Genomic DNA, 55,565 nt, shown 5'->3' with positions numbered 1-55,565 from the left:
CGATAGCTGGATGCTTTACATCCCTGCGGATATCGCTTACGGCGAGAATGGCCAAGGGCCTATCGGACCTAATGAAGTGCTAACTTTCCGCGTCGAACTGTTAGGCGTCGAATAAGCGATGACTTCAACCCCCTCTTCCAGCCTGTATTCTTTTGCTCGGGCAGTGGCTTGCTTAGGTCTATGCACACCGCTACTAGCACAAGCCGAGACGGCCAGTGAGCCCGTAGATTTGCCCGCCTTGAGTGCTGCGAGTGAGCAGGCCAGTGTGGTGGGGGTGTCGTCGGGCGGTTATATGGCGACCCAGCTGGCGGTGGCTTGGCCCGAGCGGTTTAGTGGCCTGGGCGTGCTGGCGGCAGGGCCCTGGAGCTGCGCGCAGGGCTCGCTGAGTTTGGCGCTTAACCAGTGCATGATGACCCGTCGCGGCGCACCTTCATTAGATGAGCTGGAGTCTCGCCACCAGCGCTATCTCGGGCTAGAACAGGTAGGTAGCGCCGAGGCGCTTAGCCAGCTCAGGGCCTATTTGTGGCACGGCGAAGAGGACGATGTGGTTGAGCCACAGCTCGGCGACCTGCTTGCTGAGCAGTGGCAGCAGTGGCTTGAATCGCCTGATCAGCTACGCGTTGCGCGCAGCGAAAATGCGGGACATGGCTGGCCGATACGGTTACCCAGTGAAGCCCCCCCGGGGCCCCATGAGTGGGGTGATTGTCGTCAGGGCGGCGGTAGTTTCCTATTATCCTGCGATGAAGATATTGCCGGAGAAATGCTGGATTGGCTCTACCCCGAACGCGACGTGTCGGACGCTGGCGAGCCAGAGGGCGAGCTAGTCGCATTTGATCAGTCAGAATTTGCGGTAAAAGGCTTAGCCGACACAGGCTATGTGTTTGTACCCGAAGGCTGCAAAGGGGGCGAGTGCCCGGTAACGCTGGCCCTACACGGCTGCCAAATGACTGAAGAAGCGATTGGCGATACGTTCATACGCTATACCGGCTTAAATGCCTGGGCGGCAGCGCATCAGCAAATCGTGCTCTATCCTCAGGCAGAAAGCAGTATGGCGAACCCGCAGGGCTGCTGGGACTGGTGGGGGTTTTCCGAAAGCACCTGGCAGTTAAGCCCGCAGCACGATACCCGTAGCGGTACTCAAATTGGCGCGCTGCTGGCGATGCTGGATCGTTTACAGGCAGCGCCTGAACAAGTCGATTAAGAAGGAACTGCGCTTAACCGTCTAGTTCGCTCTCTAAGGCGGCAACTAACCCATGCGGGGTCGGTGAGTAGAGCACTCGCTGAAGAATATCGCCCTTGCGATTAACCAAAAAGAGCGAGGCGCTGTGATCAATGGTGTAGTCCATTGCTGAATCCGGCGCTTCGACTTTCCGCCATATCACCCCATAGCGTGAGGCGACATCCTCAAGCTGCTCCTGACTACCCACCGCGCCGATAAACTCCTCGCCGAAAAAGCCCATGTATTCCTGCATGCGCGCGATAGTGTCACGTTCAGGGTCAACGGTGATCATTACCGGCACCACGCGCTCGCGCTGCTGCTCAGAGAGCTGGGCAAGGGCTTGACGCTTAACCGACTGGGTCATGGGGCAAATATCGGGGCAGTAGGTGTAGCCGAAAGAGAGAATCGCGATTTGATTGTCGTCTAACTGGGTTAACGAGAAATCACCCTGGGTAGAGGGCAGCTCAACCGGGCCACCTACGGGTTCGCCCTCTTGTGGGGCAAAGGCATACTGATACAGGCCTATACCGCTGACCACCAGCAAAACCGCGACCAACCCCGCGCCTAGCCATAAGGGTTTCCTTGCCATATGCGTTAACTCCGAATTACGTCAAAATCGAACCAACTGCCTACCTTGCCTTCTGCGGTTTCCAGTATGACACGTGCTCGCCAGGGCATAACGTTTTGAGTGCAAATCCCCACTTGGCCTTGACCTTCAAAATGGCCGGGCGCACCTGCGCTAAGGGCAAAACGGTAGAGTCCCAAATCCATATCTCGACCGATAAAATCTACCTCGACCTGGGAGGCGGTAACACCCTCGACGTCCACTTCCAGTGGCAATATTTCCAAGGCATTAATCCGTCCACTGGATTGAACGTGGAGAGTGATGCGGCCCAAGTCCCCCAAAGTGGCGGTGCAGGGAGCAGCATGCAGATTGCAGCTTGAAGTGGGCGGAAACCATGTCACATCACTGTCGCGGTGGAGCCAATGTGAAAAGGCATACCACGCGCAGGCCGCTAGCGCCAAGCCAGTGACCAGCATCAGTACCCTTAAGGCGGGAAAGCCCGCCGGGTGTGCAGGTTTTAATGTCATCTTCATGGCAGAATAATCGCTACGCAAGCCGTGGGGCGGGGAATCATTGCCATGGTAACAGCAATCGCGCCGATATCGCTGTGCTGGGATGTCGCAGGCAAAAGGGACGTAAATGGAGAGTATCACTGGTGCTTTAGGCCCACTATTTCTGTTGATCTTACTGGGCGCCGTGCTTGGCTATTGGCGCTGGCCCAGCGACACCTTTTGGCCGCATATGGAACGGCTGATCTACTTTGTGCTGTTTCCCGCCATGCTGGTGGGCACCTTAGCCACTGCGGATGTAAACCAAGTACCGGTCGGCCGCTTGGCCCTGGTGCTGCTGGGTGCGATGGTGCTGTTTGGTTTGTTGCTGTGGTGTTTACGTGGCTGGCTACAGCTAACGCCCGCGGCGTTTACATCGGTATTTCAAGGTGCGGTACGTTTTAATACCTACGTGGGCGTTGCTGGCGCCGCCGCGCTACACGGCAGCTTAGGAGCGACCACCGCCGCCGTCGCTGTGGCGCTAATGGTGCCAGTGGTTAATGTGATGTGCGTGGCCAGCTTTGTCGCCGCGGGTACACTCGGCGGTGCTAGCGTAGGTAAAAGTGTGATGGCACTGATTAAAAACCCGTTGATTCTTGCCTGCCTGGCGGGCATTGGTCTGAACCTTACGGGCATTGGTTTGCCCGGCTGGAGTAAAGATACGGTTGAGCTACTGGGGCGTGCGGCGTTGCCATTGGGTTTGGTGGCCGTCGGCGTGGCGCTACGTCCAGCGGCGCTACTACGTATTGACCGCGGCGTGTTGGCCACCAATAGCGTTAAACTGCTGCTCATGCCCGCGCTGGTATTGGCGCTCACTTGGATCCTGCAGTTGGATACTGTAAGCCGCGATGTAGCGCTGCTGTTTGCAGCACTGCCCACCGCCACCTCTGCGTATATCCTAGCCCGTCAGTTGGGTGGAGATGCCGAGTTGATGGCCGCAATCATTACAGGCCAAACCCTATTAGCCATGCTCACTCTTCCGTTTTGGCTGCAGTTGGTCAGTTGACGGCGAGGCTGGAAAACCAAATAAAAAATATTCGTATTTGTGTTGACGGCGTAAATGAGAACTATTACATTGTGGTTGTGGCGTTTGATGAGACGCCACAGACCAAGACAGAAACCGCCAGTTTCCTGTCATGGTTTCTCCCTCTCATTGCTAGTCACGGTCTTTTTGCCGCTCCAATGGAGCGGCTTTCTTTTTTGCGCTTACTGATACCTCCGCTCTCTATCCTTACGGCTTTTTGGCTACTTTTATACGCTTAGTTGTTTATATTTTTAATCAAAGACTGCTGCGGCGACGCAGGATGACATGCGTCATTGCTTGTGTACGCTTTGACGTCTACGTTTTATAAGTAGCGTTTAAAGGCGTTTGTTGATAAGCACACTAATGGAGGAGTTTGCTATGGTCGATACACAAGATCTTTTCCCGACGCGCTTGGAACGAAAGTTAGGAATGTTTGAACGCATCGATCCCGTGGTATACGGCGATGAGTCACAGCTTGAGAATGGCCCCTTAAGCAAGACAGAAATTGATGAGTACGAAAGAAAGGGGTTTCTGTCGTTTGAAGGATTTTTTGACGCCGATGATATGCAGGTTTTTCTTCAAGAGCTGCGCGAGTATGAAGACGATGCTGATCTGAAACTTTCAGAAGGCACTATTCTTGAACCGGGGCGTGAAGAGATCCGCACCATTTTTGGCATCCACGATATTTCAAAACGCTTTCAGCGCTTGACCCAGGATCCCAATCTATTGGCGATTGTTAAGCAACTGCTGGGCAGCGATGTATATATTCATCAGTCACGGATTAATTATAAGCCAGGTTTTAAAGGTAAAGGGTTTGAGTGGCACTCTGATTTTGAAACATGGCATAGCGAAGACGGCATGCCGCGAATGCGTGCGTTAAGTTGCTCCATCGTACTCACTGATAACGGTGAGTTTAACGGCCCGTTAATGTTGATCCCCGGTTCGCATCAATACTTTGTCCCCTGCGTAGGACGAACACCGGAAAATAATTATAAGGAGTCGCTGAAAAGCCAAGAGGTGGGGGTGCCTCCAGCCAGTAGCCTTCGCGAGCTAATGTTAGAAAACGATATCGAAGCGCCTAAAGGGCCCGCCGGCTCGCTGGTAATCTTTGAATGCAATACCATGCACGGCTCGAATATCAATATGTCTTGCTGGCCGAGAAGTAATCTGTTTTTTGTTTACAATAGCGTTGAAAACACGCTACACGACCCTTACTGCGGCAATCGACCAAGGCCAGAGTTTCTGGCCAATCGCTCAGAATGGGAGCCGCTTAAACCGCTTGATGAGTAATGCCAATGCGCATCGCCGTATTCAGCGCCAAACCCTACGATCGCACTTTTATTACTCGCGCTAACGCAGGGGAGCGTCACTCCTTGAGCTTTTTGGAGGCGCGTCTAACGATTGATACGGCCCCATTGGCCAACGGATTTGATGCGGTTTGCGCCTTTGTTAACGACTGCCTTGATGCCGCCGTGTTAGAGCAATTGCATAGCGGTGGCACAAGGTTAGTGGCGCTGCGTTCGGCGGGCTTTAATCATGTTGATTTAGCTACCGCCGAACGGTTGGGCATTACGGTGGTACGGGTGCCCGCCTACTCCCCCCACGCAGTGGCAGAACACGCGGTCGCCCTAGTACTAAGCCTTAATCGCATGACTTATCGCGCCTACAACCGGGTGAGGGAGGGAAATTTTGCTCTGGATGGCCTGCTGGGGTTCGATCTACACGGCAAAACCGTGGGCGTTATTGGCACTGGGCATATCGGGCTGATTTTTGCCGATATTATGCACGGCTTTGGTTGCCGCATTGTGGCAAGCGACCCCTTTCCCAGCCCGGATGCGAAACCCTTTGTTGAGTACGTGCCGCTAGCAACGCTGTATGCCAACGCCGACATTATCTCGCTGCACTGCCCGTTGACGCCTGAGACTCACCATTTGATTGATGCTGATGCCATTGCGCAAATGAAGGAGGGCGTGATGATCATCAACACCGGCCGAGGTAGGGTGGTCGATACCCAGGCGGTAATCGCGGGTTTGAAAAGCGGCAAAATCGGCCGCTTAGGGTTGGATGTCTACGAAGAGGAGGAGCAGCTGTTCTTCGAGGACCTCTCCCAGGGCGTGATTGACGATGATCAGTTTATGCGCCTAACGACCTTCCATAATGTACTGATCACCGGCCACCAGGCCTTCTTCACTGCCGAGGCGCTGACCAATATTGCCGAGACCACGCTGGCGAATATCGACGCCTTTGAAAGTGGAAGTGGCACCATGCATCGAATAGTTAACGCTAAACTGGACTAGCCTTAGGTCGCTTAGCGAGCGTTTAAAATAAACACGAGGCCGTCATGCAGCTCTATTTAAATACTTCTTCTCCCTATGCACGCGTTGTGCGTGTTTGCCTCTATGAAAAGCAACTGATCGAGCGCACCGAGCTTTGCTGGTGCGACCCTTGGGCGGCAGATAGCGAACTGTTGCAGATTACGCCGCTTAGCCGTATTCCAACGCTGGTGACCGATGAGGGAGAGGTCATCACCGAGTCGCTGTTGATTGCTCACTATCTGGATGCAGTGGGCGAAGGGCCATCTCTGATACCCAGTAAAACACTAACGGAAACCCTGGCGCTGGCAGGGTTGGGGCAGGGCCTGATGGACGCCGCCTTTAACGTGGTAATCGGTCGCAAATATAGTGGCCACGAAGTGGATACGACGCTGTTGGGGCAGCGCCGTTTAAAAGCGATCGAACGCACGTTGATAACACTCAATGCGCACCCCAGTGTGCTGGCAGGCAGTGCCCAGCGCACCCTGGGGGCGATTACCGTTGCCGCGGCGCTGGCGTATATTAGCTTTCGCCTACCGGCCTTTGATTGGCAAAACCGCTACCCGACGCTACATGCCTGGCAGGCGAAGGTGGTGGAGGGCGAGAGCTTTGCGCTAACTGAATTTGAGTAGGAACCCGCTATTTCAGATAGCGCATAAAGACTAGGCCATCGCGAGGTGGAGACAGCCCTTAGATTCACCCCTCCCGGCGATAGATCAAATCCCAAACCCCGTGACCCAGTTTTTCGCCGCGGGCTTCAAACTTGGTTAGCGGGCGGAACGCCGGGCGTGGCACGTACGGGGCGGTTTCCTCGCTAGCGGTATTGGCATAGCCGGGGGCCGCTTCCATTACCTCGGCCATCCACTCCGCGTAGGCTTCCCAGTCGGTGGCCATATGGAAGGTGCCGCCCGGCATCAGGCGGGTACGGATCAGATCAACGAATGCGGGCTGCACGATGCGCCGTTTGTGGTGCTTCTTCTTCGGCCAAGGGTCGGGAAAGAACAGCTGCAGCGTGGTCAGCGAGCCTTCGGGCAGGCACTGCTCCAGCACCGCCAGGGCGTCTTCCCGGTAAACGCGCAGATTGGTGAGGCCGCGTTTATCGACTTCATCCAACAGCTTGCCAACGCCGGGGGCGTGGACTTCAATGCCAATAAAGTCGGTGTCTGGATGAGTCTCGGCCTGTTCTATCAGCGAGTTGCCCATGCCAAAGCCGATTTCTACTACCCGCGGTGCCTTGCGGCCAAACAGGGCATCCAAGTCTTGACGACCGTCGGCGATGGTCAGGCCAAAGCGCGGCCAGATATCTTCCAGTCCACGGTTCTGCGCTTGTGTCATACGACCCGCGCGGATCACGTAGCTTTTAATGCCGCGGCGGTGCAGAGGTGCATCCGTACCTTCCGGGCCTGTGGTGACGTTGCTTTCGGGCGCGGTGTGACTTTCGGGTACGGTATCGTTGGGTTCAGTCATGGGGTCTCGAATCAATTAACCGTTAATACGGCCAGCGAAAGGTGAAGAAGGATCGGCGGACTGGCGGCGCGCCATACGGCCGGCTAAAAACGCATCACGCCCGGCTTCCACGGCCAGCTTCATGGCGTTGGCCATGCGTAGCGGCTCGCGGGCGTGGGCAATGGCGGTATTCAGCAGTACGCCGTCGCAACCGAGCTCCATCGCCATGGCAGCGTCTGACGCCGTGCCAATGCCCGCATCCACGAGTACCGGTACCTTGCTCTGCTCAACGATTAAACGCAGGTTGTGCGGATTCTGAATGCCGTGGCCCGAGCCAATCAGTGACCCCAGCGGCATGATGGCGCAGCAGCCCATGGCTTCTAGTTCGCGTGCCACAATAGGATCGTCACTGGTATACACCATGACGTCAAAGCCATCGGCGAGCAGCGTTTCAGCGGCTTTTAGCGTCTCGACCACGTTGGGGTAAAGCGTGTGATCGTCGCCGAGCACTTCTAGCTTGACCAGGTTGTGACCGTCGAGCAGTTCTCGGGCCAAGCGGCAGGTGCGAACGGCATCTTTAGCGTTGTAGCAACCGGCGGTATTGGGCAGCAGGGTGTAGCGCTCGGGGGAAATAACGTCTAACAGGTTGGGCGCATCGGCGTCCTGGCCTAAATTAGTACGGCGCACCGCAAAGGTCACGATTTCAGCGCCGCTTTGGGCAATGGCGGCGCCAGTTTCGGTAAAGTCTTTGTACTTGCCTGTGCCCACCAGCAGGCGCGATTGAAAATCGCGTCCGGCGATGGTTAGCTGGGTATCGGCTAGCGCTACATGGGTTTGTTGGGTCATAGTATTTCCTCTAGCCGCCGCCAATCGCGTGGACAACTTCTACGTGGTCGCCATCGACCAGGCGGGTGTCGGCGTGTTGGCTGCGGGGGACGATCTCTTCGTTAATTTCGACGGCGATACGACGACCGCTAAGGCCCAGCTGTTCAACTAAGTCAGCGGCGGTGAGGCCGGTCGACAGCGTATGGGGTTCACCGTTTAGACGTATCTGGATAGACATAGATAGGCGTGTCTCATTCGTCGTGGTAGTTCGTTCTCTAAGGCATTCTCTATTGTAGCGGTTTCGCGCCGCGCAAGGTAAGCCGTAGGTGCAATCAGCGCGATGGATGCCAACCACAATAGGCGTAGGAGAGTGGCGTGCAGCGAACAGATAAAGTGTGGTGGTGTATCGTGGCGCTTTCGGGCGCCATGCTGGTAATGCTAGGCGCCTATGCAGCCCATGGCTTAGCGGCGCGCACCACAGAAACGATGGTGAGCGCTGTTGAAACCGGCGTGCGCTATCAGGCCTGGCACACGCTAGCCATCATGATCGTGCTGGTATGGCGCCAAGTGCAGCCGCTTGCCGGACACCGCTGGGTGCTGGCGCTGTGGGCGCTAGGCATGGCGTGCTTTTCAGGCTCGCTCTACCTGATGGCGCTGGCGGGGCTGAACCTTGGCATTGTCACACCCATTGGCGGGCTGCTGTTGATGGCCGGTTGGCTGGCGCTTGGAGTGGTAGCCCTGCTAGCGCAGCGCCGTCATACGTAACCGTAAGGCGTTGCCAATCACGCTCACTGACGAGAGTGATATCGCCGCTGCAGCGATAATCGGTGATAACAGCATACCTGTGAAGGGGTACAAAATCCCTGCCGCATGGGAATGCCTGCCGCGTTATAAGCAAAGGCAAAAAACAGGTTTTGACGGATGTTGCGCATGGTGGTTTTAGAGAGCTTATGCGCCGTGGCAATACCGGTGAGGTCGCCACGCAGTAGGGTGACCAGCGCTTTCTATTGCCACATCGGTGCCGGTACCTATCACGATGAGCGTGAACATATTAAGGCTGCGACGGAGAAGCGAGCGCCATCCGCGTACAAAGAATGGCCAACCTGCCCAGACGACTACCGGCGTTGCCAGCAGCAGTTGAATCCAGTTAGAGGTTTGCTGGGAAATAAAATGTATAAGGCCAAACGCGTGCCCACCCATTTCTAGGGCAAACACGGGTAGTGTCAGTACTAGGCCGATCCAGAAACGCCGGGTCATGTCCTTGAGTTCGTCCGAAGGACCAGTGTCCGCAAACAGGGTCTTTTACCTTTGTCTCGGTATAGTCTTCAGACATCGTTCATTCTCCCCGTTTGGCGAACAAGGCGCATGGCTTCGTGCTCTTCAAGAGCCAAAAGAGACTCTAGGAGCTCTTTAGCTTCTGGAATTTCCGCTTTGCCAGCGAGGGTTCGATAAAGGTTTATCGTTTGCTCATGGAAATCAAAAACCTCTCGGCAAATGTCGTCAACACTTAGCGTAGAGTAGGGAGCATCGCAGGTACGATGCGTACGGATAGGTTTATGCTCCAAATAGTCATAAACGTAGGTTTTTAATGCTTTTGCGTCAGCAGTCTGTTCAAAGCGCTCCACAACGCGCTGCATTTCCGCTTCCTGTGCAGCTAAGTAATTGAGCAACATGCGAGCGCGCTCTTCTTCGTGTATATCGGCGCAATGAGCAAGGCAAGCTGCAAGATGCTCGTGTAACTGACGGGTCCAATCGATTAACTCACCAAAGGTTCTAACGTCCATTGGGTACCTCCTATAACGCTATTAACGTTAATGAGTGTGAGAGTGCTCGCTATCGTTTGAAGTTTCGCGTTTGGACAAGAAAATCCACTCGCCGAGTAAAAGAGTGACCATCACTATGCTGGCAACGATGAGCACTAACGGGTCAGAGGTGGCTTTTACCCAAACAAAGCCGATTAACACAACGGCATCCAGCAATATGGCAATGCCAGGAATGACAGGATTAGCCCCCACACTGTCTTTCAGGTGGCGAAGCACACCCCAGTGAATGGCCATATCCATGATCAGGTAGAAAATGATGCCTAATGCTGCGATACGGCTCAGGTCAAAAAAAGCGGTGAGCACTAAACCAAACACGATGGTGTACACCAGTGTGTGCTTTTGCACACTTCCCGGCATATGAAAATGCCGATGGGGAACCAATTTCATTTCTGTCAGCATGGCGAGCATGCGTGAAACGGCAAAGACGCTGGCGATGATACCGCCTGCCGTTGCTAGCATGGCGAGAATAACGGTAAACGCAACGGCTGCTTCACCCAGTGCGGGACGGGCAGCGGCGGCCAGGGAGTAGTCCTGGGTTTCGATAATTTCAGACAAAGATAGGTTGCTGGCAACGGCAAAACCGACAAGGGCATAGATCACCACGCATAGCGCAATAGAGATCGAGATAGCTTTGCCAAGATTCCGCTTAGGATCTTTAAGCTCCGAACCACTATTGGTAATCGTCGTGAAGCCTTTAAATGCCAGTATGCCAAGTGCCGTTGCACCTAAAAAGCCCGCTTTTGTAGGCGTTGGTGCGTTGTTGCCAGAGCCCATTTCGATGGAGTCGGCAATAAACACGCCAACAATACCAAACACGACAATGCCGCCTATTTTGATAAATCCAAGCACCGAGGCGACGGTCTCGATCAAGCGGTTGGCGGATAAATTGATCAAAAAGGCTATTAGCAGTAAACCAACCCCGAGTAGAGGCACAAATAGCGAACGATCTCCCAGGTCAAACAACTCAAGCGTATAAGAGCCAAACGTTCTCGCCAGAAAACTCTGTGCGATCACCATGGAAAAATACATCAAAAGGGCATGAAAGGCGGTGGGAAGCGTCGGGCCATACGCTTTCTGTAAATACATGCCAATGCCACCTGCCGAAGGGAAGGTATTGGACATTTTAACGTAAGAGTAAGCGCTGAAAGCGACAATGACGGCAGCGGCCAGAAAGGCCAGGGGGAATAGCCGGCCAGTCATTTCGGCCATTTGGCCGGTTAGCGCAAAGATACCGGCCCCAATCATTACGCCGGTGCCTAATGCCACGGCACCGACCAACGAAAGACTGTTTTCTTTATATTGTGGCGTTCTATCCTGCTCAGCCATATAAATTACTCCTCGCCTGGATGACCTGCTTAAACGCAACCTGATCAAGTGCTTCGGAAAAAGCAGGCAATAATTATCCAAGCAGCATCCGCAGCGGCATCCACAGTCCCATTCCCATCATCACTAGGTTTTCGGTAAGCGATACAAAGCCTAATGGCACATTGCTGTTGCCGCCGATACAGGCGCACTTGGGTTCACGTTTATCGATGTATATCGCTTTAAAAATTGCTTACCCATCAGCCTAGATCCTATGTGCTGCCTTTAGGTCAAATATGTTCATGGAAGACATTTTCATCGGCCTTCCAACCACTCTTGGTGTCTGGCGATGACACGACGATTTAACAAAAAGCGCCACCTTCCGGTGGCGCGAGTTATTAAGTGTTTAACGATTTAAAACATTAACCTGACACCCGCAACCACGCCGGTATCTTCGCTGCTTTCTCCACTAGCACGAGAAAGATCAGCGGTATCGCCATACTTTTTTACCCAGTAAGTGCCCACGTACGGAGCGAAGCGGCGGGTCACCTCGTAGCCGAGACGCATGCCCACACGCACTGAATTAAGCCCCTTGCCCACACCAAACTGTTCAACTTCGCTGGCAGCAACGGCAATTTCAGTGCGTGGCTGCAGATAAAGCCGCTGTGTCAGGCGCAAGTCGTATTCGCCTTCAAAACTGGCGGCCACGTCGCCATCTTCGCTCACTTGCATAGCAACGTCGGTTTCAATGCCGTAGGGCATCACGCCCTGCAGGCCAACCACCCCATAGGTGCGTTCGGCGTGATCATCGGAGAACACCCCGCCTTGATAACCGATACCCCCCTGTAACTCCCAAAAATCAGCCACTAGGCGGCTATAGAGTAATTCCAAGGACTCAAACTCAGCATCTTCCCCGTCGCCTTGGACGTTTTCGCCTTCTGATTTGAGGTAAATGCGGTTGACATCACCGCCGTACCAGCCTTGAAAGTCCCATACCACGGCGTCTTGGCCTTTATCGGGCACACTATATTCAAGCCGATCAAACAGCGCCATGCCCATATTATGTTCCTCAGTGGGCGCTGGCCAATGACCCGGAGCGGCATAGCCATCTTCGGCTTGAACGGTGGTAGCGGCCACTATGCCGAGGGCGGCGCTGGCGATGGTTAAGTAATGCTTAGTCTTCATACTGCCTCCTTAAGAAACCTGAACAACGCGGAACATGCCGGCATCCATGTGATAGAGAAGGTGGCAGTGGAACGCCCAACTACCCTCGGCGTCTGCGGTGATCAGCGCAGACACGCGCTCGCCGGGCTTCACATTTAGTGTGTGTTTGCGCGGAATCAATTCACCCTGGCCGTTTTCCAGCTCCATCCACATGCCGTGGAGGTGAATGGGGTGCTCCATCATGGTGTCGTTGACGAGGATGAGGCGCAGGCGCTCATCTTTCACAAAATGAATCGGGCCGGTCACTTCGCTAAATTTCTTGCCGTCGAACGACCACATGTAACGTTCCATATTGCCGGTCAGGTGCAGCTCAATCTCACGGCCTGGTTCGCGGCGGTCAGGCCATGGCGTGAAGGCTTTTAAATCGCGGTAAACTAAAACACGACGTTCGTCGGGGTCGATGCCAATGCCTGCCTGGCCGTAGCGGGAGCCGGGCTGTGCTTCACCAGCAACGAGCATGCCATTTTCGCCGATTTTCGCCTGCTCGCCCGACATGCCGCCCATAGTAGAGTGATCCATCCCCTCCATGTTCGAATGATCCATGCCTTGTATATTCGACATGCCAGAGTGGTCCATGCCCGGCATGTTGGAATGGTCCATGCCGTCCATGCCGTGGGCACCCATGGCTTCCATGCCGCGGTCGGCAATTTGACGTCGTTCAGGGATTTCAGCCTGCATGCCCTCACGCGGTGCCAGGGTTGCGCGTGCGTAGCCGCTGCGATCCATGGATTCAGCGAAGATGGTGTATGCCCGGTCATCTTCAGGTGAAACAAGCACATCGTAGGTTTCAGCCACGCCAATACGGAACTCATCCACGGGAACCGGTTGAACCGGTTGTCCATCGGCGGCCACCACTGTCATCTTCAAACCAGGAATACGGACATCAAAGAATGACATGGCCGACCCATTGATCACGCGTAGCCGTATTCGCTCACCGGCCTTGAACAATGCATTCCAGTTTTCCTGTGGTGAATGGCCGTTGAGCAGATAGGTATAGGTACTGCCGGTGACATCGGCGATATCTCGCGAACTCATTCGCATTTGAGCCCACATGCCACGCATCTCGGCGGTCTGAGCAAAACCGTTATTGCGGACATCGGCAAAGAAGTCAGCAATCGTGCGCTCTTGGAAGTTGTAATACCCTTCCATGGTTTTCAGATTACGGAACACCGACATGGGATCTTCAAAGGTCCAGTCAGTCAGCAGCAACACGTGCTCACGATCGAAGCGGATAGGCTCGCGCTCGGCAGCGTCGATAATTAGTGGCCCTGCATGGCCCAACTGCTCCTGCATACCTGAATGACTGTGGTACCAGTAGGTACCGTTCTGACGGACGGGGAATCGATAGGTAAAAGTTTCACCAGGAGCGATACCGGCAAAGCTAACGCCAGGCACGCCATCCATTTCTGGCGGTAGAATGAGGCCATGCCAGTGGATGGAAGTGGGTTCATCCAGCAAGTTGGTAACACGCAGTACGGCGTCTTGACCTTCTTTCAGACGAATCAACGGGCCAGGGCTGGTACCGTTAATGCTAATAGGACGGGCTTCTTGTCCGTCAATAGGCAACGATTCACGGCGGATAGCCAGTGATACCTCAGGCCCTTCTTCGACGCCCTGAGCATAGACATTGGTACGGCCCCAAGGGTTTGCCCAGGCGGGCGTTAACCCCATTGCTGCAGCTGAACCTAGTCCTAAGGCAGCACCACCTTTCAACAATTGCCGACGAGAAAGTAGGTGAGAAATGATACTTGAGCGTGCCATGTGTTAATCCCATCAATGGTGAATAGCACCATCTTGATGGAAGAAGCTGAATCAACGCTGAATGATGATTAATTAGCCACTTCACCCGTCAGTGGCAAAGTTATCATAACGCGCAGGCCACCCAGTGGGCTGCGTTCAAACTGCGAGTGCCCCGAGTAACGAGAAATTAACTGCGCAAGAATCGAAAGGCCTAAGCCGTAGCCAGGACGGCGTTCATCCAGTCGTGTGCCACGCTCTCCCAAGCGCGAAAGTTCCTCTTCTGCAACACCGAGGCCGTCGTCATCAATGGTTATCGTGAGCGCAGTCACCATGACTGCAATGTCGCAGTGAACGTGCCTATTCGCCCATTTGCCAGCGTTATCAAGCACGATGCCTAATATTTCTGAAAAGTCGTGAGCTTCAATAGGGACTTGGTCTTTCTCGCGGGCTGAGTGGGTAAGGTTGAACATGCTCTCAGGGTAAAGGCTACGGAACATCTCGATGAGCCGTAAGCTATCACGTGTGACGTTGGCCATTCGCCCTGCATTAGGGCCTGCAATACGTGAACGTCGCAGCTCCGCATTCAGCTGGGCATTAATATCCTCTACTCGGCTGAGCAGTTTATGACGACGGTTTTCATCAATGGGTCGGTTGCCACGTAGTACTTGGGTAACGGCTGCCAGCGGGGTTTTTAATGCATGTGATAGGTTGGCGACTGATTCTCGCGAGCGCTTCAAACGAAGATCAATGTCGTCCATAAACCAGTTTAATTGGTCGACTAACGCATCTAACTCGGAAGGGGCTACTAATGACAAGCGTTCACGTTTGCCTGATCGCAAGGCTTCAAGCTGTTGACGTAGTTGCCAAAGTGGCGTGAGACCACGGTTAACCGCCAGCATATTGAGTATGATGAGCATCCCTAAAAGCACGGCGGCAATCCCACCGACCCACCAGTGCAAGGTTGCCAACCCTTCTTCGACTTGAGAAAAATCCTCACCCACCAGTAGCACGCCTTGTGTTCCCTGCCACTCAAAATAGCGACGATAAACGAGCATGTGCTGCTCGCCGTGATTCACGTCTAGTAGGGCATCGCCATTTTCTTCCAGCAGTGGGGCCAACTTTTGCTGCCATTGCGGGTCGGAAGTGCTGATTGAGCCGTTAAGGCGGAGCACATAAAGGTGATGAAAGACTTGGTAGCCTTGGCTTACTGAGTCGAGCGCAGTCGGTACTGCAGTTTGGTCTTGTTCTAACTGCGCGACCGCGTGATTAGCTTCACGCTGTAAGCGTTCGCCTAAGAAATCTCGTGCAAGGCTATGTAAAAAAATCCCGTGCAGTAGCCACGTAGTGACCACCACCAACAGCGCCACGCCGCCTAACCATACAAGGAGTCGAATACGTAAACTGCGCCGATCAATGTGAAACAAAGAAATACCCCTGGCCGCGTCGAGTTTGAATGACCGATTTGCCGAGATAGCGGCGCAGACGAGCGACATAGACTTCAACCAAGTTGGGTGCAGCGGCATCCTGCTCCAAGGCATATAGCTGCTCTAGTAGCTGCTCTTTCGAGTGAATGCGGTCTGGGTGAAGCATCAAGTAGCGCAGTAACCGAAACTCCGTCGCCGTTAGCGAACGCCAGGTTTCCCCTTCTAAGCACACTCGTTGGCCTGCTTCATCCAACGATACTCCGTTCAGCGTAATCACCTGAGATAATTGACCTGACTGCCTGCGCAGCAGGGCCTTAAGGCGGGCCATCAGTTCGGCTTCGTGGAAGGGCTTGGTGAGATAGTCATCTGCCCCCGTTTCCAGACCGATGACTTTATCTTCCCAGGTATCGCGCGCTGTCAAAATCAAAATAGGCGTGCTGCGTTTTTGCTTACGCCACTGGGCGAGCAGGTCGAGTCCCGACCCATCGGGCAAACCGACATCTAAAATAGCCAGCTCATAATGCTCGGTTGCCATAAGCGACTTGGCCGCTTTCAATGAAGCGGCCAAGTCAACCAGGTAACCGTTGTCCTTGAGACTCTCTGCCAAGCTTTCCGCCAGCAAATCATCATCTTCGAGTAGCAACAGTTTCATTGTTATGCGTCAGGCTAGTGAGAAAAATTGCCATACATGCCGGATTCGTAATGGCCGGGAAGGTTACAGGCATACTCTAACTCGTAAACATTATCAGGGACACTCCATAATAGAGTCTCTGTTTCGCCAGGCGCAATGGTGACGCCTGCCATGTTCATACTGGTCATATCTTGACCGTCGCCGTGTGACATATTCGACATGTCATGGCCTCCGCCATTGGCCATGTTTAGCATCATTTGACGATGTTCTTCCTGGGCTTCTTTGCTACCAATCACAAATTCGTGCTCTAAGTTGCCGGTGTTGGTAATTTCAAATTTAACAATCTCCCCAGCCGTCATTTCTAGCTTTTCAGGGTCGAACCACATATCGCCAGCGTCGAGGCGGATCGTGCGATCAACGTCAGCATCGGTTAGGTTACTGTCCCCACCGTCGTAGCCGGGAGCAGCCCACGCCGCACTCGTTACCAAGCTTAGTGAAAAGGCAAACAAGGACGTTGCTAAAGTGTTTTTGCGCATGGTCATTTACCCTAAAGGTTATTGTTACTTGTTCTTTATACGGTATTAACCTGAAACCAGCCTGAACCTAAAGTCATAATATGATCTGCCGCAAAAAAACATTTCAAGCATAATGATGGATACTGACCTTTTGGCAACATACATTTTGTATGCTTTGCCTGTGCAATAAACTCCTTATTGCTCTGAGAAAGGCATTTATATTATGAATACAGACTGTTGCGTCTTTATTAACTCATTTGGGAATTCGTAATCAGCTGATAATCAACTTTTTGTGACTTTTAAAGTTCTGGGAAGGAGGGGCTTTCTTGCGGATCTGGTCGGCGTCCTGATAGCCACGTGACGGGTGTGTATCTCTTGCCGCGGATGGCACCTGCCTAGCCTATCCAGATAGCGTTGCTTATAGCTATTAAGCTGGGTTCTTAACTACCCAAGGCGGTTGTCCTGTCGGTCACCCATTTGGTGATGTCACCCTTGTCAGCACCGCTGTGATCAGCAGGATAACCGCGACCAGCATCATCTCTAGTGCAATACTGCGCTGTAGCCGTCGTGGGGCCGTTGCGTCGCCGCTCTCAAAGGCTGGTACAAGCCGCCACTTGTTCACGGCAGCAAATAGCAGTAGCGCCGCTACAATCAATATCTTGCCGATCAAGAATTGTCCATATGCCGTGGTGAGCAGTGGCATGAAACCGCCCGTCAGCAGGGTGGCCAACGTTACACCCGCCAGCACCAACAAGCCAACTCCGCCCATGGCGAGTTTCCCGAAACGGGACAGAATGCGGGCGGTATTGTCCTGGCTGTGAACCCGTCCCACTAAATGGAACAGCGGCCACAGCGAGGCCACCCAGAATGCCGCCGCCGTCAGGTGAACGATCAGCAAGCCAGACAGAACGAGGCGTGGGGTGTTCACGGTATGTCCCACCTGCACGAATGCCAGCATTACCAGTAATACGCCTACCAGGCTCAAGCTATTGGCTGTTTTCGAGAGTGCTACGTTATTAAGCTGAATCGCCTGGACCAGCAGCAAGCCTGCTACCGCCAATATTAGCCGGTTCCCGGACGCGCCTTCGAACACGATCCCGAGCAGCATGGGGTTGGTTGCAGCCGCTATATTGCCGCCCCCAAGGTACCCAGCTTCTATAGGCCACTGGAACAGAATCAGGATGACCCCCGCGCGGGCAGCAAGGACACCCATGCGGGCGACGCGCCTCCGGTCATGATCAGAGAGTTGGGGAAACGCTAGACGGAACAACACGGCCCCCGTCGCGACTAGGGCGCTAAGGTAAATCCCGGCCGCCACAAGAATCATCGTAACGGTCCATGCATCGATGCTATTTACGGAGCGCCACCAGGTCACGGATCAGGGCTCAACCGAGAAGTTAAAACCATCGGACATCATGTGCCCGTCATCCGATAGGCCGCGCCAGTGCACCTGGTAGTCCCCAGCCGACAGAATTTCATCGGGCTTCACGAAGTATTGTTCGACCTGTTCAGTGCCTGGCTGACCATCAAGAGGAACGGAGCCGTCCGGGCCTGTCACCTCAAACTGGGTGACGCGCATCATGCCACCAAACTCTATGCCAATCGTCGCTGGGGAATTCTGAACGGTGGTGCCATCCTTAGGCAAAGTGTTTGCGCGCCCTTCATGGGCCAGTACTGGGATTGCTAGCGATATCAACAGCGTTGCTAAGATAGCGTGAATGATAGGGAGCGAACTCGTCTTCTTTTGCATACCGTATCCTTATATTTTTTTTCAAGGTTGAATGGATGCCGTTACTTCATCGCGGAAGCGCTAAAACTGATTCGGTTGAGCCTTCAGACATCGTTCATTTGCCCTTTAGCGAACAAGGCGCATGGCGTCTTGCGCTTCTTGGGCGGCGAGGTTTTTGAGCAGCATTTTGATGCGCTCTTCTTCATGGAAGCGAGTCGGTTTTATAACATGCCAACCTGAAACAAGGCTGAAAGAAATGATTTGTGACAACGTTTAAGTATTGTAATCGGTTTCTCCTTTACCTTCGGGCCACCTATAGACTATAGGCTTGTAATGAAAGCTAACTCCGCCTTCTTCCATTTTTAATGGATAAGGCGATGTCTCGACCCGCAACTTGATGAGAGGAAATATCATGGTTAAGCACAAGATGATCTTTGCCATTGGTCTGGTTGCAAGCCTCAGTGTCACAAGCAGTGCCATCTTCGCTCAAGGTATGAACCAGGGCGCCCAAGGCTATGGAAACATGATGGGCGGCCAAGGCGGTATGGGTTCGGGCTTCATGATGGGCAGTCAAGGAGGCATGTATCCCTATATGATGATGGGCAGTCAAGAAGGCATGTACCCAGGAATGATGATGGGAGGGCAAAACGGGATGATGCCTTGCCCAATGATGGGAGGCATGGGGCCTATGTCCAGCATGGTCGGTATACTCAACGAGCAGCAGATGAGTTCCGTGCGTGAGATGCGCCAGGAACACCGTGCGGCCCAACTTGAGCGAATGGGCGAAATGATGAACCTGCGCGACGAGATGATGCAAATCATGCAGACTGAGCGCCCTGAACCAGAGGAAGTAAAGGCGCTGCATGCTCAAATGGCCAACCTTCATGGCGAAATGATGGCTGACAACGTGCGCATGCATAATCAGATGCAGGACTTATTAACCGATGAGCAGCGTGAACAGATGAGGGAACGCATGCCCCGCCCCCAAGGCCCGCAATAAGCCTTGGCGATTGCCTCTTGCTTTATAGAAGTGATGCCATGATGAACGTGGAATGCTTTGCTTTTATGGGGTCAATGGGGTGGTTAGGCTGGTTGATGGTCCTGGCCATGCTTTATTAATTGACTTAGTGATCGCGTCGCTGGTCAAGTACCTCTGCAGTCGTTCACATTAAGGAGTTGAAAATAATGCGACATATGAGCACCAAGCTTTTGCTCTCAGGTTCCATGCTGCTTGGGGCGGTCTCCGCTCAGGCGGCGTTACCGCTAGAGGCAACACTGTATAAAAATCCCCAGTGCGGCTGCTGTGACGGTTATGCGCGCCACCTTGAAGAGCTCGGCGTAGACGTAACGATCATTGATGACGTAGAGCTGGGTGATATTAAGCAGCAGGCGGGCGTGCCCTATGGCCTGGGGTCGTGCCATACCATCGAGATGGGCGAGTATTGGATCGAAGGCCACGTACCGATGGAGGCCGTGCAGGCGCTGTTTGAGCAACAGCCTGACGTTGACGGTATTGGCTTGGCGGGTATGCCCATTGGCACACCTGGTATGCCGGGGCCTCAGGACGAACCCTATAACGTCTATGCGTTTAGCGACCAGCAAGATGAGCCGTTCATGACACTGGCGCCGTGATGCTGTGCCCCTCTGGCGTGTCGATATCGATAAGCGTGCCGTTGTCCTGCACGGCATACTCTCGGTAGTGCGCCGTGTGGCGACGAATAATGTCTTTGGCACCGGCATCGCCGCTTAAAGATTCAAGGGCTGGCCATAGTGAACGTCCGAATATAACCGGATGGCCTGGTTGGCCTTTGAAACAGGGCCTCACGATGGTGTCGTGAGTGGCTAGCTGCTGTAGCGCGAATAGCGTGTCTCGCTGAAGGTAGGGCATATCGCCCAATAAAATCGCCACTGCTTCCACGTTAGAGAGGCGCGGATCATGGCTAAGCGCCGTTACCGCCTCGGCCAGACTTGAACCCAGCCCAAGGCGCGCCTGACGAATGCGAATAAGCGGCGTGCCTTCGGCAAGCCCTAAAAGGTCTGCGTCGTCCTCTTCGCGGATCGCCACGCGCAGCAGAGGAAGCGCTTGCTCTGCGTTGGTAACGCTGACAGCTAACAGCGTGCGTCCATCTTCCAGACGCGCACAGCGCTTGTCGCGCTCGCCAAACCGGCGCGAGTAACCGGCGGCCATGACCAATGCGACAACGTTGCTAGAGCTCATCGAGACAGCTCATTGAAATAGCTCACTGAAATAGCTCATTGATCGTTTTTCCGTGTTGCACCCGCACGATATCCGCCATAACAGCGAGAGCAATCTCAGCTGGAGTCTTGCTTCCCAGTGCCAGGCCAATCGGCATATGCAGGCGGCCGACCTGCTCTTCGGTTAACCCCCCAGAACGAATCAACCGCTCAGCGCGCGCCGCCGATGTGCGTCTTGAACCCATTACGCCGATATAGAAAGCGGGCGTGCATACAGCCTCCATCATAGCTAAATCATCAATACGCGGGTCGTGAGTGAGCGCCACAACCGCCGTGGCGCTATGGCAGGCGCCGGAGGCAATGTAGAGCGAGGGCAGTAACGCTTTGACGGTCACCCCTGGCACTGCAAAGTCTGCGCAGACCGCCTCGTCTGGATCGCAGACGATCACTTCAAACCCCAGCGTGGTGGCAAAGGCGGCACAAGGGGCGGAAATGGGCGAAATGCCGGCAATAATGAGCCGTCTGGCCGGGGCTATCCGCATTTGAACAATATCTTGCCGATCCTGTTCTTGCTCATCGTAGGGTTGAACGTCCAACCGAACCACGCGAGGGCCGAGCGTGGCATCCTCACGGAAGGAGTGCTCGCCCGTGGATAAATTCACGTTACGCATCAAACGGTGATGACCATCCAGGGTAGCCAGCAGGGTGGCCAAGTGCTCCTGCGTGTCAGCAGTCGAGAGCAGCCGCTCAATTAACACTTCTAAAACGCCGCCACAGGGAAGCGCAATATGCGCGCCTTGAGTATCGTCGGGATCACCATAGCGTGTCACTGTTATGGGTCGATCATATTTTCCCTCGCCAAGACGCTTGATAAAGTCATCCTCTACACAGCCACCCGAAAGCGAACCGATGTGCTTACCCTCTTGATTGACGGCCATCCAAGAGCCCGGCGCGCGTGGCGAAGAGCCAAATGTGGCGAGCACGGTACACAGCCAAATCGTTTTCCCTTCCTGCGACCACTTAAGCGCTTGCTCAATCACCTGCCGATCCAAATGCTGCATTTATAACGCTTCCAATAGTTAGCAAACGGCATCCATTGCCTGTTTTGGCGTGGGCATAAAACTTATAGCCTAGCGTAGCAACAGCGTGTACAGAGAATGTAATCGATTTTTTTCAGAACCTTTATGCCCAATCGTCGGGTTGCCCACCTCAATCATGACTATGCTGAAGTCGTGACGACATTCATAAAGCGACAGCAATGAGCAGGGAAGGCACATAGTTATGAACCCACCTAATAGCGCTGAAAAGCGTCGCGAAACCGCGCAGAATGGCGCGGAACGCTCGAACGTCTCTTTAGTGGTCAATGGCGCAAGGCACCAGCTTGAACTGGATAACCGAACGACGCTGCTGGATGCCCTGCGTGAACATTTAAAACTCACTGGCACCAAGAAGGGCTGCGACCACGGACAGTGCGGCGCCTGCACGGTGTCGGTGAATGGCGAACGGATTAACGCCTGCCTGACGCTGGCGGTCATGCATGAAGGCGATGACGTGGCGACTATCGAAGGCTTAGGGGAAGCAGACCACCTTGATCCCATGCAGCAAGCGTTTCTCGATCATGACGCCTTTCAGTGCGGCTACTGCACGCCGGGCCAGATTTGCTCGGCAAAGGCGGTACTCGAGGAGATTCGAGCCGATCTACCCAGCCATGTAACGAAGGATCTCACCGCACCTATTGAAGTGACCGACGCCGAGATTCGCGAGCGGATGTCAGGCAATCTCTGCCGCTGCGGCGCTTACGCCAATATTCTAAAAGCCATTCATCAGGTGGCGGAGGAGCGCGCATGAGAGCCTTCTCCTATGAACGTGTGTCTGATCCCGCTCAGGCGGCCGCCCGTGCCGCCGAAGTGCCTGGCGCCAAATTTATTGCCGGTGGCACCAACCTGCTGGATTTGATGAAGCACGAGATTGAAACCCCGCTGCATCTGATTGATGTAACGGGTACTGGGCTCAACGCCATTACCCCCACCCCTAGCGGCGGTCTGCGTGTAGGGGCGTTGGTGAGTAACAGCGCGCTAGCCGCCGACCACCGAATTCGTCACGATTATGCGGTGCTCAGCCGGGCACTTGTCTCAGGCGCATCGGGCCAGCTTCGCAATAAAGCCACGACCGGCGGCAATCTGCTCCAGCGCACCCGCTGCCCGTATTTTTACGATACCGGCATGCCCTGCAACAAGCGCTCGCCTGGTGCGGGCTGTGCAGCACTCGGCAAAGGCGCCAGCTCGCGTGGGCTGGGCGTTATCGGCACCTCAGAGGCGTGTATCGCCACGCATCCCTCGGACATGGCCGTTGCGCTCAGGGTATTGGATGCCCAAGTGGAAACCGTTACGCCGAGTGGGGAGATGCGACGCACACCGCTTGATGCGTTTTACCAACTGCCCGGTGACACGCCCGAGGTCGAAAACACCCTGGAGGCGGGCGAAATGGTTACCGCCGTTGAGCTCCCCGCGCCTGTCGAAGGCCGCCATGCCTATTTTAAGGTGCGCGACCGAGCCTCTTACGCCTTCGCGCTGGTCTCCGTTGCGCTTATCCAAACGCCGGATGGCAGCGGCCGTGTCGCGCTTGGCGGCGTGGCTCCGAAGCCTTGGCGCCGCGACGATGCAGATGCAGCGCTGCCGCAGGGCGCATCAGCGGTCATGAGCCGATTACTGGATGGCGCCCGCCCGACGCAAGAAAACGCTTATAAGCTTACCCTGGCAGAGCGAACGCTTGCCGCACTGCTGGCTCAGGAGTGACCTATGGACTTTAATCAATCAGCGGAAGATAACCTGTTTGACCGTGCCCGTATTATCGGCAAACCCCATGCGCGAATCGACGGCACGCTTAAGGTGATGGGCGGTGCGCCCTATGCTTACGAGCGTCATGACGTAGCGGCGGATCAACTGGTGGGCTATCCCCTGTGCGCGACCATAGCCAAGGGGCGAATTACCCATATGGATGCATCGGCTGCGCGTGCGGCACCGGGCGTTGTGTCAGTGGTAACGACGCTGGAGATTGAGCCACTTGATCGCTCGAAAAATAACGTTGCCCGGCTGTTCGGTGGCGATAAAATTGCCCACTACCATCAGGCGATCGCGGTAGTGGTGGCGGAGACCCTGGAGCAGGCGCGTAGCGCCGCGGCGTTGATCGATGTCAGCTACCAGCAAGAGCAAGGTGACTTCGATCTTGAGACTGCATGGGAAAAGCTTGATAACACCGGCGAACCGCTTTCAAACGTGGGTGACGTTGACGCGGCGTTTCAAGCTGCGGACTTCACGCTAGATGAAGTCTATCGAACCGCTTCCCAAAGCCACGCCATGATGGAGCCTCACGCGTCGATTGTTGACTGGTCTGATGGCGGCCAGATGACGGTGTGGACGTCGAATCAGATGATCGAAATGAATAAACAGGCGTTGGCGACCTCCTTCAATATCGACCCCGACACGATTCGCGTCGAAAGTCCCTATGTCGGTGGTGGCTTTGGCGGAAAACTGTGGCTACGCGCTGACGCGGTGCTCGCCGCCCTCGGCTCACGCGCCTCCGGGCGGCCGGTCAAGCTGGCCTTGCCTCGCCCGCTGGTGTTCAACAATGCGACTCACCGCTCTGGCACCATTCAGCGACTGCGAATCGCTGCCGATGCCCGGGGCAAGATAACCGCCTTCGATCATGCGGCGGTTTCGCATACCCTGCCCGGTGGCAGCGGTGAGAACCCGGTCAATCAAACCCGCACGTTTTATGCTGGGGAGAGTCGCCGCGTCGCTCATCACCCTATCGACATGGATCTTCCCGAGTCAGCGGATATGCGCGCCCCCGGCGAAGCCTCGGGGCTTGCCGTGCTGGAAATTGCCATGGATGAAATGGCGCAGAAGCTGGGCATGGATCCCGTCGAATTCAGGATACTCAACGATACCCAAGTCGACCCAGAAAATCCTTCTAAGCCCTTTAGCGATCGCCATTATGTTGAGTGTTTACGCCAAGGCGCAGCAGCCTTTGGCTGGGAGGCGCGCAACCGCACGCCTGGGGAAAAACGCGAAGGAGAGTGGTTGATCGGTTACGGTATGGCAGGGGCCTATCGCGGAGCACCCACGCTGGATTCAGGGGCACGCGTACGTTTGCAGGGCGGGCGGCTGATCGTTGAGACCGATATGACCGATATCGGCACTGGCTCCTACACCATTCTTGCTCAGACTGCTGCCGAGACGATGGGGATTGAGCTGGACGCCGTCGAGGTTCGGTTGGGCAACAGTGCCTACCCTATTTCTTCGGGTTCGGGTGGGCAGTTTGGCGCTACTAGCTCAACCGCTGGCGTGTACGCCGCCTGTTTGGCGCTTCAAGAGCAGATAGCCAAGCGCTTGGGAGTTGAAACGGCACGCTTTGAGAACAGCCGCGTGCTGGCCGGGGATATTGATTTGGCGCTTGCCGACGTGGCAGATGGCGAAGAGCTTGTCGCCGAAGACACGATCCACTTTGGCGACTTTAAGGACGACATGCAGATTGGCACCTTTGGGGCGCATTTCATCGAGGTCGGCGTTCATGCATATACCGGCGAAATGCGTGTTCGGCGTATGCTCGCGGTGTGTGATGCGGGCCGCATCTTAAATCCGATCACCGCGCGTAGCCAAGTGCTCGGCGGTATGACGATGGGCGTGGGGGCAGCCTTGTCGGAGGGGCTAACCGTTGACCTTGAGCGGGGTTTCTTTGTTAATCACGACCTTGCCAGTTATGAGGTGGCGGTTCACGCCGATATCCCCCACCAGGAAGTTATTTTTCTGGATACCACGGATGCGGCTTCATCGCCCTTGAAAGCCAAGGGGGTCGGTGAGCTGGGTATCTGCGGCGTGGCGGCGGCTATCGCCAATGCGGTCTATAACGCCACCGGCGTTCGGGTGCGTGAGTACCCCATAACCCTTGATCGGTTCATCGACCAACTCCCTAACGCCGCACCTTGATAGCCTGACGCGGGGTGGCTCACGCTGAAGCGACATCAGGTTTTAGAGGTAATGCATAGCTGGCGGTGACATGCACCACGGGGCGTGTTTCGTCGCTGGCTGAGAATAACTGTACTTCGCCCACCGCTAAGCGACGGCCGAGCTTGATCAGCTTGGCGTGGGCAACAATGTCATGATCACCGGACGCCGCGCGCAGGAAGTGGCAGTTTAAATCGCTGGTCACGGCCATGGGCTCGGGGCCAATTTGCGCCAATATCGCCACATACATTGCCACATCCGCAAAACCCATCATGGTGGGCCCGGAAACACGCGGGCCGGGGCGCAGGTGCTCGTTACCGATCTTCAAGCGCATGGAAGCCGTCATGTCGCCCACGCTCTCTATCTTGCCCATGCGCTGGGGAAACACTTCATCCAGAAAGTTTTCGATTTGCTCGGCAGTCATTACGGTCATTATTGTTGTCCTTTATAAAAAAGCCCCGAGGCGTGAGCCTCAGGGCTGATTACATCATAAAACGAACTTACTATGCCTTATGCACCTATGCCTTATGCACCTTGGCCTTATGCACCTGACGCCACTCGTGCAGCAGCGGCTCGGTGTAGCCGGAAGGCTGTACGCGGCCTTTGAAGATCAGGTCGGAGGCGGCTTTGAAAGCGGTAGAACCTTCAAAATCGGCGCTCATGGCGGTGTAGGTGGGGTCGTCTGCGTTCTGCTCGTCGACTACCTTGGCCATGCGCTTGAGGGTCTCTTCCACTCTTGGAGCATCGACGATGCCGTGGTGTAGCCAGTTGGCAATGTGCTGGCTGGAGATACGCAACGTGGCGCGATCTTCCATCAAGCCTACGTTGTGGATATCCGGCACTTTCGAGCAACCCACGCCGTGCTCAACCCAGCGTACTACGTAGCCGAGAATGCCCTGGCAGTTGTTATCCAACTCCTGCTGCTTCTCTTCATCCGACCAGTTGGCGTTTTCCGCTACCGGCACGGTGAGTAGGTCGTCCAGGTAGTCGGGTTCACCTAACTCTTCCAGCTCGCGCTGAACGTCGGTGACGTTGACCTGATGGTAGTGCAGTGCGTGCAGCGCAGCAGCCGTGGGCGAAGGTACCCAAGCCGTGTTGGCGCCCGCTTTCGGGTGGCCGATTTTCTGCTCCAACATGTTGTGCATCAGGTCAGGCATGGCCCACATGCCTTTGCCGATCTGGGCACGACCGCGCAGACCGCAGGCAAGACCCACTTGCACGTTGCTCTTCTCGTAGGCCTGAATCCAAGCGGCGCTTTTCATATCGCCCTTGCGCACCATGGGGCCCGCTTCCATGGCGGTGTGCATCTCGTCGCCGGTCCGGTCGAGGAAGCCGGTGTTGATAAACGCCACCCGTGAAGCCGCTTCAGCGATACACGCCTTGAGGTTGACGGTAGTGCGGCGCTCTTCGTCCATGATACCCATTTTCAGGGTGTCACGGTTCATGCCCAGAATGTCTTCGACACGACCAAACAGCTCGTTGGCGAAGGCAACTTCTTTTGGGCCGTGCATCTTCGGCTTGACGATATAAACCGAGCCGGTGCGCGAGTTGCGCGGCTGGTCGGCATCTTTCTTAAGGTCGTGCAGCGCGAGCAATGAGGTGACCACTGCATCGAGAATACCTTCCGGTAGCTCGTTGCCTTTTTCATCCAAAATTGCCGGTGTGGTCATTAAGTGACCCACATTACGCACGAACATCAGCGAACGGCCGGGTAGAGTGACGCTGCCGCCATCGGTGGTTTGCCAGGTGCGGTCGGCGTTAAGCTTGCGGGTAAACGTCTTGCCGCCTTTGTCGATCTTCTCTTCGAGATCGCCCTTCATCAGGCCCAGCCAGTTGCTGTAAACACCCACCTTGTCTTCTGAATCCACGGCGGCAACGGAGTCTTCGCAATCCATGATGGCGGTCAGGGCGGCTTCTACCACGACGTCTTTAACGCCTGCCGGGTCGGTTTTACCGATAGAGTCGTTGGGATCGATCTGGATTTCCAGGTGCAGGCCGTTGTTACCCAACAGAATCGCGTCGGGTTTAGCCGCCTCACCGGTAAAACCAATCAGCTTGCCGGAATCCTTAAGACCCGTCTCACGACCACCTTCCAGTGACACCACCAAGTGCTCATCACGAATGGCGTAGTTCACCGCATCACGGTGCGAGCCAGTCGCCAGCGGGGCTGCGCGGTCAAGCACGCCACGGGCGTAGGCGATCACTTTGGCACCACGTTTCGGGTTGAAACTGGTGCCTTTTTCCGCGCCATCCTCTTCGGAAATCGCATCGGTGCCGTACAGGGCGTCGTACAGGCTGCCCCAGCGGGCGTTAGCCGCATTCAGCGCGTAGCGTGCGTTGCTCACCGGTACCACCAGCTGTGGGCCTGCCTGAACGGCTACTTCACGGTCAACGTTGGCAGTGGTCGCTTTGACGTTAGCCGGTGCTTCAGCCAAGTAGTCGACCTCTTTCAGGAAGCGACGGTATCCCGGCATATCGGTGACCGGGCCGGGGTTTTCCCGGTGCCACACGTCAAGTTTCTCTTGCAGCGTGTCGCGCTCTTCCAGCAATTGACGGTTTTTAGGTGTCAAATCATGAAACAGGGCATCCACACCGGCCCAAAAGGCGTTTTCATCAACACCTGTACCCGGTAGCGCCTGCTCATTGATAAAACGATCTAAATCGGCTGCCACTTGTAAACGGTGGCGCGTGATACGCTCGCTCATGGGGTTTCTCCTGTGAGGATGCCCGTGGGGAATGTGTTGACCACGGTCAGAGTAGAATTTATTTATGGAAAATAATTCCACACCTGACCGGGCATGTAAACAGCGTAGACCCTAATGCGGTAAAATGCTCGACCAAATGACTAGGGATTAGGGTTTGGGAGCGCGACCCATCTGTCGCGCCTAGGCCACGGAAAATGGCGCTATGGAGAAACAACGATGCGTGATTTCCAACATCTGGAAGGCTTGTTTCGCCACGCCTCGGGCGATACTGCCCTTAGTCGTCTGATGCCCGGGGAAATATTGGCAGACGCCATGCAAGGCTATTTCCACCACTATGGCTTAGAAGCACTGCTGTTAGATACCAGTGAAGTGCATGCAGGCTTTATCGATACGGGGCGCTTTGCGCTTTGGTGTCAGGTGTGGAGCCCGCCGCAGCCGGTGGGCACTGCCTTTGTGGTACACGGCTATTTCGATCATATGGGGTTATATCGCCATTTGCTTGAACGCCTGCTGGCTAAAGGCTGGCGAGTGGTGCTGTGGGACCTTCCCGGCCACGGCCTCTCCAGCGGGGCGCGGGCGGCAATAGAAGATTTCGCTGATTATCAGCACTGCCTGACCCATTTACAGACCACACTAAAGAGCCAAGGCATGGCACCTATGCCGTGGCTGGGCGTGGGCCAGAGCACCGGTGGGGCGATTCTGGCCACCGATGCGCTCACCCGCCGCGAGGCGTCAGGCTGGTCAGGTTTAGTGCTGCTGGCGCCCCTGGTGCGGCCTTGGGGATGGAGCCAAACCAGTTGGCTGCACTTGATTGCCAGCCCGTTTGTAAAAGAGTTGCCGCGTAAATATCGCCCCAACTCTACCGACGAGCAGTTCACTGAATTCTTGCGTGAGGGTGACCCGCTGCAGCCCGAGCGTTTAAGCGTTGCCTGGGTGAGCGCTATGCGCCGCTGGATGCCTCGCTTACTGGCGCAGGAGCCCAACCCGCTACCTACACTGATTCTCCAGGGCGAGCAGGATCTGACCGTCGATTGGGAGTGGAATTTAGCGATTCTGGCAAAGAAGTTTCCCAGTGCCGAAATTCATCGCCACCCGGAAGCTCGCCACCACTTAGTGAATGAGGCAGATCCCATCCGTGAAGTGCTGTTTGAAGCGCTGGATGGATTTGTAGATGGTTTTGTCGATAATGTTAGTAAATAGTTTTTGTAAAACACATTGGTGAGATAGCTCCCTAAACGTCACGAGCACTGAATAAATTCCGCTACGGATTTATTCAGTGCTTTTACCTTTCTATGTAAACACTTACTTGCCTTACTGGGCGTTCAGGAAGTCCTCTACATCGAGCAGTATTAGCTCATTATCATCGGCGTGGCCTTGCTGGCGACCCATCGAGAAAGGGTAGTTGTTGTCATTGGCGACCACGATGGTGCTCTCATCGACCCGATCCACGTTCTCAATGGTCACAAAGGGGAAATTAAAGGTGCCGTTGATCGTGCCGCGGGGTGCGATGCCGTCTGGATCCTGGATATCCATAAGGTCTATATAGGCGATTTTCTCAAGTACGCCCTGCTCATTTGTGCGGTTGAGATCGACGAGATAGATGCGTTTGAACTCGGCAGGATTGTCTGCCCACTCTTCTCGCGGATCGCCCTGACGGCTATCACGCTCAATGATCAAGCCGCGAGTTCCGCCAATGAGATTGAAATCGCCAATCGCATGATCCGCTGACGCCAACGGGTAGAAGCGGGTTGTGTCGCCCCATTCGCCGTTTTCAGCATGAAGCTCGAACATTCTTAGTACGGGGGTGCCATCAATGGTTTCCGGGGCGTTGGCGGTGCTGTCCCAGATTGGCTTTTCCAATAAGGGGTAAAGGGTGGTTTGGTCTTCGGAGAGTGCCATGCCCTCGTAACCGCCAGAGCGAAACACCCTCACATTATCAGCGAGAGGTGCTCCAGGGTTCGGAGTGAGGGCAAAGGCATTGTCGGGGGAGCGCATCAGCGTTCCACCAGGATTGGTGGCCAGCACTTGCAGCACTTCGCCCTCACTATCTACCTGGATAATCCAAGGCCCGAACTCATCGCCAATCCAGTAGCGATCGCCCACCGGCTGTATCGATTCAATATCGAAATCAGCCCCGGTTAAAAAACGACCAGGAGTGGCTTCATTCATAATCGGGAAGGACACCTTGCGGTTTGGATCCGATAGTTGAACGGTTTCTTCGATGATGACGCGCCCAGTGTCCCAGTCAGTCTTTATGATGTTAAACATCAAAATGACGTCAGAGGAGTTCGCCTTGGAACCAAAGCCGTTATCGGTCAACACCAGATAACGGTCATTGCCAAGTGAGCGAATGCCAGAAAAACCCTGCAGAGGCTGGCTGGGGAAGGGTAGCGCTAAGCCCGTGGCTTGCATGTTCGTATACAGCTGCTCAACGCGGCCCTCTTGGCCAGTAAAACGGCCGGAGACGTTATAGTGCTCAGCGGCTCCGGCAGGGGCGGATACAAAGGTACTGCCGGGTAGCTGGGCATGGCCGGTCAATGTAGCTGGAAAGACCTGCTGGGCGTGTGCCGAACCGGTAAATGCAAAGAGAGTAAGAGCAGCTGTTAATACTGGCTTTATCATCGCTATTTCACCATTTAAGAGGGGGCAGAGCTGTTTCAGCTTTCGCTAATTTTCCTCGGCAATAGTGATAATTGAATGACACTACGTAGACGTTTTAATGGCAGCTAACGACCAGGCTGTTGATCAGGAGAAAAACGCCTTGCTCAACAGGCGTGAATGGTAAATGGTGGGATTATTGACATACGTTATTTAGAGAGGAAGTGGCAATGGGATCAAGCGTCAAAAGGGTGCTGGTATTTGCAGGCAGTGCTCGTGAAGGCTCGCTTAATAAACAGCTTGCTAAGCTTGCTGCTAAGCGCATTGAAGTCTTGGGTGGAAAGGCAACCTTTATCGATTTAAAGGATTACCCCTGCCCACTATTTGATGAGGATATTGAAGCCCAGGGCATGCCGGAGAATGTGCTCAAGCTGCGTGAAATTCTGGCGGATCACCAAGCAGTGATGATCGCCTCGCCGGAGTACAATGGCTTTATCACGCCGCTGCTGAAAAACACGCTGGACTGGCTGTCACGACCCTACCAGGATACGCCGGGGCTCGGGTTATTTGCCGGTAAGTGGGCAGCGCTGGTGGCGGCGTCCCCCGGTGGGCTAGGTGGCATCCGTGCGCTACCGCTTGGTCAGCAACTGTTAGCCAATCTGGGGCTGATCGTGCTGCCACAGCCATTGTCGCTGGCGAAAGCGGGCAGCGCCTTCAACGATAGTGGTGCGTTACATGATGAAACCACGGGGCAAAAGCTGGATGCGCTGTGTCAACGCCTAGTGGATTCACTGGCCGCCACCCGCTAACCGTTCAGTGACTTTCGGGGGCTTACGCCCCTTTCAACATTCGATCTAACTGCCGGTAGCCAATCGCTTCAATAAGGTGCGGCTGGGTGGGCTTAGGCGCTCCCTGTAAATCCGCAAGCGTTAACGCCACACGCAGTACGCGGTGATAGGCGCGGGCAGAGAGCTTGAGCTTTTCGAGCACGCCCGCCAGCCAGGCGCGCTCTTCATCATTAAGCGCGCAGGCGGCTTCCAGGGCTTTGCCGCTTAACTGGCTGTTCAGCGCGCCACGTTCCATTTGTCGTTCCCGGGCGGCCATCACCCGCTCACGCACGGCTTCCGATGATTCGCCTTGGGTTTGCGCGGTGAGCTGCTCTGGCGGCAGGGCGGGGACTTCCACCTGTAGATCGATACGGTCTAGCAGTGGGCCGGAAAGCCGTGCTTGATAACGCTGGATTTGGCTGGCGGTACACTGGCAGCGTTGGCGTGGATCGCCCAAGTGGCCACAGGGGCATGGGTTCATAGCGGCGACTAATTGAAACTGAGCGGGGTAGCGGCGTTCATGGCTGGCGCGAGCTAAATGGATTTCTCCGGTTTCCAGCGGCTGGCGCAGCACCTCTAGTACGTGGCGGGAAAACTCCGGCAGCTCATCCAAGAACAGCACGCCGTGGTGGGCGAGTGAAATTTCACCGGGCTTTGGCTTCGAGCCACCGCCTACCAGGGCGGCGCCGCTGGCGCTGTGATGGGGCTGCCTAAAAGGCCGCTTACCCCAGTCAGCTTCCAGCGGTAGCCCGCAAACCGAACGCACGGCAGCGACTTCCAGGGCATCCTCTTCGGAAAGCGGCGGCAGAATACCTGGCAAACGGCTGGCTAGCATGGTTTTGCCGGTACCCGGCGGGCCTGCAAACAACAGGTTGTGGCCCCCAGCCGCAGCGACTTCCAGCGCGCGGCGTGCCTGCTGCTGGCCGCGCACATCGGCGAGGTCATCCACCGGGGCGGTGGTTTTTACCGAGGCGCTGAGCTTGTGCGGGGGGATCTTCTCTTGATCGAGCAAGTGCGCCACGACTTGCCAGAGAGTGTCCGCAGGCAGCACCGGCAAATCGCCTGCCAGGGCTGCTTCATCGGCGCAGTCGCGGGGAACAATCAACGCTTTCTTTGCCCGCCGGGTGGCCAGGGCAAAAGGGAGTATTCCCGGTACGGCGCGCAGTTTGCCATCCAGGGCTAACTCGCCAGCACACTCCATACCTTCTAACGCTTCCACCGGGATTTGCCCAGAGGCGGCCAGAATGCCTAGTGCAATGGGCAGATCAAAACGGCCACCCTCTTTAGGCAGGTCGGCGGGGGCGAGGTTTAAGGTAATACGCCGGGTATTAGGAAAATCGAAGCCCGCATTAACTAGCGCGCTGCGTACCCGTTCGCGGCTCTCTTTCACCGCCGTTTCCGGCAAGCCCACTAGCGTTAGACCCGGCAAGCCGTTAGCCAGATGCACCTCAACATGCACCGCCGGTGCATCTAAACCTACGCCTGCTCGCGTGGCTACAATGGCTAGCGTCATTGCCTTCCCTCGCTGCTTTTAGATAAAACTCTAACCCGAATGTAAGCGAAATCTACATTACCTTAAGTACTTAACCTATCTTAATTAAGAACGCTTTGGTAGAGCTTGAGAAACCGGTTTAAAGAAGCTGGGGGTAACTTGACGAGGTAATGCGCTTGCATTAACTTTATATGCATTACCTTTGCATTGCTATCAAGCGGGGAGCGACAGTGAGCACGCTTATCGAAGACGATTCAACTCTGACGGATCGCTATCAAACGACTGTTCCGGCATCGATTCGCCGGGCGCTAAAGCTGAAACGCCGAGACCGTATCCATTATACCGTGCGTCCAGATGGTGAAGTGGTGCTTTCCCGGGTAAGTGATGAGGCCAAGCACGACCCTGTGATGGTCAACTTCCTTAATTTTCTGGAGCGCGACCTTCTGGCGCATCCAGAAAATATTCGCCCGGTGACCGCGAGTAGCTTTGCCGAGGCCGAACGCCTTACCGCAGGTATTGAGGTAGACCTCGAAGAGGCGCTCGAAGAGGATGATGACGACGAATGAAGCCTCTGGAGGTTAATGGATGGACGATTTATGCCCATCCGTTGTTCTTGGAACAAGTCGAAGCACTCACCGTGAAGGTGAGACATCTTCAATCGAAAGATCCTGCCGGTTATCGCAATAAGGCGGCCACCAAGCGCCTAGCCGCGATAATGAAGCTGGCCTTGAATGATATTCCGCAGGATCCATCAGGCACTCAATACCGCCAAGGAAACACGCTTGGCGCAGAGCACACTCATTGGCAACGAGCAAAGTTCTACCAGCAGTACCGGCTGTTCTTTCGCTACGATGCTGCGAGCAAAATCATTATTTATGCGTGGGTCTATGATGACGCTACAAAACGCGCTTACGGCAGTAAGCATGATGCTTACTCTGTCTTTCAGAAAATGCTCAGCAGTGGCAACCCACCGGACAGCTGGAAAGCCTTACAGAAAGCCTCAATAAGTGAAGTTGAACGTATCAATACGCTTTTTGCGGCAGATGATGACAAAACCTAATGGCGGCATGATGTGGTCGCGCTATCGTTTAGTAGGCACCACATCCCGCTACTCACTGCTCTAGTGGCTAACCGCTGGCGCTGCCTCTAGCGCCGTCGTCAGCTTCTGGGCAAAACGCTGGGCGGAAGGCAGCGCACCGAAGCTCCAGGCGGGTGGCAAGTGAACCAGATTGTCGTGTTTAACGCTGGGGAGTTGCTGCCATAGGCCGCTTTTTGCAAGCTGCTCTTCGACCCCGGCAGGCAGCGGGTCGATGATCACCAGCGTTGCTTCGGGGTAGCGCGCCAGCGCTTCAATCCCCACCAGCGCAAACCCCCAGGCATTGGTGGGCTGATCCCAGGCATTGGGCAGCGCCAGTTGTTCAAGCACGGCGTTATATAAGCTGTTCTCCCCAAACACCCGCACGTGACGGGCATCCATAAACTGCACCATCAATAGCGGCGCGATTTCTGACTGTGAGAGGGACCGGGATTCGCGCAGTGTGGTCATCAAAGCTTGGGTTTCTTCAATTAGCTCTTCTGCTTGGGGCTGGCGCTCGGTTAATTCGCCTAGCTGGCGGGTCAGGGTTTGTATTTCTTGCCAGGTATTGGTGCCGGGAGAGTAGAGTGAGAACAAAGTGACCGGGGCGATTTTCTCCAAACGTGGCGTCAAACCAGCGAACATGGGTGAAATAAGTGTCTGTTCTGGCGGCACATGGGCCAACAACTCAAGGTTGGGCTGGGTGCGTAGCCCCATATCGGTGACGCTGTCGGGAATAGGTGGCTCGCCTACCCAGGCATGGTAGTCACTCTGCTGAGCAATGCTGCTAACCGGCGCATCAATCGCTAACAGAGTTTCGGCGATGGTCCAGTCCACCGTTGCCCACTGGGCGTGGGCGGTAGCAACGGTCAGCATACAAACGACGAACAGCCCGCAGCGCGCGAGCAAAGAGAGCAGGTTGGTGTGGCGCATGGTGGTGAGAGGCCATCCGGAAAAATAAGAGCTGTATTTAAACGATAATATTTATTGTTTGCAAACCTGCACTCAAAGAAAAAGATACCCAGGCGCGGTGGCCTGGGTGGGTTCAAGTGCTTAATAATTCCTATAAAGCATAATTAGAAACGATAGTGCACGCTGGCGGTCACACCGCGCTCGGCGCCGAAATAGCAGTACTCCAGGGAGTTGCAGGAGGCCACGTACTCTTTATCCAATAAATTGTTCACGTTTAAGCGTGTTTCGACGCCTTCAACGCCGAGTTGGCTGAGGTCGTAGCCAATGGTGGCATCCACCAGGGTGTAGTCGGGCACGGTTTCGGTGTTGGCCCGGTCAGCGGCGATATCCGCGTAGTGGCGTATACCGACTCCCATATCCACACCGTTTAACCAGCCGTCGTTGGGCTCGTAGTGGCCCCACAGCTGGACTTGATGCCGTGGAGAGTAAATCGCGTTGTTGCCCTGGTTGCCGTCGTCGCTTTTGGCGTAGGTGATGTCGGTGAAGCTGTAGCCTGCCTGAACCGAGAGGGTATCCGTTAGCTGGATTTGTGCTTCCAGCTCCAGCCCTTGGGATTCGATTTCACCCACGGCGCGGTAAGGGTCGGTGGGCTGCTCTTTGGTGGCCACATTCTCCTGACTAATGTGGAACAACGCGGCGCTGTACTGGCTGGTGCTGCCGTTAGGCTGGTATTTGACGCCGGTTTCCCACTGTTCGCCTTCCATTGGTTTAAGCAGGTCGCCGTTCTCATCCACGAAGCTGGTGGGGGTGAAGGCGGTGGAGTAGCTCAGGTAGGGCGCTACGCCGTTATCGAACAGGTAGACCACCCCAGCGCGGCCGCTGAACTGGGTGTCGCTGAGGGAACTGGTATTACCACTATCGCGGTTGGCATTGTCGATATTGACCCAGTCGTAGCGGCCGCCCAAGGTGAAGCGCCAGTTATCGAGGGCTATCTGGTCTTGCAGGTAAACCCCGGTCTGGTCGATCTCATGGCGTTCGCCCAATGGCTGATAAAGCGGGGCGCTAGGGTCTGCGCCATACACGGGGTTAAAGGCGTCAATGGCAGGAAAAGCGCCCGAAGGCCATGACACTTCGTTTTCCCGCTGCTGGTAATCCACCCCGAACAGCAGCGTGTGATCCATAAAGCCGCTGCTGAGGGTGGCTTCAAGCTGGTTATCGAGTGTCCAGGCTTCCAACGTTTCATCGCTGCCGGAGTAGTAGCGGGTGAGTTCATCAGACGTCGGTGACGTCCAGCCAAAGCCGTAGACCTGATTGAGCACCACGTCGGAATTGAGGTAGCGCATCAGCTGTCGGCCGGTCACCTGCTCATTAAAACGGTGCTCCAGAGCGTAGCCAAACATGCGTTGGGTGCGCTCGTAGGTGTCATAATCCTCTTCACCATCAAAGAAGTTGTTGCTGATCTTGCGGCCATTATGGGTGACCACGGCCCCCTCATAGGGTACGCCGGAGTGATAGCCGCCTTCGGGTTCATCCTGTAGGTAGGCTTCTACGGTGAGGCTGGTGTCGTCGGTGATATCCCAGGTGAGCCGCGGCGCAATGGCATAGCGCTCCTCTTCCGCCGGGCCAAACTGGGTATCCGCGGCGCTGGCAATCCCGGTCAGGCGAAAGGCCACTCGCTGCTCTGCGCCAATCGGTCCGGTGAGGTCAAAAGCGGCGCTGCGCTGGTGATTATTACCCACCCGAAAACGCAGCTCACCGCCCTGTTCGAACTCTGGACGCTTGCTGTTCAGGGCCACCACGCCGCCTGGGGAGGCGCGGCCATAGAGCACTGAGGCGGGCCCGCGCACTACTTCGATGCTTTCCAGAAACCACGGATCGATGCGCATACTGCTATGGGAATTGGCGTCGCCCATGACCTTTAAACCATCTAGAAAGGTATTGCTCAAGCTGCCGTCAGAAAAACCGCGCAATACCAGGTAATCGAAACGGTTGGAGGCGCCAATTTGGTTGCTGTAGACACCGGGCGTGTAGTCGGTGGCGCGCTGAACGGTATCCACCGCGCGGTTATCCATCTGTTCGCGGGTGATCGTGGAAACGCTCTGGGGTATTTCGATCGACGGCGTTTCTACTTTGGTGGCAGCCTGCTGGGCAGTCACCGTGACGGTGGCTAACTCGGTGCTTTCTTGAGCGTATAGCGGGGAAACCGCTAGTGCCGAGAGCATGGCGGCGCTAAGCGGAGTGCGTAGAAAACGGTGATGGGGGATGAGCATGGAGGCACCTGCAATAAGCATCAATTAACCAATGTGGTAATGAGAATTATTGCGCTTAATGGCGGTTGAAAGGTATGCGCAATGACAAAGGGCGTATGCGTGCTGCCAAAAAACGCCCAACAGAGGAACTTAGCGCCCCAAAAACAACCCGCGGCTTTTAATGGCGATGGAACACTTCGTGGGGCGCAATGCCAAAAGCGCGTTTAAAGGCGGTGGCAAAATTGGTGGCGTGGCGGTAGCCACAGGCGTGAGCGGTTTGCTGCACGCTATAGCCTTTGCGTAAGTACGCTTGAGCTTGGGTCAGGCGGCAACGTCGTAGATAGTCGAATATCGAGCAACCGTAACAGCGGTGAAATTTGGTGCGTAGGCTGCTCGGGCTCATCGCGGCGTTGCGGGCCAACTGCTCAAGCCGATAATCTTGGTTGGGGGAGTGTTCGAGCTGCTGACGCAAGCGCTCCAGGCGTTGGTGGTCGCGCTGGGTTAGGCCCGACCTCAGGCTAACTGCTTTTCCTTCGTCGCTGGATTCATGGGAGGCAGCTGGCAGCCCATGAGCTAACAACTGGAGCGCGAGCCCCTGCCATAGCAGGCGCTGGCGCTCTACTGGCCGGTTCGAAGCCAGCGCTGCCTCCAGGCTATGAATAAGGAACTGCGGCACCTGCCAGGTATGCAGTACTGGCGTTGTCGGAAGGGTAACATCGATAGGTGAAGAGTTAATGGACGAAAAAGAGGGAAGCTCTGTGCAAGCCAGAAGCGATACATTGAGAATGCGCAATCGTTGTTGCGCGGGCTGTAAGACCTCAAGCCCGGTCTGCTCGTTGAAATGGGCACTGAAGGCGTCGCCGGCCTGCAACTGAAACGACTGCTGCCCTAGGCCGACTTGGATATTGCCCTCGAGTATCACGCTGAGAAACCACGGCGCGGCACGCCTGGAAGTGGAGGCGTAAGCGTGCAGGACATCAAGATCCGAGTGTGTCACGCGCAGTGTGGGGTCGATCTCAACGTCCATTACTTGCCCGCGGGCAACACAAGGCGCTGGCTGGGAGCGGTCGGACGCTTCGGGAAAGTGGTAGTCGATCCCGAAGCGCTGACCAATAGCCAGCAGGTCATGGGTGGTGAGTGGTACGCAAGATGGCGTTATCGAGCCGAGTGTAGCCATCCCAGTTACCTCACCCTTGAGCGGTTGTCAGCGAGTAGCAAACCAGCACTCAGTACGCCATCGACCAGTTCAGGGTGTAAGTACGCCCGCGGCCCTGGTAGTCGTAGAGATACTCTGGGCCGTAGTAGGGCGAATAGAACATGGCGGCTCGCTGACCCCAGACGGTGGAGTACTGATCATCCAGCAGGTTCTGCACGCCCAGGCTTAAGGTGCCAAAATCGGTTTCCTGGCTGAGCGATAAGTCGAGGGTGGTATTGCCATCGATCTCCCGGTCGGCATCGTCTTTCAGGTCGAAGTTGTGGTTGGCCTGCAAGCGAGCCGAACGTACATAGTCCGTCCAGCCAATAAAGGCGGTGGCGGAAGAGAGCGATGCATAGCGGGCGTCACGTTTCTCCCACTCCCCTTGGTTGTTCTCCTGCTCGGAACGCACCAGGTGCAGAGTGCCCCCTGCTTCCAGGCCATTATCGAAGTAACGGGTCACGGCGCTTTCCAGGCCGAAGTCGCGCTTCTTCTCATCCACGACGCTGACACTTAAATCTTCGGCGTTCTCTACCGCCTTGTCCGACCAGGCGTAGTAAAGCGCTGTTTGGGCCGTCCAGTTGCCCCCCTGGTAGCGCCAGCCTAGCTCTACTTGATCCGTCTCGATGGCAGATAACGGGTTGTTATCGACACTGACGTCGGGGCTCTTGCCGTAGTATTTGGCCGGATCTGGCAGCTCGAAGCCCTGGCTGAACTGCAGCCAGTTTTGATGGCCGTTACCGTAGTCGTAGAGAGCACTGGCGTTGTACAGGGTCGCTTCGTAGTCATTCTCGCCGCCAGGAATCCCCTGGAATTCATCCACTTCGACGTCCATATGCTGCTGCCGCAACCCGGCGGAGAGCTTGAGCGCCTGGGTGGCTTGCCAATCGCCCTGGAGGAAGCCTGAAAGCCCGTCCACTTGATAACCGGGATAGCGGGGTTCAACCCCCGATGCCTGTTGCACCAGGCCGCCGGAGACGTCCGAGATGTCGGTATCGAACAGCATCTGGTTGGCATCGAAGGTTTCACGATCCAGATCGAGGCCGTAGGTTAGCGAAACGTCGTCACCCAGGCGCGATTCAAACAGCGCTTTGATGCCGCTTAAATCGGTGTTTTGCTGTGAAGCGCGAAATTGCAGGCCGTCAGCGACTGGGTAGGGAAAGGCCTGGAAACTGGACTCCTCCTCCCGGTGAAATGCCTGCAGGTAGAAGTTTTGCCCCCACAGGTTGGCGTGGTGATAGTTGACGTTGACGAGCTTACGGTCGGTTTCCGGGTCGCGCTGTGAACGGTAGCCATCGCGAATCTCGGCATCGTTCAAGTTGGGCGTGGCCGCGTCGAGGTTAGGGAAGTAAACACCCCGATCACCTTCGAAGCCTGAACGGTACAGCTGGGCACCCAGTTCCAGGCTCTGTTCATCGGTTAAACGGAAAGAGAGGTTGCCCAATACATCAATGCTGCGATTGTCCTGCAGGTCGGTCTGGGCGATATCAGGGAAGATTTCCTGGCCGCTGCCGTCATAGTGGCGGCCGTTGTCACCAATGGCAGTCCCCAGATAGCCTTGAACCCGCTCATTGCCGCCGCTGATCGATTGTGACAGACGCCGATCCATATCATCGCTGTTATTGAAGCCAGTGGTGATGCCTGCTTCGGTACGCCAGTTCAGGCCTTCTTCGCCTTTGCGGGTAATAATATTGATCAAGCCACCCGTGGCGCCGCCGCCATACAGGCTGCTGGCGCCGGAAAGCACTTCCACGCGCTCGATATTGAAGGGATCAATGGCATCGAACTGACGGGAAAGCCCACGGGAACTGTTTAGCGATACACCATCGATGAGCACCTGCACGCCCCGGCCACGCATGTTTTGCCCATAATTGGTGCGCCCTTGAGGAGCCAGATCCAGCCCCGGCACCAGATGCCCCAATGCTGTCTTTAGGTCTGCACCATTGCGGGTCTGCTGTTCCAGCATCTGTTTATCAATGACCCATACAGCACCCGGAATCTGACTGATCTGGCTGGGGGTGCGCGACCCAACGACCACCATGGTGTTGTCGGCGCTAGACCCAGTACCAGAAGCAGTGTTTTGGGCGAAAACGCCGTTGGAGATGCTCAGTAACAGACCGGTGCCAATAAGACCCGATAGTGAAACAAACGACAGCGAAGAAAACGGCTTGGTAAAAGGCAGCTTTGCAAAAGACAGCTTTGATAATGACGGGGCGTGCATAGTGAACAATCCGCAGATGGTAAGAAAATCAAAGGCGGAGGGTATCACCACGAAAAGCAAAGTCAACGATAGTGATTCGTATTTATTTTAAGGCATGTACAGCAATAGGCCATCGTCCTATTGCTGATGCTAATGAAAATTAAGCGTTATCGGGTTTGTTCTTCTCTTCTTCTGTATCTGATTCCGGCTCATGCGGCTCTGGAGCCGGTGGAGCTTCTGCTTCAAATGGCGTGGTCGTTGTCGGCGCAGACATTGTTGAAGCAGAGGCCTCAACGGCTGCTTCAAGGTTGGCGACTTGGCGCTCTAACGCCTCTACCCGTGAACGTGTGCGCTGCAGTACGTCCATCAAAATGTCGAAATCCTCACGCGAAACAAGCTCCAGGCGGTCAAAGGCGCCACGTACGACTTGTTGCACACCCTTTTGAATATCTTCCGGCGCCTGGGAGGCGTTTTGTAAACGGTCACCAATCTGCTGGGCCAATCGGCTAATGCGGTCTTGAGGCGCCATAGCTGCTCTCTCCTAAATAACTCATTAAATGTACGTATATGAAGACGGCTTACCGGTAAGGATACGCAACAGTTGGCGAATTCGCATGCGTCATGTGCATTTCCTGATGCGGCTTTGTTTTGCATTGAAATGGGGCAGGCTACATTTTCTTACGCTCTTTTTTGGTGCAATAGCCGTGATTTGGGGATGAGTTTGGTTATATAGAGCGCTTTTAAGGTCGCTGTATGTCAGCTAGTTGGCTGAATTTTAAGCAAAAAAAATCAGCTGGCACGGTATGCGCATTATCGGTTCAGGTGCTTATTCTGGCGGCAGTGCCGCTACCAATCTAGCAGGACTTATCCAGCAGGGGAGATCCGGGATGAAACTCATCACCGCTATCATCAAGCCATTCAAGCTCGACGATGTTCGTGAGGCGCTCGCCGACAACGGCGTGCAGGGCATTACAGTTACCGAAGTGAAAGGTTTTGGCCGTCAGAAAGGGCATACCGAACTGTATCGCGGCGCAGAATATGTCGTCGATTTTCTACCCAAGGTAAAGGTTGAGGTAGCCGTCGACGACGCTCGTTTAGAGAGCGTGCTGGATGCGATCTGTAGCGCAGCCAATAGCGGCAAGATCGGTGACGGCAAAGTGTTTGTTACGCCACTGGAAGACGTGATCCGTATCCGTACCGGTGAACGCGGCGCTGACGCCGTCTAATCATGGCTAAACCAGACATTAAACGGGGAACATACAATGAATGAGTTTACAGAGTTGAGCTACGCGCTCGATACGTTCTACTTCCTAATTTGCGGCGTGCTCGTCATGTGGATGGCGGCAGGCTTCTCCATGTTGGAAGCGGGCCTGGTACGCTCCAAAAACACCGCTGAAATTCTAACCAAAAACGTTGCGCTGTTTGCCATTGCCTGCACCATGTACCTGTTGGTCGGCTACTACATTATGTACTCCAGCAGCGCTGGCGGCTTCCTACCCAATCTGGGCTTTCTGATTGGCGCTGAAAACAGTGTGGATGCGGTGACTGCTGGCGGCGATGACGCGCCTTACTACTCCATGCGTTCTGACTTCTTCTTCCAGGTGGTATTCGTTGCGACCGCCATGTCGATTGTGTCGGGTGCCGTGGCTGAGCGCATGAAACTGTGGGCCTTCCTGGCCTTTGCTGTTGTCATGACCGCGTTTATCTATCCGGTGTCTGGCTACTGGACCTGGGGCGGCGGCTGGTTGTCTGAAGTAGGCTACTCTGACTATGCGGGTTCAGGCATTGTGCACCTTGCCGGTGCAGCTGCAGCGCTAGCGGGTGTGATCGTGCTAGGCCCACGTAAAGGCAAATACGGTAAAGATGGCTCTATCCACGCGATTCCGGGTGCCAACATGCCGCTGGCTACCTTGGGTACCTTCATCCTGTGGATGGGCTGGTTCGGTTTTAACGGCGGCTCAGAGCTCAAGCTGGCGGCTGTCGATTCTGCTAACAATGTGGCACAAGTGTTTGTTAATACTAACGCTGCAGCGGCGGGTGGTGTCATTGCCGCGCTGATTCTGGCCAAACTGTGGTTCCGCAAAGCTGACCTTACCATGGCGTTGAACGGTGCATTGGCGGGTTTGGTCGCCATTACCGCTGATCCGCTCTCCCCGACGGCACTGGGTGCCACTATTATCGGTGCAGTAGGTGGCATCATCGTGGTGGCTGCCATCGTTACCCTCGATAAGCTGAAGCTAGATGATCCGGTCGGTGCGATCTCTGTACACGGTGTTGTCGGTATCTGGGGCGTACTGGCGGTGCCTTTGACCAATGACGGCGCATCATTCGGTGCTCAAATCATCGGTATTGCAGGTATCTTCGGTTGGGTCTTCCTGGCAAGCCTGGTGGTATGGCTCATCCTGAAAGCCATCATGGGTATCCGGGTTAGCGAAGAAGAAGAGTATGAAGGCGTTGATATCGCAGAGTGCGGTCTCGAAGCCTACCCAGAATTTGGTATTAAGAAATAATTTAATGCCGACCTAGTGAGCTGGCGTGCTCCTTATGGCCTCCCCTTCGTGGGAGGCTTTTTTATTCTCTGACGATAGCGGTGTATGCTGGTGGTTAGCGGTTATTGGTTGCGGCACTCGCAGCTGTTCAACCCGACCCCATTACGGCCACCCAGTTAGAGGATATGGTAATGAAATTGATCACAGCGATTATCAAGCCGTTCAAGCTCGACGATGTGCGCGAGTCGCTCTCCGACATCGGCGTGCAGGGTATTACGGTGACGGAAGTGAAGGGCTTTGGACGTCAGAAAGGGCATACCGAGCTGTATCGCGGCGCTGAGTATGTGGTGGACTTCCTGCCCAAGGTCAAGCTAGAAGTCGCCGTGGACGATGACATGGCCGAGCAGGTGATCGATGCCATCACCCAGGTAGCGAACACGGGTAAAATCGGCGACGGCAAAATTTTTGTGATGCCGCTGGAGCAGGTGATTCGTATCCGTACCGGCGAAACGGGCAAAGACGCGGTTTAAACGCGCCAGAATGCAAAACCCCCGCTAGACGGTTTATATCCTCAAACCGATTAGCGGGGGTTTTGATTAGCTACTGGTTAGTCGAGAGCTTATTTCTCGACAAACGCACGCTCGATGACGTAGTCGCCCGGCTCGCCCATGCGTGGCGAAATATTCAAGCCCAGCTCGTCTAACAGTGCGCTCGTATCGTCCAGCATGGCGGGGCTACCGCAGATCATCGCGCGATCCTGGCGCGGGTCGATGGGCGGTAGGCCGGTGTCTTCAAACAGCTTGCCCGAACGGATATGGTCGGTCAGGCGTCCCATGGTGTGGAATTCTTCCCGAGTAACGGTGGGGTAGTAGACCAGCTTTTCAGCGATGTCTTCACCCAGGTATTCATGGGCTGGCAGCTCTTTGGTGATGAAATCGGCGTAGGCCAATTCAGAGACTTCCCGTACACCGTGAACCAGCACTACCTTCTCGAAGCGCTCGTATACTTCAGGATCCTGAATCAAACTCATAAACGGCGCCAAGCCGGTACCGGTGGAGAGCATGTAGAGATTACGGCCCGGCAGCAGGTCATCGCATACCAGCGTGCCGGTGGGCTTGCGGCTGACCATAATCTGATCGCCTACTTTCAAGTGCTGAAGGCGTGAAGTGAGCGGGCCGTCGGGCACTTTAATGCTGAAGAACTCAAGGTGGTCTTCGTAGTTGGGGCTGGCAATAGAGTAAGCGCGCATCAGCGGCTTGCCGTTCACTTCCAAACCAATCATCACAAACTGACCGGTTTTGAAACGCAGACTGCGCTCGCGGGTGGTGCGGAAGCTGAACAGAGTATCGTTCCAGTGATGAACGCTAAGCACTTCTTCCAGAGCAAACTTACTCATGTCGTTTTCTCCATTAGTCGATGCTAGCACTAGCCTGCATCGGTCATATTCTTAAAAAGAATAAAAATGATTAAATATGTTGCCAGCAAGTCTAAGCAAAGGGTGGTATATCTGTTAAGCGAATTATATTGATAACCGTTATCTTAGAAATAGATATAGATCAAATAAAGGCCAGACTCTATGCACTACACCCTGCGGCAGTTGGAAGTCTTTGTAGCGGTTGCTCAGCATGAGAGCGTCTCACACGCGGCGCGGGCGTTGGCCATGTCTCAGTCGGCGACCAGTACAGCGCTTGCGGAGCTTGAGCGGCAGTTCGATTGTCAGCTGCTGGACCGCATTGGCAAGCGCTTAAAGCTCAACGCGCTGGGGTTTCAACTGTTGCCCAAAGCAGTGGCGCTGCTTGATCGTGGTGAAGAGATTGAAGAGCTGCTGCGTGGCCAGAAAGGGGTTGGGTCGCTGGAGGTAGGGGCTACGCTGACCATTGGTAACTACCTTGCCACGTTGCTCATCAGCGACTTTATGCAGCGTCACCCCGGTAGCCGTGTGCGCCTGGCGGTGCGCAATACGCGCCATATTATCGAAGGCGTGCGCCAGCACTCGTTGGATTTGGGCTTGATCGAGGGGCAGTGCGACGATGAGATGATCATCAGCCAGCCCTGGGTGGAAGATGAGCTGTGCGTTTTTTGCTCGCCGCGCCACCCACTGGCAGGTCGCGAGCATCTTGAGCTTGAGCAGCTGCTGCGAGAGGACTGGATTATGCGCGAAGAGGGCTCTGGCACCCGTATGACCCTGGAGCACGCTGCCCGCCACCGCCGCAGCCGGTTTAACACTTTGCTGGAGCTGGAGCATACGGAAGGTATTAAGCGCGCCGTGGAGTCGGGGCTGGGAATTGGCTGTGTTTCACGCTTAGCCCTGCGCGATGCCTTCCGGCGCGGCAGCTTGGTACCGCTGCCCACGCCGGAGTTGGATCTAAAGCGTCAATTCACGTTTATTTGGCACCGGCACAAATACCTCACCACCGGCGTGCGCGAGTTCCTGCGCCTGTGCCGTGAGATGACGGCCGGGGCCAAGCGCAGCGACGACATTGCGCTGCCGCCGATTCCTTAATTCCTCAAAACGATGGCAACGCTTGGGCGGACTTTAACGTGAGCGGGGCCGGTGGGTGTTGAGACAGTTTAAAGCTGCCGATGGTGACCGCTAAATGGTCGGCTTGCTCTTTCAACTGCTCGGCAGCGGTAGTGGACTCTTCCACCATGGCCGCGTTCTCCTGGGTCATGCGATCCAGCTCGGCGACAGCGATATTGACTTGCTTGATGCCTTCGCTTTGCTCGCTGGTGGCGGCGTTGATCTCCTCCAGAACATCGGTCACGCGGGTAATATGCGCCACGATCTCCTTCATGGTAGCCCCAGCATTACGCACCAACGTGGTGCCGTTATTGACCTTGCTTTGGGAATCCTCAATTAGTTTCTGGATATCGTTGGCCGCTTCGCTGCTGCGACCCGCCAGCTTGCGCACCTCGTCGGCCACTACGGCAAAGCCGCGACCATGCTCACCCGCCCGGGCCGCTTCCACTGAAGCGTTGAGCGCCAGCAGGTTGGTCTGGAACGAAATGCTGTTCATTAGGGTGACGATTTCACCGATCTTGTCCGACGCATGGGTAATGTCTTCCATGGTAGTGACCACGTTCGCCACGACTTGCCCGCCTTCTCTGGCTACTTCAGAAGCAGTTTGAGAGAGCTTGTTGGCTTCTTTGGCCGAGGCCGCCGTGTGCTGAACCGTGCTGGTGATTTCCTCAATCGAGGCAGAGGTCTGCTGCAGGCTTGCCGCGGCATTATCGGTGCGGCGGGATAGATCCTGGCCGCCCATGGCGATCTCATTGGCCGCATGGTGAACGGATTCACTGCTGGTGCGTACGTCAACCAGTACATCGTGGATCTTGACCGCAAAGGCATTGAACTGAATCGCCAGCTCTGCTCCTTCGTCACGCCCACGCACCGGTAGCCGCTGGGTTAAGTCGCCATCTCCAGAGGCGATCTCGCGCATGCGATCGGCCAGTTGTTTCAGCGGACGAGAGATGCTGCTTCCGAGTAGCCAACTGGCAATCAGACCCAGAAAGGCGATCACCAGACCCATGCCAATCATGCCGAGTGTCGAAGTCTCGCGTTGGCTTTGCATTTGCTCTTGTAAGTTATTTAGACCTGCAAGCACGGCGCTTTCAGGTAGCCGGATCATCAATACCCAGGGGTTACCACTCTCATCAATGGAAAAGGGCCAGTAAAGTTCGGTCATGCCCTGCTCTGTGTCGAGCCTGCGCACTTTCTCACCTTGCTGCGCCTGAGCGATGCCAGCCTGGAGGTCAGCATCGAGCACGTTTTCAACATGTTTGCCTAGCAGGTCAGGCGAGCTGGTATAGGCCGCCAGAGCACCTTGAGAAGCGATCAGCGCGATTTCTCCAGCGCCGTCATAGAGCGATGCATTGGCCTCTTCCAGCAGACTCTGAATAAATTCAACAGACAGGTCGACGCCGGCGCTGCCGCGAAACTCATTGTCTACCAGGATGGGCGCATTAAACGAAGTAACCAGTAATGTCTCGCCGTTATAATCGTATAGGTGGGGGTCGACAACACAGCTACGCTTCGTTTCTTTGGCGCATAGATAGTACTCCCCGCGCCGGATTCCATCGGCATCGCGCTCTTGGTTTTCCATGTCGCTGCCCAGCGCCAAAACTTCAATATCGCCGCTTTCGGTGCGATACCACCAGGGCATAAAGCGGCCGTCGGGGCCATAACCTTGATCTTCACGCCCTGTATAACGTGCATCATCACCAAAGGCGTTTGGCTCCCAGCCAATAAAAGCATCAAGTAGTTCGGTATTATCCACAACGGTTTGACGCACAAGCAGCGAAAGCTCGCGTCGACTCATGGTCATTAAAGGCCGCCCGTTTTCGTCCTCCTGACCTATCATGGCATTGGTGTTAGCCAAGCTAGTGGCAAGGGTAAGAGCGTGTTCGAGCTCTCCTTTGATTTCTTCGGTCTGGGCGGAGGCGATCGCCGTCAGGCGTGCTTCGATATTGCTTTCGAGCAACTCCTTCGTCTGACTTTCAACCAGCGCCTGGGAGCGTGCGTTGGCAATCACCGAATAGATGACAAGCACAGCGACGACCAGAAGTATGCAACCACCGACCAGCGTGGCAATGAGGGTGCGGACGGACTTAAATTTCATTGTTGTTGATCTCTTTATGCTAGCGAGGTAACCGCATACTGCGGCAGTGGAGTGGGCGCCATAAGACGGCCATCCTGGGGCACTGAACTGCTTGACAGAGTGAAGGCTCCCACGGTACCAGCCAAGTGGTCAGCCTGTTCTTTCAATTGTTCAGCAGCGGTAGTGGACTCCTCCACCATTGCAGCATTCTCCTGGGTCATGCGATCTAGCTCGGCGACGGCAATATTGACTTGATTAATGCCATCACTCTGCTCGCTGGTAGCCGCGTTGATTTCCTCCAATACATCGGTTACACGGGTAATGTGCGCCACGATATCCTGCATGGTGGCGCCAGCATTGCGTACGAGAGTGGTGCCGTTATTCACCTTGCTCTGTGAGTCCTCAATCAGTTTCTGGATGTCGTTGGCTGCTTCGCTACTACGCCCGGCCAGTTTGCGTACCTCGTCAGCTACCACAGCGAAGCCACGGCCATGTTCACCAGCACGGGCGGCTTCCACTGAGGCGTTAAGCGCCAGCAGATTAGTCTGAAATGAAATGCTGTTCATTAACGTCACAATGTCACCAATTTTGTCGGACGCTTTGGTAATGTCCTCCATGGTGGTGACTACATTCGCCACGACTTTGCCGCCTTCGTTGGCTACTTCAGAGGCAGTTTTGGAAAGCTGGTTGGCTTCTTTTGCGGATGCCGCAGTGTGTTGAACCGTACTGGTGATTTCCTCCATCGATGCAGAGGTCTGCTGCAGGCTAGCGGCAGCGTTGTCCGTACGACGGGACAAGTCCTGGCCGCCCATGGCAATTTCGTTAGCCGCATGGTGAACGGATTCACTGCTTGAGCGCACATCAATCAAGACGGCTTCCATCTTACTTACAAATCGGTTGAATGCTTTGGCAATCTGGGTGACCTCATCGTTGCCCTCTTCAGGCAACCGTCGGGTTAAGTCACCTTCTCCTGAGGCGATGTTGTTCATCGCGTCGCGTGCAACGAGCAAACGACGCAGCAGGAAAGTAAGCAGCAGGCCAAATAGAACCGCAGTAATGGCAGCGACGGCCAGTAGCGTCACGATGGAGGTAGTGGCGATGGCCCGCAGGCCGGCGGTGGCTTCGGCTTCATCCATGGCAACGACTAACTGCCAGCCGCTATCGCCGCCAACATGGCTGCCCATGAGTAGCTTATTGCTATTCTGCAGTGACAGTGCTTGAGGCTCATCTGATTGGGTGATTTGGTTGAGACGGTCATGGGTCAGGTCATCGCTCAATCGCGTGGAAGGTTCAAGCGTTAATTGCGCATCGGGGTGGGCAACCAGGGTACCGTCGTCAGTAGTGAGAAAGGCAAAGCTTGACTCTGTGGGGGCGATACCACTGACGATCTCAATAACATCAGTGATCGCAATGTCAGCCCCAATGACGGCGGCCAACTGTCCATTACGATAAAAGGGGCGTGCAAAGGTAACAATCAGCCCGCCTGATTGAGCATCTACGTAAGGTGCCGTGATAACCGTATCCTGCGCTTCACTCGCACCTTTGTACCAGGGCCGTTGGCGAGGATCGTAATCACTAGGGGGCTGCCATCCGTCGGAAAAAATAGCCTCTGACGTCGAGGGGTAGGCAATATAAGTACTCATGAAATTGCCTGAGGCCGCTAGTTGACGCAGCGCAGCAAGAGGACCGTCGCTATTAACCGCATCATCCATGCTGGACAGCATTGTATAACGTGCGCTAAACCACTCGTTGATAGCTTGCGTATTACCTTTAACCACGGCGCTAAGATTGCGCGTTATTTGCTGGCTATTATGGTGTTTTACGGTGGTGTAACTGGCAATGCCGTTAATCACCAGGGCGAGGGTAATCGCCACTAGTGCGGCCAATAGGATGCGTGCTCGGAGGGTGGATAGCATGGTCGCTCTCGACGTAGAAGTGCGTGTCAGTACACAGGGGATAGGTACTGTTTGTAATGTCGACTATGCTATCGGCGAGAGCGACCCTTTCTTTAGTGTTGAATAATAGTTAAGTTTCGGATTTTGCTAGCGTAAATCGCTAACTGCTTGTTGGATATCGGCCAGTGACGCTTTACTTAGATCTTTTGATAGGGAATGAATCACCAGCTTTTGGGTAGGGGGATCAAGCTTATCGCGTAGCAGTCCCAAAAATTTAGGCGGCGCCACCATAATGAGTTTCTCCATGCTGTTATCTACGCGAGCACTGTAAAGTCGCTGAGCAACCTCTTTCGCAAACAGCTCATTTTCGTGCTTGGTCGCCGTTCCCTCTTCGCCAGCCGAGCGAGAGGTCGTGGAGATCGACTCGTGCACATCGCCTCGACCATCTGTGACCAAATCACCTTCATGCAGCCGTCCTTCTGCGTGAACCATGCTCTCCTGCTCCGCTAGCGTTAAGGCATCACGGGTAAAGATACGTGCGCGAGCGGCGTCGGCTACCACGATATAGGTTGTCATCGCTGTGCATACTCCATGTCGTTGATGGTCATCTAACCATGGCAAGCGTTTGACGTTAGGTCAAACGCTTGCCATTGCTTAAGCAACTAGGCTTAAGCCATTGGGTTTAAACAATTTGGATTACAGCACTTTGCTACGCAGCAAGCTGGTGACCGCTTCACCAATCAGCACCAGCACAATAATAGCAATTAAGATGGTCGCCACGGTTGGCCAGGCAAAGGTATCAATCGCACCTTGCAAAATGACCCCAATACCGCCCGCGCCCACTAAACCTAGCACTGTCGATTCGCGAATATTGATATCCCAACGCAGGATCACAATGGCAAAAAAGGCGGGCATCACTTGAGGCACAATCGCATAGGCGACTACTTTGGCTTTGGAAGCCCCGGTGGCTTCCATGGCTTCTACCGGACGCCGGTCAATCTCTTCGATGGCCTCGCCCATCAATTTGCCGATAAAGCCAATGGAGCGAAACACGATGGCAAGGATCCCGGCTAGTACGCCAGGGCCAAAAATGGCCACGAACAGCAGCGCCCAGATAATCGTGTTCACCGAACGGCTAGAGACCAGAATAAAGCGCCCCAGCCATAAACAAGCGCGGTTTGGCGTGGTGTTCTGGGCGGCAATGTAGGCCACCGGTAAGGCCAAAAAGATCGTTAAGAAGGTGGCCAGAGTGGCAATATGCACCGTCTCGATAAGCGCCGCGATAATGCCGTTTAAGCCGGCGGCACTGGGAGGCCACATGCGCCCCCCAAGCGCAGAAATTTGATTGGGCGCATCCCATACCCAGGGCCAGAAAATATCGATGTCGCGCACCGCCCAGACCACCACCATCAAGGTGGCAAAGAGAACGGCGTAACGAATAAGGCGCTGTTTGCGGTCGTAGCGCTGCCAAATACGATCGGCAAGCTGCTGTGCGTGATCTACCATATTTTTTTCCTTACCCAGCCGCTGACACCTTCACTGAGCAAAATGACCGCGATGATGACAAGCAGAATCGCAAAGGCGAAATCGTAGTCGTAGCGACCAAAGGCGTTCATTAGCGTACCGCCTATGCCACCTGCGCCCACGATTCCGACCACTGCTGATGCGCGCAAGTTGCTGTCCAATTGGTACATGGAAAGGCCCACTTGGCGTGGCAGTATCTGCGGAAAAACGGCATAGAATAGAATCGCCACATAGCCCGCCCCGGCGGCTTTCATGGCCTCTACCTGACCCCAGTTAATCTCCTCTATCTCTTCGGCCAGCAGTTTGCCTACGAAACCGATGGAGTAGAGGGTCAGGGTCAAAATCCCGGCTAGCGGCCCGAACCCAACCGCGGCCACAAATAGTATCGCCACGATCACTGGGTGAAAGCTGCGCGATACAATAATGACGGCACGGCCAATGACATAGATAGGCATTGGGGCGATATTACGCGCTGCCATTACGGCAAAGGGAATAGAGAGCAAAACCCCCATTAAAGTCGCCAAAATGGCGATTTGGAAGCTCTCTTTAAAGCCGGTAATCAGTAGCTCGTAGCGCTCTAAGTTGGGGGGGAAGCCGCCGCTAAAAATCCGCGCCGCGCGGGGCAGCCCTTCAGAGATACGCGCCCAATTGAACGGCAGCGAGCCGAAAGCCCAGACCAAATAGACGGCTGCGACGATGATCAGCCCATAGCGAAGTAGTGGATTAGCGATAAACGGCGGCTTTCGCCAGGTGCGGGGCGCTGTTGAAGGGGCGTCAGGCGGAGTCATGGGAGCGCTCCTCCACGGGCGTATCGGTAATCGCATCGTCCGGTGCTTCAATGCCGCCGTAGATAGCGTCTAACGCGTCTTTGTTGAAATCGGCAGGCAACCCATCAAAGATCATCTTACCGTGGCGTAGACCCACAATCCGCTCGGTATAGGTTTTGGCCTGTGCAACGTTGTGGATATTAATCAGCACCGGCAACGACAGCTCGCTGGCCAAGCTCTGCAGCAATATCATGATTTGCTCGGAAGTGCGTGGATCCAGCGAGGCAGTCGGTTCATCAGCCAGCAGCACTTCAGGTTCCTGCATCAGTGCGCGAACCACGCCTACCCGCTGCCGCTCGCCGCCCGAAAGCTCATCAGCGCGCTTGTTGGCGTAGTGGGCTATTCCCACGCGCTCCATCAGTACAAAGGCACGCTCAATATCGCCCTGGGGGTAACGACGTGAAATTGCTTGATAGAGATTGACGTAACCCAACCGCCCGGCCAGTACGTTCTCCATCACGGTTAAGCGATCCAGCAGGTTAAATCCCTGGAACACCATGCCAATTTTGCGGCGCGCGCGGCGTAATTCAGCGCCTTTCAGGTTGACCAGCTCATTGCCGTTGAGTTTGATCGAGCCCGAAGTCGGCTCGACCAGGCGATTGATACATCTCAGCATGGTGCTTTTACCCGCACCCGAGGCGCCTACGATAGAAACAACGCTGTTTCCCTCTACCTTGAGGTCAAGCCCTTTCAGCACGGCTTCATCGTGGCCATAACGTTTGACCAGATTGGTAATTTCCAGCATGTGTCCGCTTCCATCGTCGAGACAATAACCGCACCGCCAGCGGCGGTGCGCTACGTTTACTCTTCCAAGTTTTCTGGCGTATAGCTCACGTTATTGGCCGCTTGGATGGTACGAATCACCTTCCAGTTGTCTTGGTAGTTGATGGGTATGAATTTCTCGACGCCCTCAAACTCTTCGCCTAGCTCGGTGCCGATAAAATCAAAACTGAAGAAGGCTTCTTCAATTTTTTCGACCAAATCTGGGTGCAGGTTGTGCGCGTAGTTATACGAGGTGGTGGGGAAACGATCAGATTCGTAGATCAGGCGCACGTCCTCCTCATCGTAAAGGCCGCGTGCCGCCATCCGCTCGACCACTTCGGAAGCGACCGGCGCCGCATCGTAGTCTTTAGCCACGACGCCCAGCATGGATTGGTCGTGGCTGCCCGAGTAGACCACTTCGTAGTCCTCGTCGGGGGTAATGCCCAGTTCAGGAAACAGAGCGCGTGGGGCTAAATTGCCCGAGTTTGAAGTGGGTGAGGTATGGGCAACGCGTTTACCTTTAAGGTCTTCCACTTCATGAATATCAGAGTCGACGTGTGTGAACAGTTGCAGGGTATAACCGAATTGGCCGTCATCAGAGCCCATTAACGCAAACGGCACAGCACCGGCTAAATTCACCGCAAACGGCGTAGGCCCAGTAGAGAAACCGGCGATATGTAAGCGTCCGCTTCGCATAGCTTCAACCTGCGCCGCGTTGGACTGCACAGCAAAGAAGCGCACATCCCGCTCGGTAACCTCAGCCAAGTGATCGATAAAGGGTTGCCAAATATCTGAATAGATGGCCGGGTCTTCTACGGGGGTATAAGCAAAAATCAGCGTGTCTGGATTAGCCCACTCAGACTCATCGGCAGGGCGGTCGGCGACCATATCGCCATTTTCATCACAGTAAATAGTATCTAAATCGCCGCGTTCGCACTCAGCGAAAGCGGGCGTAGTGAGCAGGGCGAGCGGTAATAGAGATGCGGCGGTAAGCATCGCAAGCGGGCGCTTGCGGAAGAGCGAAGTTGCCATGGTAAGCCTCGTTTGTGCGTTATTGTTGTGTTCTTGCTCTGGGTCGAACTGTGTTTCCTTTGCTGCGTTTTGCCACTACTGAAAACGAAAAATGTTTCGTAAGTGGACATTCCGCGCCAAGGATGGTTATTTTCGAAAGCAGACACCTTCAATCTAGGGTTTGTGACAAACTTATGTCAAATACTTTACAGCCCCTCTCCGACCATTGGCGCAACCGCTATTTATTAATGCGCCACGGTCATAGCCAGGCCAATCAGCAGGGCGTGATTGTCAGCTCGCCAGAGCGAGGAATAGAAAACTTCGGTCTTTCTGAGTATGGCGAGCAACAGCTTTCCCAGTTAGTTGCCGATTGGCAGTGGCCTGTACCGACTCGCGTAGTGCATTCAGATTTTTTGCGGACCACTCAAACCGCTGCCCGAGTAGCCGCTAGGTTTGGTTTAGTGCCCAGTGTGGATAAGCGCTTGCGAGAGCGAAATTTTGGTGAATTAGAGGGGCAGGGAGACGATCACTATCCCAGCGTGTGGGCGTTAGATGCCGAGGATGCCGAGCATCGTCACCATCAGGTGGAAGCCTTGAGTGCGGTGGCGCAACGTATGCAAGCAGTAATAGCTGATTGGGAGCAACAGGTAAGCGGCGACACCATCCTGCTCGTCAGTCACGGTGACCCGTTGCAAATACTGTTAACGGCGTTGGCTAAAAAGCCTCTTACCCAGCACCGTGAACAGCCTCCGTTACTTCCCGCGAGCATCACCCAAGTAGGTGGTTAGGCGCCGTCTTTCGCAGGCGGAATCCAGGCAATCATATCGACTTCCACATCGGCTCCGCCCGCTAGGCCGGTCACGCCAATGCAGGTGCGGGTAGGCAGCGGTTGGGGAAAGTAGCTCGCGTATACCTTATTGACCTCGTCAAAGTGGCCCATATTGGTAATAAACACCCGGGACTGCACCACATATTCGAAGGCGCTACCAACTTCTTCTAGCACGATCGCCAGGTTCTGCATCACCCGATGGGTCTGCTCGGTGAAAGTACCCAATAGCATTTCGTTGGTTTCCGGCACCGTCGGCATTTGCCCAGTGATAAACACCAGATCGCCGACGCGGCAGGCGTGGGAAAACGGCGCGATAGGCTGTGGCGCGCGGTCGATAAACAGCTTTTCAATCATGCTTTTATCCTTTTTTGGCTGTTTTTAAGAGCTGTTTTTTTAAAGTCTGTTAACCATCATGGGCCTCAAATGAGGCCCATGATGACGTACTTATCAACAGCTGCTTTGTTTCATGGGCTGTGGATTAATGCCCCAGAATCTGGCTTAAGAACAGCTGGGTGCGCTCAGACTGTGGGTTATTGAAGAATGGTTCAGGTGCGTTCTCTTCAATGATCTGCCCTTGGTCCATAAAGATCACTCGGTCGGCCACGGTTTTGGCGAAGCCCATTTCGTGGGTCACACAAATCATGGTCATACCCTCTTCCGCCAGCTCCACCATGACGTCCAGCACTTCCTTGATCATCTCGGGGTCGAGAGCGGAGGTGGGCTCGTCAAACAGCATAACGTCGGGATGCATGCAGAGTGAGCGGGCAATCGCCACGCGCTGCTGCTGGCCGCCTGAAAGTTGCCCAGGATACTTGGTAGCCTGCTCGGAAATGCGCACCCGTTGCAGG

General features: G+C 55.1%; 56 protein-coding genes and 1 pseudogene (2 of these 57 running past the window's edge). 21 read left to right on the top strand and 36 right to left on the bottom strand.

Features of this window, described 5'->3' with window-relative positions:
• Positions 1-115: the 3' portion of a BamJ family beta-barrel-assembly machinery protein gene (gene bamJ / locus QEN58_RS18700; RefSeq protein WP_280105092.1), read on the top strand. The gene continues 566 nt to the left of window position 1, outside the view; only the last 115 of its 681 coding nucleotides appear in the window; its start codon lies beyond the left edge, outside the window; its stop codon occupies positions 113-115.
• 3 nt (positions 116-118) lie between these two features.
• Positions 119-1,201, top strand: coding sequence for an alpha/beta hydrolase family protein (locus QEN58_RS18695; protein WP_280105091.1), 1,083 nt, complete (start codon positions 119-121; stop codon positions 1,199-1,201).
• A 13-nt stretch (positions 1,202-1,214) separates the two neighbouring features.
• Here QEN58_RS18695 and QEN58_RS18690 read toward each other — a convergent pair whose 3' ends face one another.
• Both QEN58_RS18690 and QEN58_RS18685 read right to left on the bottom strand, forming a co-directional pair.
• A complete protein-coding gene (locus tag QEN58_RS18690) occupies positions 1,215-1,808 on the bottom strand; it encodes an SCO family protein (protein ID WP_280105090.1) in 594 nt (197 codons plus the stop codon).
• A gap of 5 nt (positions 1,809-1,813) precedes the next feature.
• The gene (locus tag QEN58_RS18685) at positions 1,814-2,317 is read right to left on the bottom strand and encodes a hypothetical protein (protein ID WP_280105089.1); all 504 of its coding nucleotides are present in this window, start codon (positions 2,315-2,317) and stop codon (positions 1,814-1,816) included.
• A gap of 106 nt (positions 2,318-2,423) precedes the next feature.
• Here QEN58_RS18685 and QEN58_RS18680 point away from each other — a divergent pair, with 106 nt between their 5' ends.
• The 4 genes from QEN58_RS18680 (at position 2,424) to QEN58_RS18665 (ending at position 6,300) form a co-directional block, all read left to right on the top strand.
• Positions 2,424-3,338: an AEC family transporter gene (locus QEN58_RS18680; RefSeq protein ID WP_280105088.1), complete on the top strand. Its 915-nt coding sequence runs from the start codon at positions 2,424-2,426 to the stop codon at positions 3,336-3,338.
• A gap of 396 nt (positions 3,339-3,734) precedes the next feature.
• A complete protein-coding gene (gene thpD / locus QEN58_RS18675; protein WP_280105087.1) occupies positions 3,735-4,646 on the top strand; it encodes an ectoine hydroxylase in 912 nt (303 codons plus the stop codon).
• Positions 4,647-4,651: 5 nt separating this feature from the next.
• Positions 4,652-5,653, top strand: coding sequence for a 2-hydroxyacid dehydrogenase (locus tag QEN58_RS18670; protein ID WP_280105086.1), 1,002 nt, complete (start codon positions 4,652-4,654; stop codon positions 5,651-5,653).
• A gap of 44 nt (positions 5,654-5,697) precedes the next feature.
• Entirely contained in the window at positions 5,698-6,300 is a 603-nt protein-coding gene (locus tag QEN58_RS18665) for a glutathione S-transferase N-terminal domain-containing protein (protein ID WP_280105085.1), read from the top strand.
• A gap of 64 nt (positions 6,301-6,364) precedes the next feature.
• On the opposite strand, the gene trmB is transcribed toward QEN58_RS18665, so the two are convergent.
• From trmB to thiS, 3 genes are read right to left on the bottom strand one after another with little or no spacing between them, the layout of a single operon-like run.
• Complete coding sequence (gene trmB / locus QEN58_RS18660; protein WP_280105084.1) at positions 6,365-7,135, bottom strand: tRNA (guanosine(46)-N7)-methyltransferase TrmB; 771 nt, start codon at positions 7,133-7,135, stop codon at positions 6,365-6,367.
• A gap of 15 nt (positions 7,136-7,150) precedes the next feature.
• On the bottom strand, positions 7,151-7,960 hold the full coding sequence (locus QEN58_RS18655) for a thiazole synthase (protein ID WP_280105083.1): 810 nt from the start codon (positions 7,958-7,960) through the stop codon (positions 7,151-7,153).
• A gap of 10 nt (positions 7,961-7,970) precedes the next feature.
• A complete protein-coding gene (thiS, locus tag QEN58_RS18650; protein WP_022521266.1) occupies positions 7,971-8,177 on the bottom strand; it encodes a sulfur carrier protein ThiS in 207 nt (68 codons plus the stop codon).
• Between the two features lie 137 nt (positions 8,178-8,314).
• Here thiS and QEN58_RS18645 point away from each other — a divergent pair, with 137 nt between their 5' ends.
• The gene (locus tag QEN58_RS18645; RefSeq protein ID WP_280105082.1) at positions 8,315-8,704 is read left to right on the top strand and encodes a DUF423 domain-containing protein; all 390 of its coding nucleotides are present in this window, start codon (positions 8,315-8,317) and stop codon (positions 8,702-8,704) included.
• Here QEN58_RS18645 and QEN58_RS18640 read toward each other — a convergent pair.
• The 10 genes and pseudogenes from QEN58_RS18640 to QEN58_RS18590 form a co-directional block, all read right to left on the bottom strand.
• Positions 8,681-8,971, bottom strand: a pseudogene (locus QEN58_RS18640) (haloacid dehalogenase); the annotation flags it as partial. The gene QEN58_RS18645 and the pseudogene QEN58_RS18640 sit on opposite strands and share 24 nt — an antisense overlap.
• Positions 8,972-9,264: 293 nt before the next feature.
• Positions 9,265-9,723 carry an ATPase gene (locus tag QEN58_RS18635; protein ID WP_280105081.1) on the bottom strand — a complete coding sequence of 153 codons (459 nt, stop codon included), beginning with the start codon at positions 9,721-9,723 and terminating at the stop codon, positions 9,265-9,267.
• Between the two features lie 27 nt (positions 9,724-9,750).
• Positions 9,751-11,088 carry an APC family permease gene (locus QEN58_RS18630; RefSeq protein WP_280105080.1) on the bottom strand — a complete coding sequence of 446 codons (1,338 nt, stop codon included), beginning with the start codon at positions 11,086-11,088 and terminating at the stop codon, positions 9,751-9,753.
• 390 nt (positions 11,089-11,478) lie between these two features.
• The gene (locus QEN58_RS18620; protein WP_280105079.1) at positions 11,479-12,249 is read right to left on the bottom strand and encodes a copper resistance protein B; all 771 of its coding nucleotides are present in this window, start codon (positions 12,247-12,249) and stop codon (positions 11,479-11,481) included.
• A gap of 9 nt (positions 12,250-12,258) precedes the next feature.
• A complete protein-coding gene (locus QEN58_RS18615) occupies positions 12,259-14,049 on the bottom strand; it encodes a copper resistance system multicopper oxidase (RefSeq protein ID WP_280105078.1) in 1,791 nt (596 codons plus the stop codon).
• Between the two features lie 68 nt (positions 14,050-14,117).
• Complete coding sequence (locus QEN58_RS18610; protein ID WP_280105077.1) at positions 14,118-15,452, bottom strand: ATP-binding protein; 1,335 nt, start codon at positions 15,450-15,452, stop codon at positions 14,118-14,120.
• On the bottom strand, positions 15,439-16,104 hold the full coding sequence (locus tag QEN58_RS18605; RefSeq protein ID WP_280105076.1) for a response regulator transcription factor: 666 nt from the start codon (positions 16,102-16,104) through the stop codon (positions 15,439-15,441). Before QEN58_RS18605 ends, QEN58_RS18610 begins: the two co-directional genes overlap by 14 nt.
• A gap of 14 nt (positions 16,105-16,118) precedes the next feature.
• Positions 16,119-16,619, bottom strand: a complete 501-nt coding sequence (locus QEN58_RS18600) for a cupredoxin domain-containing protein (protein ID WP_280105075.1) — start codon at positions 16,617-16,619, stop codon at positions 16,119-16,121.
• A gap of 448 nt (positions 16,620-17,067) precedes the next feature.
• Positions 17,068-17,925, bottom strand: a complete 858-nt coding sequence (locus QEN58_RS18595) for a copper resistance D family protein (RefSeq protein ID WP_280105074.1) — start codon at positions 17,923-17,925, stop codon at positions 17,068-17,070.
• Between the two features lie 51 nt (positions 17,926-17,976).
• Positions 17,977-18,348, bottom strand: coding sequence for a copper resistance CopC family protein (locus QEN58_RS18590; protein ID WP_280105073.1), 372 nt, complete (start codon positions 18,346-18,348; stop codon positions 17,977-17,979).
• Positions 18,349-18,739: 391 nt separating this feature from the next.
• Between QEN58_RS18590 and QEN58_RS18585 the strand changes: the two genes are divergently transcribed.
• Positions 18,740-19,327: a Spy/CpxP family protein refolding chaperone gene (locus tag QEN58_RS18585; protein WP_280105072.1), complete on the top strand. Its 588-nt coding sequence runs from the start codon at positions 18,740-18,742 to the stop codon at positions 19,325-19,327.
• Between the two features lie 185 nt (positions 19,328-19,512).
• Positions 19,513-19,959, top strand: a complete 447-nt coding sequence (locus QEN58_RS18580; RefSeq protein WP_280105071.1) for a DUF411 domain-containing protein — start codon at positions 19,513-19,515, stop codon at positions 19,957-19,959.
• Here the strand turns inward: QEN58_RS18580 and QEN58_RS18575 are convergent.
• Both QEN58_RS18575 and QEN58_RS18570 read right to left on the bottom strand, forming a co-directional pair.
• Positions 19,940-20,545 carry a nucleotidyltransferase family protein gene (locus QEN58_RS18575; RefSeq protein ID WP_280105070.1) on the bottom strand — a complete coding sequence of 202 codons (606 nt, stop codon included), beginning with the start codon at positions 20,543-20,545 and terminating at the stop codon, positions 19,940-19,942. The two genes, QEN58_RS18580 and QEN58_RS18575, sit on opposite strands and share 20 nt — an antisense overlap.
• A 22-nt stretch (positions 20,546-20,567) precedes the next feature.
• Positions 20,568-21,584, bottom strand: a complete 1,017-nt coding sequence (locus tag QEN58_RS18570; RefSeq protein ID WP_280105069.1) for an XdhC family protein — start codon at positions 21,582-21,584, stop codon at positions 20,568-20,570.
• A 220-nt stretch (positions 21,585-21,804) separates the two neighbouring features.
• Between QEN58_RS18570 and paoA the strand changes: the two genes are divergently transcribed.
• The 3 genes from paoA to paoC are packed head-to-tail and all read left to right on the top strand — an operon-like array spanning position 21,805 to position 25,511.
• On the top strand, positions 21,805-22,371 hold the full coding sequence (gene paoA / locus QEN58_RS18565) for an aldehyde dehydrogenase iron-sulfur subunit PaoA (protein ID WP_280105068.1): 567 nt from the start codon (positions 21,805-21,807) through the stop codon (positions 22,369-22,371).
• Positions 22,368-23,318: an FAD binding domain-containing protein gene (locus tag QEN58_RS18560; protein WP_280105067.1), complete on the top strand. Its 951-nt coding sequence runs from the start codon at positions 22,368-22,370 to the stop codon at positions 23,316-23,318. Before paoA ends, QEN58_RS18560 begins: the two co-directional genes overlap by 4 nt.
• Positions 23,319-23,321: 3 nt before the next feature.
• A complete protein-coding gene (gene paoC / locus QEN58_RS18555) occupies positions 23,322-25,511 on the top strand; it encodes an aldehyde oxidoreductase molybdenum-binding subunit PaoC (protein WP_280105066.1) in 2,190 nt (729 codons plus the stop codon).
• Between the two features lie 19 nt (positions 25,512-25,530).
• Here paoC and QEN58_RS18550 read toward each other — a convergent pair whose 3' ends face one another.
• A complete protein-coding gene (locus QEN58_RS18550; RefSeq protein WP_280105065.1) occupies positions 25,531-25,962 on the bottom strand; it encodes a PaaI family thioesterase in 432 nt (143 codons plus the stop codon).
• Between the two features lie 85 nt (positions 25,963-26,047).
• Entirely contained in the window at positions 26,048-28,234 is a 2,187-nt protein-coding gene (locus QEN58_RS18545) for a malate synthase G (protein ID WP_280105064.1), read from the bottom strand.
• 216 nt (positions 28,235-28,450) lie between these two features.
• Here QEN58_RS18545 and QEN58_RS18540 point away from each other — a divergent pair, with 216 nt between their 5' ends.
• A complete protein-coding gene (locus QEN58_RS18540; RefSeq protein ID WP_280105063.1) occupies positions 28,451-29,434 on the top strand; it encodes an alpha/beta hydrolase in 984 nt (327 codons plus the stop codon).
• Positions 29,435-29,545: 111 nt separating this feature from the next.
• Here the strand turns inward: QEN58_RS18540 and QEN58_RS18535 are convergent, their stop codons facing one another.
• Positions 29,546-30,856, bottom strand: a complete 1,311-nt coding sequence (locus tag QEN58_RS18535; RefSeq protein WP_280105062.1) for an esterase-like activity of phytase family protein — start codon at positions 30,854-30,856, stop codon at positions 29,546-29,548.
• A gap of 206 nt (positions 30,857-31,062) precedes the next feature.
• Between QEN58_RS18535 and QEN58_RS18530 the strand changes: the two genes are divergently transcribed.
• Entirely contained in the window at positions 31,063-31,641 is a 579-nt protein-coding gene (locus QEN58_RS18530) for an NADPH-dependent FMN reductase (RefSeq protein ID WP_280105061.1), read from the top strand.
• Positions 31,642-31,663: 22 nt separating this feature from the next.
• Here QEN58_RS18530 and QEN58_RS18525 read toward each other — a convergent pair whose 3' ends face one another.
• Positions 31,664-33,172 (bottom strand): YifB family Mg chelatase-like AAA ATPase, encoded by a 1,509-nt coding sequence (locus QEN58_RS18525; RefSeq protein ID WP_280105060.1) that lies wholly within the window; start codon positions 33,170-33,172, stop codon positions 31,664-31,666.
• A gap of 209 nt (positions 33,173-33,381) precedes the next feature.
• Here QEN58_RS18525 and QEN58_RS18520 point away from each other — a divergent pair, with 209 nt between their 5' ends.
• Positions 33,382-33,717, top strand: a complete 336-nt coding sequence (locus QEN58_RS18520; protein WP_265154053.1) for a type II toxin-antitoxin system PrlF family antitoxin — start codon at positions 33,382-33,384, stop codon at positions 33,715-33,717.
• A complete protein-coding gene (locus QEN58_RS18515) occupies positions 33,714-34,211 on the top strand; it encodes a type II toxin-antitoxin system YhaV family toxin (protein ID WP_280105059.1) in 498 nt (165 codons plus the stop codon). Before QEN58_RS18520 ends, QEN58_RS18515 begins: the two co-directional genes overlap by 4 nt.
• A gap of 60 nt (positions 34,212-34,271) precedes the next feature.
• Here the strand turns inward: QEN58_RS18515 and QEN58_RS18510 are convergent, their stop codons facing one another.
• The 5 genes from QEN58_RS18510 to QEN58_RS18490 form a co-directional block, all read right to left on the bottom strand.
• Entirely contained in the window at positions 34,272-35,159 is an 888-nt protein-coding gene (locus QEN58_RS18510) for an ABC transporter substrate-binding protein (protein WP_280105058.1), read from the bottom strand.
• A gap of 143 nt (positions 35,160-35,302) precedes the next feature.
• A complete protein-coding gene (gene foxA / locus QEN58_RS18505) occupies positions 35,303-37,408 on the bottom strand; it encodes a ferrioxamine B receptor FoxA (RefSeq protein WP_280105057.1) in 2,106 nt (701 codons plus the stop codon).
• Between the two features lie 157 nt (positions 37,409-37,565).
• Complete coding sequence (locus QEN58_RS18500) at positions 37,566-38,564, bottom strand: helix-turn-helix transcriptional regulator (RefSeq protein ID WP_280105056.1); 999 nt, start codon at positions 38,562-38,564, stop codon at positions 37,566-37,568.
• Positions 38,565-38,613: 49 nt separating this feature from the next.
• Positions 38,614-40,803 (bottom strand): TonB-dependent receptor, encoded by a 2,190-nt coding sequence (locus QEN58_RS18495; RefSeq protein WP_280105055.1) that lies wholly within the window; start codon positions 40,801-40,803, stop codon positions 38,614-38,616.
• A gap of 139 nt (positions 40,804-40,942) precedes the next feature.
• On the bottom strand, positions 40,943-41,311 hold the full coding sequence (locus tag QEN58_RS18490; protein WP_280105054.1) for an accessory factor UbiK family protein: 369 nt from the start codon (positions 41,309-41,311) through the stop codon (positions 40,943-40,945).
• Positions 41,312-41,669: 358 nt separating this feature from the next.
• Here QEN58_RS18490 and QEN58_RS18485 point away from each other — a divergent pair, with 358 nt between their 5' ends.
• The 3 genes from QEN58_RS18485 to glnK all read left to right on the top strand — a co-directional run bounded on the left by QEN58_RS18485 (position 41,670) and on the right by glnK (position 43,801).
• A complete protein-coding gene (locus tag QEN58_RS18485; RefSeq protein ID WP_007112359.1) occupies positions 41,670-42,008 on the top strand; it encodes a P-II family nitrogen regulator in 339 nt (112 codons plus the stop codon).
• Between the two features lie 36 nt (positions 42,009-42,044).
• Positions 42,045-43,292, top strand: a complete 1,248-nt coding sequence (locus QEN58_RS18480) for an ammonium transporter (RefSeq protein ID WP_280105053.1) — start codon at positions 42,045-42,047, stop codon at positions 43,290-43,292.
• Between the two features lie 170 nt (positions 43,293-43,462).
• On the top strand, positions 43,463-43,801 hold the full coding sequence (gene glnK / locus QEN58_RS18475) for a P-II family nitrogen regulator (RefSeq protein ID WP_007112362.1): 339 nt from the start codon (positions 43,463-43,465) through the stop codon (positions 43,799-43,801).
• Positions 43,802-43,890: 89 nt separating this feature from the next.
• Here glnK and QEN58_RS18470 read toward each other — a convergent pair whose 3' ends face one another.
• Entirely contained in the window at positions 43,891-44,667 is a 777-nt protein-coding gene (locus QEN58_RS18470) for a ferredoxin--NADP reductase (RefSeq protein ID WP_133731876.1), read from the bottom strand.
• A gap of 180 nt (positions 44,668-44,847) precedes the next feature.
• Between QEN58_RS18470 and QEN58_RS18465 the strand changes: the two genes are divergently transcribed.
• Positions 44,848-45,774, top strand: a complete 927-nt coding sequence (locus QEN58_RS18465) for a LysR family transcriptional regulator (protein ID WP_280105052.1) — start codon at positions 44,848-44,850, stop codon at positions 45,772-45,774.
• A 4-nt stretch (positions 45,775-45,778) separates the two neighbouring features.
• On the opposite strand, the gene QEN58_RS18460 is transcribed toward QEN58_RS18465, so the two are convergent.
• The 7 genes from QEN58_RS18460 to phnD all read right to left on the bottom strand — a co-directional run bounded on the left by QEN58_RS18460 (position 45,779) and on the right by phnD (position 53,909).
• Positions 45,779-47,890, bottom strand: a complete 2,112-nt coding sequence (locus QEN58_RS18460; RefSeq protein ID WP_280105051.1) for a methyl-accepting chemotaxis protein — start codon at positions 47,888-47,890, stop codon at positions 45,779-45,781.
• A 14-nt stretch (positions 47,891-47,904) separates the two neighbouring features.
• Positions 47,905-49,785, bottom strand: a complete 1,881-nt coding sequence (locus QEN58_RS18455; protein ID WP_280105050.1) for a methyl-accepting chemotaxis protein — start codon at positions 49,783-49,785, stop codon at positions 47,905-47,907.
• A gap of 126 nt (positions 49,786-49,911) precedes the next feature.
• On the bottom strand, positions 49,912-50,340 hold the full coding sequence (locus QEN58_RS18450) for a host attachment protein (protein ID WP_280105049.1): 429 nt from the start codon (positions 50,338-50,340) through the stop codon (positions 49,912-49,914).
• 120 nt (positions 50,341-50,460) lie between these two features.
• Positions 50,461-51,270, bottom strand: coding sequence for a phosphonate ABC transporter, permease protein PhnE (gene phnE, locus QEN58_RS18445; protein ID WP_280105048.1), 810 nt, complete (start codon positions 51,268-51,270; stop codon positions 50,461-50,463).
• Positions 51,264-52,076 (bottom strand): phosphonate ABC transporter, permease protein PhnE, encoded by an 813-nt coding sequence (gene phnE, locus QEN58_RS18440; protein WP_280105047.1) that lies wholly within the window; start codon positions 52,074-52,076, stop codon positions 51,264-51,266. The genes phnE (QEN58_RS18445) and phnE (QEN58_RS18440) overlap by 7 nt, the downstream gene beginning before the upstream one ends.
• A complete protein-coding gene (gene phnC, locus QEN58_RS18435) occupies positions 52,063-52,860 on the bottom strand; it encodes a phosphonate ABC transporter ATP-binding protein (protein WP_280105046.1) in 798 nt (265 codons plus the stop codon). Before phnC ends, phnE (QEN58_RS18440) begins: the two co-directional genes overlap by 14 nt.
• 56 nt (positions 52,861-52,916) lie before the next feature.
• On the bottom strand, positions 52,917-53,909 hold the full coding sequence (gene phnD / locus QEN58_RS18430; RefSeq protein WP_280105045.1) for a phosphate/phosphite/phosphonate ABC transporter substrate-binding protein: 993 nt from the start codon (positions 53,907-53,909) through the stop codon (positions 52,917-52,919).
• A 173-nt stretch (positions 53,910-54,082) separates the two neighbouring features.
• On the opposite strand from phnD, the gene QEN58_RS18425 reads away from it, so the two are divergent.
• Complete coding sequence (locus QEN58_RS18425) at positions 54,083-54,676, top strand: histidine phosphatase family protein (RefSeq protein WP_280105044.1); 594 nt, start codon at positions 54,083-54,085, stop codon at positions 54,674-54,676.
• Here QEN58_RS18425 and QEN58_RS18420 read toward each other — a convergent pair.
• Both QEN58_RS18420 and QEN58_RS18415 read right to left on the bottom strand, forming a co-directional pair.
• Positions 54,673-55,071, bottom strand: a complete 399-nt coding sequence (locus QEN58_RS18420; RefSeq protein ID WP_280105043.1) for a RidA family protein — start codon at positions 55,069-55,071, stop codon at positions 54,673-54,675. The genes QEN58_RS18425 and QEN58_RS18420 overlap by 4 nt on opposite strands.
• Before the next feature lie 124 nt (positions 55,072-55,195).
• Positions 55,196-55,565, bottom strand: partial view of an amino acid ABC transporter ATP-binding protein gene (locus tag QEN58_RS18415; protein WP_280106962.1) — the 3' portion only. It continues 359 nt past the right edge of the window; 370 of the gene's 729 nt are visible here — the last part of the coding sequence; the start codon falls outside the window, past its right edge; it ends in the stop codon at positions 55,196-55,198.

Origin of the sequence: Halomonas alkaliantarctica, assembly GCF_029854215.1 — a bacterium.
Lineage (GTDB): Bacteria > Pseudomonadota > Gammaproteobacteria > Pseudomonadales > Halomonadaceae > Vreelandella > Vreelandella alkaliantarctica_A.
Note: the sequence above shows the minus strand (reverse complement) of the source record. Positions and strands in the feature narration are given on the sequence as shown.

What these genes read in the sequence shown, in the direction of transcription:
- QEN58_RS18560 (WP_280105067.1), top strand. Translation starts at nt 22,368, where the DNA reads ATGAGAGCCTTCTCCTATGAACGTGTGTCTGATCCCGCTCAGGCGGCC.
- QEN58_RS18550 (WP_280105065.1), bottom strand. Translation starts at nt 25,962, where the DNA reads ATGACCGTAATGACTGCCGAGCAAATCGAAAACTTTCTGGATGAAGTG.
- QEN58_RS18605 (WP_280105076.1), bottom strand. Translation starts at nt 16,104, where the DNA reads ATGAAACTGTTGCTACTCGAAGATGATGATTTGCTGGCGGAAAGCTTG.
- QEN58_RS18485 (WP_007112359.1), top strand. Translation starts at nt 41,670, where the DNA reads ATGAAACTCATCACCGCTATCATCAAGCCATTCAAGCTCGACGATGTT.
- foxA (WP_280105057.1), bottom strand. Translation starts at nt 37,408, where the DNA reads ATGCTCATCCCCCATCACCGTTTTCTACGCACTCCGCTTAGCGCCGCC.
- phnE (WP_280105047.1), bottom strand. Translation starts at nt 52,076, where the DNA reads ATGACTCCGCCTGACGCCCCTTCAACAGCGCCCCGCACCTGGCGAAAG.
- QEN58_RS18465 (WP_280105052.1), top strand. Translation starts at nt 44,848, where the DNA reads ATGCACTACACCCTGCGGCAGTTGGAAGTCTTTGTAGCGGTTGCTCAG.
- QEN58_RS18540 (WP_280105063.1), top strand. Translation starts at nt 28,451, where the DNA reads ATGCGTGATTTCCAACATCTGGAAGGCTTGTTTCGCCACGCCTCGGGC.
- QEN58_RS18680 (WP_280105088.1), top strand. Translation starts at nt 2,424, where the DNA reads ATGGAGAGTATCACTGGTGCTTTAGGCCCACTATTTCTGTTGATCTTA.
- QEN58_RS18450 (WP_280105049.1), bottom strand. Translation starts at nt 50,340, where the DNA reads ATGACAACCTATATCGTGGTAGCCGACGCCGCTCGCGCACGTATCTTT.
- QEN58_RS18545 (WP_280105064.1), bottom strand. Translation starts at nt 28,234, where the DNA reads ATGAGCGAGCGTATCACGCGCCACCGTTTACAAGTGGCAGCCGATTTA.
- QEN58_RS18595 (WP_280105074.1), bottom strand. Translation starts at nt 17,925, where the DNA reads ATGATTCTTGTGGCGGCCGGGATTTACCTTAGCGCCCTAGTCGCGACG.
- QEN58_RS18685 (WP_280105089.1), bottom strand. Translation starts at nt 2,317, where the DNA reads ATGAAGATGACATTAAAACCTGCACACCCGGCGGGCTTTCCCGCCTTA.
- QEN58_RS18580 (WP_280105071.1), top strand. Translation starts at nt 19,513, where the DNA reads ATGCGACATATGAGCACCAAGCTTTTGCTCTCAGGTTCCATGCTGCTT.
- trmB (WP_280105084.1), bottom strand. Translation starts at nt 7,135, where the DNA reads ATGACTGAACCCAACGATACCGTACCCGAAAGTCACACCGCGCCCGAA.
- QEN58_RS18690 (WP_280105090.1), bottom strand. Translation starts at nt 1,808, where the DNA reads ATGGCAAGGAAACCCTTATGGCTAGGCGCGGGGTTGGTCGCGGTTTTG.
- QEN58_RS18470 (WP_133731876.1), bottom strand. Translation starts at nt 44,667, where the DNA reads ATGAGTAAGTTTGCTCTGGAAGAAGTGCTTAGCGTTCATCACTGGAAC.
- QEN58_RS18570 (WP_280105069.1), bottom strand. Translation starts at nt 21,584, where the DNA reads ATGCAGCATTTGGATCGGCAGGTGATTGAGCAAGCGCTTAAGTGGTCG.
- QEN58_RS18585 (WP_280105072.1), top strand. Translation starts at nt 18,740, where the DNA reads ATGGTTAAGCACAAGATGATCTTTGCCATTGGTCTGGTTGCAAGCCTC.
- QEN58_RS18530 (WP_280105061.1), top strand. Translation starts at nt 31,063, where the DNA reads ATGGGATCAAGCGTCAAAAGGGTGCTGGTATTTGCAGGCAGTGCTCGT.
- QEN58_RS18525 (WP_280105060.1), bottom strand. Translation starts at nt 33,172, where the DNA reads ATGACGCTAGCCATTGTAGCCACGCGAGCAGGCGTAGGTTTAGATGCA.
- QEN58_RS18535 (WP_280105062.1), bottom strand. Translation starts at nt 30,856, where the DNA reads ATGATAAAGCCAGTATTAACAGCTGCTCTTACTCTCTTTGCATTTACC.
- thpD (WP_280105087.1), top strand. Translation starts at nt 3,735, where the DNA reads ATGGTCGATACACAAGATCTTTTCCCGACGCGCTTGGAACGAAAGTTA.
- QEN58_RS18630 (WP_280105080.1), bottom strand. Translation starts at nt 11,088, where the DNA reads ATGGCTGAGCAGGATAGAACGCCACAATATAAAGAAAACAGTCTTTCG.
- QEN58_RS18655 (WP_280105083.1), bottom strand. Translation starts at nt 7,960, where the DNA reads ATGACCCAACAAACCCATGTAGCGCTAGCCGATACCCAGCTAACCATC.
- QEN58_RS18695 (WP_280105091.1), top strand. Translation starts at nt 119, where the DNA reads ATGACTTCAACCCCCTCTTCCAGCCTGTATTCTTTTGCTCGGGCAGTG.
- thiS (WP_022521266.1), bottom strand. Translation starts at nt 8,177, where the DNA reads ATGTCTATCCAGATACGTCTAAACGGTGAACCCCATACGCTGTCGACC.
- QEN58_RS18455 (WP_280105050.1), bottom strand. Translation starts at nt 49,785, where the DNA reads ATGCTATCCACCCTCCGAGCACGCATCCTATTGGCCGCACTAGTGGCG.
- QEN58_RS18515 (WP_280105059.1), top strand. Translation starts at nt 33,714, where the DNA reads ATGAAGCCTCTGGAGGTTAATGGATGGACGATTTATGCCCATCCGTTG.
- QEN58_RS18615 (WP_280105078.1), bottom strand. Translation starts at nt 14,049, where the DNA reads ATGGCACGCTCAAGTATCATTTCTCACCTACTTTCTCGTCGGCAATTG.
- QEN58_RS18575 (WP_280105070.1), bottom strand. Translation starts at nt 20,545, where the DNA reads ATGAGCTCTAGCAACGTTGTCGCATTGGTCATGGCCGCCGGTTACTCG.
- phnC (WP_280105046.1), bottom strand. Translation starts at nt 52,860, where the DNA reads ATGCTGGAAATTACCAATCTGGTCAAACGTTATGGCCACGATGAAGCC.
- QEN58_RS18460 (WP_280105051.1), bottom strand. Translation starts at nt 47,890, where the DNA reads ATGAAATTTAAGTCCGTCCGCACCCTCATTGCCACGCTGGTCGGTGGT.
- paoA (WP_280105068.1), top strand. Translation starts at nt 21,805, where the DNA reads ATGAACCCACCTAATAGCGCTGAAAAGCGTCGCGAAACCGCGCAGAAT.
- QEN58_RS18670 (WP_280105086.1), top strand. Translation starts at nt 4,652, where the DNA reads ATGCGCATCGCCGTATTCAGCGCCAAACCCTACGATCGCACTTTTATT.
- QEN58_RS18620 (WP_280105079.1), bottom strand. Translation starts at nt 12,249, where the DNA reads ATGAAGACTAAGCATTACTTAACCATCGCCAGCGCCGCCCTCGGCATA.
- QEN58_RS18500 (WP_280105056.1), bottom strand. Translation starts at nt 38,564, where the DNA reads ATGGCTACACTCGGCTCGATAACGCCATCTTGCGTACCACTCACCACC.
- QEN58_RS18510 (WP_280105058.1), bottom strand. Translation starts at nt 35,159, where the DNA reads ATGCGCCACACCAACCTGCTCTCTTTGCTCGCGCGCTGCGGGCTGTTC.
- QEN58_RS18490 (WP_280105054.1), bottom strand. Translation starts at nt 41,311, where the DNA reads ATGGCGCCTCAAGACCGCATTAGCCGATTGGCCCAGCAGATTGGTGAC.
- QEN58_RS18590 (WP_280105073.1), bottom strand. Translation starts at nt 18,348, where the DNA reads ATGCAAAAGAAGACGAGTTCGCTCCCTATCATTCACGCTATCTTAGCA.
- QEN58_RS18600 (WP_280105075.1), bottom strand. Translation starts at nt 16,619, where the DNA reads ATGCGCAAAAACACTTTAGCAACGTCCTTGTTTGCCTTTTCACTAAGC.
- QEN58_RS18425 (WP_280105044.1), top strand. Translation starts at nt 54,083, where the DNA reads ATGTCAAATACTTTACAGCCCCTCTCCGACCATTGGCGCAACCGCTAT.
- QEN58_RS18635 (WP_280105081.1), bottom strand. Translation starts at nt 9,723, where the DNA reads ATGGACGTTAGAACCTTTGGTGAGTTAATCGATTGGACCCGTCAGTTA.
- glnK (WP_007112362.1), top strand. Translation starts at nt 43,463, where the DNA reads ATGAAATTGATCACAGCGATTATCAAGCCGTTCAAGCTCGACGATGTG.
- QEN58_RS18665 (WP_280105085.1), top strand. Translation starts at nt 5,698, where the DNA reads ATGCAGCTCTATTTAAATACTTCTTCTCCCTATGCACGCGTTGTGCGT.
- QEN58_RS18420 (WP_280105043.1), bottom strand. Translation starts at nt 55,071, where the DNA reads ATGATTGAAAAGCTGTTTATCGACCGCGCGCCACAGCCTATCGCGCCG.
- phnE (WP_280105048.1), bottom strand. Translation starts at nt 51,270, where the DNA reads ATGGTAGATCACGCACAGCAGCTTGCCGATCGTATTTGGCAGCGCTAC.
- paoC (WP_280105066.1), top strand. Translation starts at nt 23,322, where the DNA reads ATGGACTTTAATCAATCAGCGGAAGATAACCTGTTTGACCGTGCCCGT.
- QEN58_RS18495 (WP_280105055.1), bottom strand. Translation starts at nt 40,803, where the DNA reads ATGCACGCCCCGTCATTATCAAAGCTGTCTTTTGCAAAGCTGCCTTTT.
- phnD (WP_280105045.1), bottom strand. Translation starts at nt 53,909, where the DNA reads ATGGCAACTTCGCTCTTCCGCAAGCGCCCGCTTGCGATGCTTACCGCC.
- QEN58_RS18480 (WP_280105053.1), top strand. Translation starts at nt 42,045, where the DNA reads ATGAATGAGTTTACAGAGTTGAGCTACGCGCTCGATACGTTCTACTTC.